The sequence below is a fragment of the Flavobacterium soli DSM 19725 genome, from assembly GCF_000422705.1.
GTDB lineage: Bacteria > Bacteroidota > Bacteroidia > Flavobacteriales > Flavobacteriaceae > Flavobacterium > Flavobacterium soli.
Map to the genome: position 1 here is coordinate 358341 of NZ_KE383907.1, position 50279 is coordinate 408619.

General features: G+C 37.8%; 50 protein-coding genes (1 of these 50 only partly in view). 24 read left to right on the forward strand and 26 right to left on the reverse strand.

The annotated features are described in order from the left end of the window. Window positions 1–162, reverse strand: partial view of a hypothetical protein gene (locus G508_RS0117170; protein ID WP_026706464.1) — the 5' portion only. Its footprint begins 150 nt before the window's first position; only the first 162 of its 312 coding nucleotides appear in the window; the start codon lies at window positions 160–162; its stop codon lies off the left edge, out of view. Window positions 163–351: 189 nt separating this feature from the next. Between G508_RS0117170 and G508_RS0117175 the strand changes: the two genes are divergently transcribed. From G508_RS0117175 to G508_RS0117230, 12 genes are read left to right on the forward strand one after another with little or no spacing between them, the layout of a single operon-like run. Continuing rightward, window positions 352–657: a DUF4134 domain-containing protein gene (locus tag G508_RS0117175; protein WP_026706465.1), complete on the forward strand. Its 306-nt coding sequence runs from the start codon at window positions 352–354 to the stop codon at window positions 655–657. 11 nt (window positions 658–668) lie between these two features. Further along, the gene (locus G508_RS0117180; protein ID WP_026706466.1) at window positions 669–1001 is read left to right on the forward strand and encodes a DUF4133 domain-containing protein; all 333 of its coding nucleotides are present in this window, start codon (window positions 669–671) and stop codon (window positions 999–1001) included. Continuing rightward, window positions 998–3502, forward strand: coding sequence for a TraG family conjugative transposon ATPase (locus tag G508_RS0117185; protein WP_026706467.1), 2505 nt, complete (start codon window positions 998–1000; stop codon window positions 3500–3502). The genes G508_RS0117180 and G508_RS0117185 overlap by 4 nt, the downstream gene beginning before the upstream one ends. A 29-nt stretch (window positions 3503–3531) precedes the next feature. Then, entirely contained in the window at window positions 3532–4164 is a 633-nt protein-coding gene (locus G508_RS0117190) for a DUF4141 domain-containing protein (RefSeq protein ID WP_026706468.1), read from the forward strand. A gap of 2 nt (window positions 4165–4166) precedes the next feature. Beyond that, a complete protein-coding gene (traJ, locus tag G508_RS0117195; protein ID WP_026706469.1) occupies window positions 4167–5162 on the forward strand; it encodes a conjugative transposon protein TraJ in 996 nt (331 codons plus the stop codon). A 19-nt stretch (window positions 5163–5181) separates the two neighbouring features. Next, on the forward strand, window positions 5182–5805 hold the full coding sequence (gene traK, locus G508_RS0117200) for a conjugative transposon protein TraK (protein ID WP_026706470.1): 624 nt from the start codon (window positions 5182–5184) through the stop codon (window positions 5803–5805). An 11-nt stretch (window positions 5806–5816) separates the two neighbouring features. Further along, window positions 5817–6245 (forward strand): hypothetical protein, encoded by a 429-nt coding sequence (locus tag G508_RS0117205; RefSeq protein ID WP_002978258.1) that lies wholly within the window; start codon window positions 5817–5819, stop codon window positions 6243–6245. Between the two features lie 23 nt (window positions 6246–6268). Further along, on the forward strand, window positions 6269–6556 hold the full coding sequence (locus tag G508_RS0117210; RefSeq protein WP_026706471.1) for a hypothetical protein: 288 nt from the start codon (window positions 6269–6271) through the stop codon (window positions 6554–6556). Continuing rightward, on the forward strand, window positions 6543–7892 hold the full coding sequence (gene traM, locus G508_RS0117215) for a conjugative transposon protein TraM (protein WP_026706472.1): 1350 nt from the start codon (window positions 6543–6545) through the stop codon (window positions 7890–7892). The genes G508_RS0117210 and traM overlap by 14 nt, the downstream gene beginning before the upstream one ends. Before the next feature lie 24 nt (window positions 7893–7916). Next, window positions 7917–8810 carry a conjugative transposon protein TraN gene (gene traN, locus G508_RS0117220; RefSeq protein WP_026706473.1) on the forward strand — a complete coding sequence of 298 codons (894 nt, stop codon included), beginning with the start codon at window positions 7917–7919 and terminating at the stop codon, window positions 8808–8810. 21 nt (window positions 8811–8831) lie between these two features. Then, window positions 8832–9392: a conjugal transfer protein TraO gene (locus tag G508_RS0117225; protein WP_026706474.1), complete on the forward strand. Its 561-nt coding sequence runs from the start codon at window positions 8832–8834 to the stop codon at window positions 9390–9392. Between the two features lie 12 nt (window positions 9393–9404). Further along, window positions 9405–9854 carry a DUF3872 domain-containing protein gene (locus G508_RS0117230; protein ID WP_026706475.1) on the forward strand — a complete coding sequence of 150 codons (450 nt, stop codon included), beginning with the start codon at window positions 9405–9407 and terminating at the stop codon, window positions 9852–9854. A gap of 481 nt (window positions 9855–10335) precedes the next feature. Here G508_RS0117230 and G508_RS0117240 read toward each other — a convergent pair whose 3' ends face one another. Then, window positions 10336–11076, reverse strand: a complete 741-nt coding sequence (locus G508_RS0117240; RefSeq protein ID WP_026706477.1) for an SDR family NAD(P)-dependent oxidoreductase — start codon at window positions 11074–11076, stop codon at window positions 10336–10338. A gap of 77 nt (window positions 11077–11153) precedes the next feature. Beyond that, window positions 11154–11720 (reverse strand): Crp/Fnr family transcriptional regulator, encoded by a 567-nt coding sequence (locus tag G508_RS0117245; protein WP_026706478.1) that lies wholly within the window; start codon window positions 11718–11720, stop codon window positions 11154–11156. Between the two features lie 205 nt (window positions 11721–11925). Between G508_RS0117245 and G508_RS0117250 the strand changes: the two genes are divergently transcribed. From G508_RS0117250 to G508_RS0117260, 3 genes are all read left to right on the forward strand, one after another. Continuing rightward, window positions 11926–12237 carry a helix-turn-helix domain-containing protein gene (locus G508_RS0117250; RefSeq protein WP_026706479.1) on the forward strand — a complete coding sequence of 104 codons (312 nt, stop codon included), beginning with the start codon at window positions 11926–11928 and terminating at the stop codon, window positions 12235–12237. A gap of 85 nt (window positions 12238–12322) precedes the next feature. Next, window positions 12323–12517: a helix-turn-helix domain-containing protein gene (locus G508_RS0117255; RefSeq protein WP_232046356.1), complete on the forward strand. Its 195-nt coding sequence runs from the start codon at window positions 12323–12325 to the stop codon at window positions 12515–12517. A 273-nt stretch (window positions 12518–12790) separates the two neighbouring features. Continuing rightward, complete coding sequence (locus tag G508_RS0117260) at window positions 12791–13174, forward strand: response regulator transcription factor (RefSeq protein WP_026706481.1); 384 nt, start codon at window positions 12791–12793, stop codon at window positions 13172–13174. A 2-nt stretch (window positions 13175–13176) separates the two neighbouring features. Here the strand turns inward: G508_RS0117260 and G508_RS0117265 are convergent, their stop codons facing one another. The 13 genes from G508_RS0117265 to G508_RS0117325 all read right to left on the reverse strand — a co-directional run bounded on the left by G508_RS0117265 (window position 13177) and on the right by G508_RS0117325 (window position 23539). Then, window positions 13177–14028: a pPIWI-associating nuclease domain-containing protein gene (locus tag G508_RS0117265; protein ID WP_026706482.1), complete on the reverse strand. Its 852-nt coding sequence runs from the start codon at window positions 14026–14028 to the stop codon at window positions 13177–13179. A 6-nt stretch (window positions 14029–14034) separates the two neighbouring features. Beyond that, complete coding sequence (locus G508_RS0117270) at window positions 14035–14991, reverse strand: hypothetical protein (RefSeq protein ID WP_026706483.1); 957 nt, start codon at window positions 14989–14991, stop codon at window positions 14035–14037. 23 nt (window positions 14992–15014) lie between these two features. Continuing rightward, window positions 15015–15596 carry a hypothetical protein gene (locus G508_RS0117275; RefSeq protein ID WP_157486089.1) on the reverse strand — a complete coding sequence of 194 codons (582 nt, stop codon included), beginning with the start codon at window positions 15594–15596 and terminating at the stop codon, window positions 15015–15017. Window positions 15597–15959: 363 nt separating this feature from the next. Then, entirely contained in the window at window positions 15960–16766 is an 807-nt protein-coding gene (locus G508_RS0117280) for a PRTRC system ThiF family protein (protein ID WP_026706485.1), read from the reverse strand. Next, window positions 16766–17479: a PRTRC system protein B gene (locus tag G508_RS0117285; RefSeq protein ID WP_026706486.1), complete on the reverse strand. Its 714-nt coding sequence runs from the start codon at window positions 17477–17479 to the stop codon at window positions 16766–16768. Before G508_RS0117285 ends, G508_RS0117280 begins: the two co-directional genes overlap by 1 nt. A 10-nt stretch (window positions 17480–17489) precedes the next feature. Continuing rightward, window positions 17490–18644 carry a hypothetical protein gene (locus tag G508_RS0117290; RefSeq protein WP_026706487.1) on the reverse strand — a complete coding sequence of 385 codons (1155 nt, stop codon included), beginning with the start codon at window positions 18642–18644 and terminating at the stop codon, window positions 17490–17492. Between the two features lie 16 nt (window positions 18645–18660). After that, window positions 18661–18879, reverse strand: coding sequence for a PRTRC system protein C (locus tag G508_RS0117295; RefSeq protein ID WP_013406998.1), 219 nt, complete (start codon window positions 18877–18879; stop codon window positions 18661–18663). A gap of 30 nt (window positions 18880–18909) precedes the next feature. Beyond that, window positions 18910–19434, reverse strand: coding sequence for a PRTRC system protein E (locus tag G508_RS0117300; protein WP_026706488.1), 525 nt, complete (start codon window positions 19432–19434; stop codon window positions 18910–18912). After that, window positions 19431–19640 carry a hypothetical protein gene (locus G508_RS0117305; protein ID WP_026706489.1) on the reverse strand — a complete coding sequence of 70 codons (210 nt, stop codon included), beginning with the start codon at window positions 19638–19640 and terminating at the stop codon, window positions 19431–19433. Before G508_RS0117305 ends, G508_RS0117300 begins: the two co-directional genes overlap by 4 nt. After that, on the reverse strand, window positions 19637–20113 hold the full coding sequence (locus G508_RS0117310; protein WP_026706490.1) for a DUF1281 family ferredoxin-like fold protein: 477 nt from the start codon (window positions 20111–20113) through the stop codon (window positions 19637–19639). The genes G508_RS0117305 and G508_RS0117310 overlap by 4 nt, the downstream gene beginning before the upstream one ends. A gap of 52 nt (window positions 20114–20165) precedes the next feature. Next, window positions 20166–21239, reverse strand: coding sequence for a DUF932 domain-containing protein (locus G508_RS0117315; protein ID WP_026706491.1), 1074 nt, complete (start codon window positions 21237–21239; stop codon window positions 20166–20168). Between the two features lie 35 nt (window positions 21240–21274). Then, entirely contained in the window at window positions 21275–21652 is a 378-nt protein-coding gene (locus G508_RS0117320) for a single-stranded DNA-binding protein (protein ID WP_026706492.1), read from the reverse strand. A gap of 636 nt (window positions 21653–22288) precedes the next feature. Then, window positions 22289–23539, reverse strand: coding sequence for a site-specific integrase (locus G508_RS0117325; protein WP_026706493.1), 1251 nt, complete (start codon window positions 23537–23539; stop codon window positions 22289–22291). Between the two features lie 516 nt (window positions 23540–24055). Here G508_RS0117325 and truA point away from each other — a divergent pair. From truA to secDF, 7 genes are all read left to right on the forward strand, one after another. Then, window positions 24056–24796 carry a tRNA pseudouridine(38-40) synthase TruA gene (gene truA / locus G508_RS0117330; RefSeq protein ID WP_026706494.1) on the forward strand — a complete coding sequence of 247 codons (741 nt, stop codon included), beginning with the start codon at window positions 24056–24058 and terminating at the stop codon, window positions 24794–24796. A gap of 38 nt (window positions 24797–24834) precedes the next feature. Then, window positions 24835–26595, forward strand: a complete 1761-nt coding sequence (locus G508_RS0117335; RefSeq protein ID WP_026706495.1) for an ABC transporter ATP-binding protein — start codon at window positions 24835–24837, stop codon at window positions 26593–26595. Window positions 26596–26888: 293 nt separating this feature from the next. Then, window positions 26889–28277 carry a dihydrolipoyl dehydrogenase gene (gene lpdA, locus G508_RS0117340; protein WP_026706496.1) on the forward strand — a complete coding sequence of 463 codons (1389 nt, stop codon included), beginning with the start codon at window positions 26889–26891 and terminating at the stop codon, window positions 28275–28277. 199 nt (window positions 28278–28476) lie between these two features. Next, window positions 28477–30417 carry a DNA topoisomerase (ATP-hydrolyzing) subunit B gene (gyrB, locus tag G508_RS0117345; protein ID WP_026706497.1) on the forward strand — a complete coding sequence of 647 codons (1941 nt, stop codon included), beginning with the start codon at window positions 28477–28479 and terminating at the stop codon, window positions 30415–30417. After that, complete coding sequence (locus G508_RS0117350; RefSeq protein ID WP_026706498.1) at window positions 30410–31420, forward strand: DUF6588 family protein; 1011 nt, start codon at window positions 30410–30412, stop codon at window positions 31418–31420. Before gyrB ends, G508_RS0117350 begins: the two co-directional genes overlap by 8 nt. A gap of 25 nt (window positions 31421–31445) precedes the next feature. Then, the gene (locus G508_RS0117355) at window positions 31446–32381 is read left to right on the forward strand and encodes a malate dehydrogenase (protein ID WP_026706499.1); all 936 of its coding nucleotides are present in this window, start codon (window positions 31446–31448) and stop codon (window positions 32379–32381) included. Window positions 32382–32604: 223 nt separating this feature from the next. Further along, window positions 32605–35589 (forward strand): protein translocase subunit SecDF, encoded by a 2985-nt coding sequence (secDF, locus tag G508_RS0117360; RefSeq protein WP_026706500.1) that lies wholly within the window; start codon window positions 32605–32607, stop codon window positions 35587–35589. A gap of 353 nt (window positions 35590–35942) precedes the next feature. On the opposite strand, the gene G508_RS0117370 is transcribed toward secDF, so the two are convergent. Both G508_RS0117370 and cphA read right to left on the reverse strand, forming a co-directional pair. Further along, the gene (locus G508_RS0117370) at window positions 35943–38075 is read right to left on the reverse strand and encodes a S9 family peptidase (protein WP_026706501.1); all 2133 of its coding nucleotides are present in this window, start codon (window positions 38073–38075) and stop codon (window positions 35943–35945) included. Window positions 38076–38179: 104 nt separating this feature from the next. Continuing rightward, complete coding sequence (gene cphA / locus G508_RS0117375) at window positions 38180–40804, reverse strand: cyanophycin synthetase (protein WP_026706502.1); 2625 nt, start codon at window positions 40802–40804, stop codon at window positions 38180–38182. Between the two features lie 625 nt (window positions 40805–41429). Here cphA and G508_RS0117380 point away from each other — a divergent pair. Further along, complete coding sequence (locus G508_RS0117380; protein WP_026706503.1) at window positions 41430–42326, forward strand: cyanophycinase; 897 nt, start codon at window positions 41430–41432, stop codon at window positions 42324–42326. Window positions 42327–42334: 8 nt separating this feature from the next. Further along, window positions 42335–43177: an isoaspartyl peptidase/L-asparaginase gene (locus tag G508_RS0117385; protein ID WP_026706504.1), complete on the forward strand. Its 843-nt coding sequence runs from the start codon at window positions 42335–42337 to the stop codon at window positions 43175–43177. A gap of 58 nt (window positions 43178–43235) precedes the next feature. Here G508_RS0117385 and G508_RS0117390 read toward each other — a convergent pair whose 3' ends face one another. The 8 genes from G508_RS0117390 to thrS form a co-directional block, all read right to left on the reverse strand. Further along, a complete protein-coding gene (locus tag G508_RS0117390) occupies window positions 43236–44078 on the reverse strand; it encodes an oxidoreductase (RefSeq protein WP_035695054.1) in 843 nt (280 codons plus the stop codon). A gap of 85 nt (window positions 44079–44163) precedes the next feature. Next, entirely contained in the window at window positions 44164–45063 is a 900-nt protein-coding gene (locus G508_RS0117395; protein WP_026706506.1) for an AraC family transcriptional regulator, read from the reverse strand. 402 nt (window positions 45064–45465) lie between these two features. After that, complete coding sequence (locus G508_RS0117405) at window positions 45466–45903, reverse strand: carboxymuconolactone decarboxylase family protein (protein ID WP_026706507.1); 438 nt, start codon at window positions 45901–45903, stop codon at window positions 45466–45468. A 77-nt stretch (window positions 45904–45980) separates the two neighbouring features. After that, a complete protein-coding gene (locus tag G508_RS0117410) occupies window positions 45981–46550 on the reverse strand; it encodes a Crp/Fnr family transcriptional regulator (protein ID WP_026706508.1) in 570 nt (189 codons plus the stop codon). 92 nt (window positions 46551–46642) lie between these two features. Further along, on the reverse strand, window positions 46643–46987 hold the full coding sequence (gene rplT, locus G508_RS0117415; RefSeq protein ID WP_026706509.1) for a 50S ribosomal protein L20: 345 nt from the start codon (window positions 46985–46987) through the stop codon (window positions 46643–46645). 169 nt (window positions 46988–47156) lie between these two features. Further along, window positions 47157–47354 carry a 50S ribosomal protein L35 gene (gene rpmI / locus G508_RS0117420; protein WP_007810722.1) on the reverse strand — a complete coding sequence of 66 codons (198 nt, stop codon included), beginning with the start codon at window positions 47352–47354 and terminating at the stop codon, window positions 47157–47159. 109 nt (window positions 47355–47463) lie between these two features. Further along, window positions 47464–48018, reverse strand: coding sequence for a translation initiation factor IF-3 (infC, locus tag G508_RS0117425; RefSeq protein WP_374725206.1), 555 nt, complete (start codon window positions 48016–48018; stop codon window positions 47464–47466). A gap of 16 nt (window positions 48019–48034) precedes the next feature. Next, complete coding sequence (gene thrS, locus G508_RS0117430) at window positions 48035–49981, reverse strand: threonine--tRNA ligase (protein ID WP_026706511.1); 1947 nt, start codon at window positions 49979–49981, stop codon at window positions 48035–48037. Window positions 49982–50279 lie beyond the last annotated feature (298 nt).

The following is a 50279-nucleotide window of genomic DNA, read 5'->3' on the forward strand; positions in this document are numbered from 1 at the left end:
GCTAAAAAATGGCGAACAACAACCCTTATTGCAATCTTGGTCTTCCTGTCCGTTTTGTCCTTGCTCGGTTGTATGCTCCTGCATACATTTATCCTCAATAAAAGTCGGTACTGCTGATAACAGCAATACATAAACGGCTAATATTAAAGATATAAATTTCATTTTGCGAAGATAGTAAATAAACATTGTCCAATAAATATATATCCTCTTTTTTTCATCTCTATAACGCCACCCACCGCCAAACAATTCCACTGACTGCCACTTTCTTATAACGCTCTAATTTCTGAAACACCTTTGTCCCGAAAGCCCGCAAGGTGCGGGATAACAATAACAAATTAATGTGTTTCAGTTATGGAAAAACAGAGAAAAAAAGTTTTGCTGGCAGCCGTGGCTATGCTGTCAGGAATTGGTGCTTTCGCACAGGGAAACGGTACAGCAGGTATCAACGAGGCTACCCAAATGGTAACGTCTTATTTCGACCCCGCAACCCAATTAATCTACGCCATAGGTGCAGTAGTCGGGTTAATCGGAGGCGTTAAGGTGTACAACAAATTCAGTTCGGGCGACCCCGATACGAGCAAAACTGCGGCAAGCTGGTTCGGTGCGTGTATCTTCTTAATCGTGGCAGCTACTATCCTGCGTTCATTCTTCCTTTAATCCTTTGCTTTATGAACAATTACAACATAAACAAAGGCATCGGAAGAACGGTGGAATTTAAAGGTTTGAAAGCGCAATACCTGTTCATCTTCGCTGGCGGATTACTCGGTACGCTCATCTTCGTGATGATACTGTATATGGCAGGCGTAAACTCTTACATCTGCCTGTTTCTCGGAGCAGGCGGTGCTTCGCTGATTGTGTGGCAGACCTTTTCACTCAACAGGAAGTACGGCGAACACGGATTAATGAAGATAGCGGCTAATAAAAGGCATCCCCGCCATATCATTTGTCGCAAGCCAGTACACCGCTATTTAAAATTCACTCCTAAATCGAATGCCCTATGAGAAACGTTGCAAAAACGACAACGCTGGAAAATAAATTTCCTTTGTTGGCAGTAGAAAACAACTGCATCCTTTCCAAAGATGCAGACATTACCGCCTGTTTTGAAGTGCGTTTGCCGGAACTGTTTACCGTAGCCTCTGCGGAATATGAAGCCATTCATTCCGCCTGGCATAAGGCTATTAAGACCTTGCCGGATTTTACGGTCATTCACAAACAGGATTGGTATATCAAAGAAAGCTATGCGCCCGATTTGGCAGAAGACAATCAAAGTTTTTTGGCAAAATCCTACCAACGTCATTTTAATGAGCGACCGTTCTTAAACCATTATTGCTACCTCTTTTTAACCAAGACAACCAAAGAGCGTATGCGTATGCAAAGTAATTTTTCATCGCTTTGTAAAGGTTCACTGATACCAAAGGAAATCAGGAACAAGGAAACGATACATCGCTTTATGGAAGCGGTGGCACAGTTTGAACGTATCGTGAACGATAGTGGTTTTATAACCCTGCAACGCCTTACCGAAGACGACATTATCGGAACGGACGAAAAGCAGGGGTTGCTGGAACAATACCTTACGCTATCGAGGGATGCGGGAACACCGATGCAGGACATCGCACTCGGAACGGAAGAAGTCCGTATCGGGAACAAAAGGTTGAGCCTGCACACACTTTCGGACACGGACGACCTGCCCGGAACGGTATCGGCAGATACCCGTTTTGAAAAGCTATCTACCGACCGTAGCGACTGCCGTCTGTCATTCGCCGCACCTGTGGGCTTGCTGTTAAGCTGTAACCATATCTACAATCAATATTTGTTTATAGACAACAGCGAAGACAACCTGCAAAAGTTTGAGAAATCCGCAAGGAATATGCACTCACTGGCTCGTTACAGCCGTTCCAACCAAATCAACAAAGAGTGGATAGAAAAGTACCTAAACGAAGCCCACAGTTTTGGGCTATCTTCTGTTCGTGCTCACTTCAACATTATGGCGTGGTCGGATGATCCGGCAGAACTGAAACAGCTAAAAAATGATTGTGGTAGTGCTTTAGCATTGATGGAATGTAAACCCAGACACAACACTACCGATGTAGCAACATTGTACTGGGCAGGAATACCGGGTAATGCAGGTGATTTTCCCGCAGAGGAAAGTTTTTACACCTTTATCGAACCTGCATTATGCTTCTTCACGGAAGAAACCAATTACCACAATTCGCCTTCGCCATTCGGTATCAAAATGGCTGACCGCCTGACCGGAAAGCCTATCCATTTGGATATATCGGATTTGCCTATGAAGCGTGGCATAATCACAAACCGGAACAAGTTTATACTCGGTCCATCGGGAAGTGGTAAATCGTTCTTCACAAACCATATGGTACGACAGTATTACGAACAAGGCGCTCACGTTTTGCTTGTTGACACTGGTAATTCTTATCAAGGATTATGCGAACTCATTAAAGGTAAAACTAAAGGCGAAGACGGTGTTTACTTCACCTATACCGAAGATAATCCGATTGCTTTTAATCCTTTCTATACCGATGATGGTGTGTTCGATATTGAGAAGCGTGAAAGTGTCAAGACTTTGATATTGACGCTTTGGAAACGTGATGATGAACCACCAACTCGCTCAGAAGAAGTAGCATTATCAAATGCTGTATCAGGCTATATCGAGCGCATCAAACAGGACGATATTTATCCATCATTCAACGGCTTCTATGAGTATGTAAAAGGCGATTACTGCAAGGTACTCGAAGAAAAACAGGTAAGGGAAAAAGACTTTGACATTGCCAATTTTCTCAACGTACTCGAACCCTACTACAAAGGTGGTGAGTATGATTATCTGTTAAACTCTGATAAGCAGTTAGACTTGTTGAGTAAGCGTTTTATCGTATTTGAAATTGATGCGATTAAAGACCACAAAATCCTCTTTCCCATTGTGACAATCATCATAATGGAAGTCTTCATCAACAAAATGCGTAGGCTGAAAGGTATCCGCAAGCTCATATTGATTGAAGAAGCGTGGAAGGCGATTGCCAAAGAAGGAATGGCAGAATACATCAAGTACCTCTTTAAAACCGTCCGCAAATTTTTCGGTGAAGCAATCGTCGTAACGCAAGAGGTCGATGATATTATCCAATCGCCTATCGTCAAAGAAAGTATCATCAATAACTCTGACTGTAAAATCCTTTTAGACCAACGAAAGTATATGAACAAGTTTGATGATATACAGGCGATGTTGGGGCTTACAGATAAGGAAAAAGGGCAGGTACTTTCTATCAATATGAACAACGATGCAAGCCGACTTTACAAAGAGGTTTGGATAGGCTTAGGTGGTACACACTCGGCAGTTTATGCCACCGAAGTTAGTTTGGAGGAATACCTTGCTTACACCACCGAAGAAACCGAAAAAATGGAAGTGATGCAGCTTGCTGCTGAACTGGACGGCAATGTAGAACTCGCCATCAAGCATATCGCAATGCAAAGGCGGGACAAAGTAAATCAATAGTCAATTAACAATTTAAAAATTCAGAAACAATGAAAAAAGTATTGTATCTGGTGTGTACGGCACTAATGCTCGCCGTAGCACCGTCAGCGAAAGCTCAATTTGTAGTAACTGACCCTGCAAATCTGGCATCAGGAATTATCAACAGTGCGAACGAAATCATACAGACTTCTTCCACCGTGAGCAATGTCGTAAAGAACTTCAACGAAGTGAAAAAAGTGTACGATCAGGGCAAGGAATATTACGACAAGCTAAAAGCTATCAACAACCTTGTGAAAGATGCCCGTAAAGTACAGCAAACCGTATTGTTGGTAGGCGATGTGTCCGAAATGTACGTTCAGAATTTTGGTAAGATGATGAACGACCCAAATTTTACCCCACAGGAATTGGTTGCAATCGGCAATGGTTATTCGGCACTGCTCAATGAAAGTACCGAACTGCTGAAAGAATTGAAGCAAATTATAACCTCTTCAAGCCTTTCGCTAAACGACAAAGAGCGTATGGATATTATTGATCGTGTGTACAAAGAGGTAAAGGATTACCACAGCCTTGTACGCTACTACACTAATAAGAACATTTCTGTAAGCTACCTAAGAGCGAAAAAGAAAAACGACGCACAGAGAGTTCTTGAACTCTACGGAACTTCTAACCAAAAATACTGGTAAAAATGGAATGGGATAATCTTCACGAACTCCTTCGTTCACTTTACGACGATATGATGCCGCTTGCAGGTGATATGGCGGCTGTGGCTAAAGGATTGGCGGGATTGGGTGCGTTGTTCTATGTAGCATTAAAGGTTTGGCAGGCTTTAAGCCGAGCCGAGCCTATCGATGTGTTTCCGTTACTGCGTCCATTCGCTTTGGGGCTTTGTATAATGTTCTTTCCAACCATCGTGTTGGGAACCATTAATGCAGTATTAAGCCCGGTAGTTACAGGAACTCACGCCATACTCGAAGACCAGGTGCTTGACCTCAACCAACTCCAGCAACAGAAAGACCAATTGGAATACGAAGCAATGGTACGAAATCCCGAAACCGCCTATATGGCATCAGACGAAGAGTTTGATAAAAAACTGGATGAATTAGGATGGTCGCCTTCCGACGTTGGTACAATGGCAGGAATGTATATGGACAGGCAAGCCTACAAGATTGAAAAAGCGATAAAGGACTGGTTTCGCAATCTATTGGAAATACTCTTTCAGGCGGCGGCTTTAGTTATTGATACCATAAGAACTTTTTTCCTGATCGTCCTTTCCATACTCGGACCAATAGCTTTTGCTATTTCCGTTTGGGACGGATTTCAGTCCACGCTCACACAGTGGATCACGAGGTATGTAAGTGTTTACCTGTGGCTTCCTGTTTCCGATTTGTTCAGTTCGATGTTGGCAAGAATACAATCCCTCATTTTAGAACGGGATATAGCTATGCTTGCCGACCCTACCTACATACCTGATACGAGCAATACTGTGTACATCATTTTTATGATAATCGGCATTATCGGATACTTCACAATACCAACAGTAACAGGTTGGGTAATCCAAGCCGGAGGTGCAGGAAACTTTACTCGTAATGTAAATCAAACAGCGATGAAGGCAGGAAACCTTGCAGGTGCTGGTGCAGGATCTACAGTAGGAAACATCGGCGGTAAACTGATGAATAAATAACAATAAATCATTAAAAAAAATGGAATTTAAAACGCTAAGAAATATCGAAAACAGCTTTAGGCAGATAAGACTATATGCCATTGTGTTTGCGGTTCTCTGCATTGGCGTGGTAGGATATGCCGTATGGCAGTCCTACCGCTTTGCAGAAGAACAACGCCAAAAAATCTATGTATTGGATAACGGCAAATCTTTGATGCTTGCCTTATCGCAGGATGCGAGCATCAACCGACCTGTGGAAGCAAGAGAACACGTTAGAAGGTTTCACGAACTGTTCTTTACACTTGCTCCCGACAAAAACGCTATAGAAAGCAATATGAGCAGGGCATTCAATCTTGCCGACAAAAGTGCCTTCGACTACTATAAAGACTTGTCGGAAAAAGGCTATTACAGTCGTATTATATCAGGAAACGTACAGCAACGCATCGAAGTAGATAGTGTGGTCAGCAATTTCGATACCCATCCTTATGCGGTACGAACGTATGCAAAACAATTCATCATTCGGTCAAGCAATGTAACCAGGCGTAACCTAATTACTTCCTGCTACCTAGTCAACTCCGTTCGCTCTGACAACAACCCACAAGGCTTCAATATCGAAAAATTTGCAGTCGTGGAAAACAGGGATATAGAAGTTATCGAACGCTAAAAAACAATCTTATGGAAACATTATCAGATTTAAACACGTTCGCAAAAATCCTTACAGAAAAAGGATATAACGGCTATTTTCATACGCAGGGTGCGTATGCCGGAAAGCTGAAAGAAAGTATCAGCGATTACCTTGAAAGCTGCCAAAAAGGTGCAGATACTTTGCCTAAACAAGACTTGTTGTTGACAGGCTACCTACAATGGTCGGGAGAAGACAAGCCAAGTGTAGAATGCAGTATGTGGGTAAATTATCTGAACGGCAAATTCTCACTCAACAGAATGGAGGTGGCAAGAAAAGACCAATTTGGGCAATTGCTAAAAAAATCGGAACTGACAAACCTCTCTTTAATAGTCGTACCCAATGCAGTTGAGGTAATTGCTTTGGTTAATGATGAACAAAAGCAAAATGTGGGTAAAATCTCCAAGCGGTTCAAGCTCTAACATCATCATAAAAAATTAAGAATATGAAAAAACTAAGAGCAAATATGGACAGGTACTTTGACCAGCTGGACGACCGTTGGCAGACGTTACCAGTACGCAAACAGCACCAATATACCCTGTGCTTTTTTGTGGGATATCTACTGCTTACCGCTGGTGTAATTTTCAAAGTCTGGTACGATACCTCAAAGTCTGGAAACGATATGATCATAGAGCATATCGAAAATCCTGTCCTCAAAAAAAATGGAAGTCCTGCAAGATTGCAGGATAGTGTATCAACAATTTTAAAAAATAAAATTTATGAAAGAAAATGAGAACAAAAAATCAGTTGTTCGGGTAACAGAAGGTAATCCGTCTGCAACTGCTGATGTGTTACAAGACGGCACACAGAATAATAAGGAGAAGCTCAAAAAGCCCTTAATTTTCGGCTTAATGGCGATTGTTTTCACGGGTTGTATGTACCTCATATTTAAACCATCCGAAGACAAAAAGACAATTGAAAATGTAGGGCTGAACGATGCGGTACCAGAGGCTACTGGAACTGGAATGCCTGCCGACAAAGGCAAGGCGTATGAACAGGAAATGCTCGAACGCAAAGAGCAGGAAAAACGCAATGCATTGGCTACACTTTCAGACTACTGGAATACAGAAGACAAAGAAGAGCCAACCGACGAACCGTTTAATGAAGAAGAGGAAAACAACAGCTTTGGCGGTAGTGGGAGAAATTCGGCAAGAAGCAGTAATCCTGCTTTGAACAGCTATCGAAATAGCCAAAGCGCATTGAGTTCCTTTTATCAAGATGATAACGCTGAAACAATGGAACTGCGTAAGCAGGTGGACGAATTGAAAGAAAAATTATCAGAAAAGGATGTGCCACCTGTGGCCACCGTTGATGACCAATTGAAGCTAATGGAGAAATCCTATGAAATGGCAGCAAAGTATCTGCCAAAAAATGCGAATACCGAAAATTCAACACCTGCTAATGGTGCTGTTCCGGATGCTGTTAGTGCTATGGCTACTAACCAAAAAGAGCATTTTGTATCGTTCACATCAGCAAGAAAAAATACAGTATCAGCCCTTTACCGTGAACCATCGGACAGTGCTTTTTTAGCGGATTGGAGCGAAACAAAGAACCGTGGGTTTTATACCGCTGGTTCTTTGGAACAAATGGCACAACCCAAAAACAGTATCAAAGCCTGTGTACACGATGCCCAAACAGTAGTTGGCGAAACAGGTGTGCGTTTACGATTATTAGAGCCTGCAAAAACACCGAGCCGTACCATTCCAAAAGGAACGATTTTAACGGCTAATGCGAAATTTCAGGGAGGGCGTTTACAACTAAAAGTTACCTCGATAGAACTGGAGGGCAATATCATCCCGGTAGATATAACCATTTACGATTTGGACGGACAGCAAGGCTTGTACGTTCCTTATTCGCCCGAAATGAATGCCCTTACTGAAATGGCAGGCAATATGAGCCAGACAGGCGGAACAAGCGTAATGCTCACGCAAAATGCTGGACAGCAGGTTGCAGCAGATCTTAGTCGTGGCGTGGTACAGGGAATTTCGGGCTACTTCGCCAAAAAGGTAAGAACCCCAAAAGTTATGCTGAAAGCAGGACATCAGGTCTTCCTTGTATCTAAACAATAATGTTGAATTCAAATAAATAAAACAATGAAAAATAATTTAAAAACCTTTTGGGCTATTGCCCTGATACTCGGCTTTGCCGTACAATCTTATGCACAGAACAGCATCAGAACACCGCTTGCATTGGGCAAGATACAACCGTATAGAATGGAAGTTACCTATGATAAGACTTCACACCTGATTTTTCCGACCGCTATCCGTTACGTGGATTTAGGCAGCGAATATCTGATTGCAGGAAAAGCAGAAGATGCAGAAAACGTGTTGCGTGTAAAAGCAACGGTAAGGGATTTTGAACCAGAAACCAATTTTTCAGTCATTACGAATGACGGTCGTTTTTACAGTTTCGATGTGTATTACAGTTCCTATCCTGAGGCATTGAGTTACGACCTACTCACAATGCAAAAAGCGGTGGATAAAGCCAACGGTAACGATGTGCTTTTTGAGGAACTGGGTAACAATTCTCCATCATTAGCAGGCTTGCTATTGGAAACCATTTACAAAAAAGACAAGCGTATTGTAAAGCATATCGGGGCTAAGAGTTTCGGCATTCAGTTTATGCTCAAAGGCATTTACATCCACAACGGCAAATACTATTTCCATACGGAATTGAGAAACCGTACCAATGTGCCGTTTCAGATTGATTTTATCAATTTCAAAGTAGTGGATAAAAAGGTTGCCAAACGCACCGTAGTCCAGGAACGCCCGATGATACCGTTACGCACTTACAAGCCTTTGGACGAGATTGGCGGTAAGACCACCGAGCAAAACGTGTTCCTGTTAGACCAGTTTACCGTTGCTGATGACAAGGTGCTGTTGATTGAGATTTTCGAGAAGAACGGTGGCAGGCATCAAACATTGCAGGTCGAAAATTCGGACTTAATCAAAGCCCGTTTGATTAACGATATGCACCTAAAATTTTAATAACCCTTTTAAAGTAACAATATGAAAAAGTATATCCATACTGTGATGCTTGTTTTAATAGGTATTACGACTGTACAGGCACAACGAATGCTGCCAAAGCAGAAAGGATTGGAAATAAGTGCGGGCGTACTATCCAATGATAAAATCGGTAATGATTATTACATCAGTGCAGCAATGACCGTAAACGGAAGGAATGGCAATTACCAGCTTTGGGCGTTGGAATACACGCACCAATACCACGACTACAAAGACCTCCACATACCGCAGGAAACCTATTTCGCAGAGGGTGGTTACAGTTTCTTCTTGTTGGGTGATGCCCGAAAAAACATCACGCTGAATTTTGCTATAACCGGCGTGGTCGGTTATGAAACCATTAACCGTGGCGAAACGATGTTATATGACGGAGCGAAGATATTGAGTGAGGATAATTTCATCTACGGAGCAGGCGGCCGCCTCACTTTTGAAACGTACCTGTCCGACCGCTTTGTGTTAGTCCTGCAAGGGCGTACAAAAATGCTTTGGGGTACGGATTTGCAACAGCTCCGACCGTCAGCAGGTGTGGGACTAAGGTTTAATTTTTAAAACGTAAAAACAATGATAGCAATATTCAATAAATTCAGAATAGGATTAAGCTCAATATATGTAATGCTGGCAATCCTCACAGCTTCGGTTACGTTAGTATCTTGTAGTAAATACGATGAACTCGAAATACAGAACGATTTTCCTTTTGAGGTAAATGTGATGCCAGTTCCCAAAGATGTAACCAACGGGCAGACAGTAGAAATACGCATTACCATACAGCGTAAAGGGAATTACAGCAACACGCAGTATTTCCTCAGATACTTTCAATTTGATGGACAAGGCACATTGCGGTACTATGATGAACCGCCGTACCTGCCCAATGACCAGTACCAATTACGAACAGAGCAGTTTCGTCTGTACTACACTTCAACGTCTTCCGTATCACAATCATTTGATGTTTGGATTTCGGATAGCTTCGGGAATGAAAAGCAAATAAGTTTTCAGTTTAATAGTAGTGATTAGTATAGTAGCAAAAAGAAGTCCTGCCGCAAAAGCAGGATTTCTTTTTTTGGAGTGATCGAAGCTAAATTTTTGTAAATTTAGAAGATGGATTTTTAAGTGATTTTGTTATGGTTGCATCATTGGTTATCGGGATAATATTTTTGGTTGCTGGCTTGGGACTTCGTTATTGGATTAACCGGCGGAAGTTTTATAGGCGTAGTCCTATGGGAGCAGAAGGCTTCTCCTCTTATGAAAGTTCGGTTTTCATTAAATTAATTGAAAAGATTGGTAAATGGCTAGCTTACGCCTTGATTATATTTGGGCTATTGTCGTTGTGGGTTTATTCTCGTGAGAAAAGAGATAGTGAAACAGAAAGAGCACAGACTGAGATACCAATATAAAAACTGACAGGTAAACGTTTCCAGAAAGCTATAATTTTTTATACCATAACAAAAAGGGTTGGCTAAAAATAACCAACCCTTTTATTAACTGAAATACTTTTTTACCAGGGAATTTCTCCTGTTGCCGGATTGGTTTCTTCACTAAAAAATTTACCGGTCGGGCCATCATTATCAATCAGGACGTATTTGATTACTCTATTGGCAGCAACACTGACTTCTCCACCATTAAAGAATGTAAAATCGGTTTTCGTAAGTCCAGGACAAACGGCATTTACTTTAAAATTTGTATCACGCAGCTCATATGCTAACTGGATGGTGTACATATTTAGAGCCGCTTTTGATATTGCGTAAACTCCGTATTTAGCATAGCTGTAGGCAGGCCATTCCGGATTACTTTGTAATGAAAGAGACCCTACGCTGGTACTCAAGTTGACTATTCTTGGTTCTGAGGATTTTTTGAGCAGATCTATAAAGGCTTGTGTAACATTCGCTGTACCTACCAAATTTGTTTTAAATGCATTCAGATATTCGTCACTTGTGGCTTCCAATACAGTGTAGGGATCACTTCCTCCGTTGATACCTGCGTTATTGATAAGTACATCCAAAACCGAAACCTTGTTACCTATTTCTTCCCGTGCCGTCCGTACCGATGCAGGGTCAGTAACATCAAGTTCTACGGCTTCTACATTTGAAAATCCTTCTGCATTAAGTTTCTGAACTGCCTGCAAACCGTTCTCGATATTACGGCTTCCAATAAATACGAAAAATCCCTTTTCTAAAAGTTGTCTGGCAGTTTCAAAACCGATGCCTTTGTTTGCTCCTGTAATTAATACTGTTTTCATATTTTGTAATTTTAAATTTTCAATACAAAATTGAGGTATTAGACAGTGGCATCATTTACCAAATGGTAAAAAGTGCATCAGCGGATGTTTTTCCGTATTCGGCTAAGAGATTGTTGTGTTACTCCTAAATAGGATGCAATGTATGATAATGGAACACGGTTGGTCAATGAAGGATAATTTTCCAAAAATTCAAGGTATCTTGTTGTAGCGTCCTGCGAAATTACCGGGCCTTTCCTTGATTTTTGGTACATGCACAGCTGCACCATTTTATTTTTAATATTGTCCCAACCAACGATAATATGGGATAGTTCTTCCCAATTTTTCTTTGAAAATACGATAAGACTACAATCTGTAACGGCTTGCAAGTACTCGGAAGATGAAGCATTTGCCTCGAAGTTGACATAATCACATACCAGGCTGTTTTCGCTGATGAAGCAACGGGTAATTTCTTCACCTTTATTATTGTAATAACAGCCACGAATAACTCCTTCTACTATAAACCCAACCTGCTTTGGAATTTTCCCCGCCTCAGAAAAATAATCCTCTTTTTTTAATTGCAGGATTTGTCCCTTGCTTATTACAAGTTCAATTTGCTGCTTGTTAAGATTTCCAAATTGCAGAATATATTCAATCAGTTCTTCCATATGTGCAAGTTAAAAATAATATCATTTGGCATATTTACCATTTGGTAAAAAATCAACTGTGATAGCTAATTATTGATTTATTAAAACCATCAAATAACTGCTCTTGTCCAGCCAAATGCTGCCTTCCAGTGCCAATGAGTACAATATAGAAAAATACGAAAAAAGACTTTATAAATTAGATTTTGAAATAAAAAACAAGTTGGATATGGAAGTCTTAGCAATACAAAAGTCCGCACTAGACGGAATGAAAAATGAGCTAAAAGCACTTTTGGAACTGACCGAAAATGCCACACAGAAATATACGCCCATTTTTAAAGAGGAACAGTGGCTTGATAACCAAGAAGTGTGCCTGATGATGAACATTACCAAACGGACTTTACAGACCTACAAAAGCAAAGGACTTTTACCGTATTCAAAACTGAACCGCAAAAATTATTATAAACGCTCGGATGTACAGACTTTGCTCGAAGCCAGACAGCCGGACAATACTACTGAAAATGGATTTATTCACGAATGATAGTGACGAAATCATTGCCCACAGGGAAATGATTACACAGCTACGCAGCCGTATTGAAAGCATATTGAAAAACTACCGTCCTGTAATGAACGGTGAAATATATCTTTCAGGCGAAGACGTGTGTAAACTGTTACACATCAGCAGACGGACTTTACAGCAATATCGTGATGACCAAATACTCCCATACATCCAGATAGGCGGCAAAATCATTTTTAAGCAAACCGACCTTTTACGGATACTTGAACAAAACTATGTCTGCAATGGACAAAAGAACAAGTAACGGATTTCAAGCAATCATATTTCTATATCGAAACGAGTTTAGTATCTTTGCTATGTAAAATATAGAAATACTTAAAGTGTTTTTGCTTTAAGTCCCACATTGAAAACTGGTAATTTTTAGACAACGGGACGATAAGGAAGAACGCTCATGCCATAGGCGTGGGCGCTCGCTTATTCGTTGTCGGGTATACCAGTACCTCAATGTGCGGTAAGTGTAGTTGCCTGCGCTTTCTTTTTGTGCAGGAACTTCATCTAACTCAAAAAAAGGTAACGTATGAAAACTGGTACTGTACAAGAAACAATCTCCCTGTCTTTTATCAATGACAAAAGCCTTGTAACTGATAACATCTGCAAAGATCTCGCTGCATCAGGAATGGAAGTCCTGTGCCGGTCAGAGAGCATTAAAAAAGGGCTCTCACAGTTGTCTTCATTGAATGAACTCCCCAAATTCTGTATTATTGACTTGGATTTTTACGACCAAAATGTGCTTAAACAGCTTCAGGAATTAAGGAAAGAGTACCCTGCAATCAAACTGGTTGCTCATAGTGATATCGATGATGAGAAAGTTGGGAAATCTCTTTTAGACATTGGGTTTTCAAGTTATCTGCTACTTGGTAGCGATGTGGATGATTTTAAGAAAGTTATCTTCAGTGCTTAAGACTATATTTCATTATCATCGTCTCCATACCAACTTGAAGTATCCACATCGTAGTCATCGACCTCAAACTTAGTGGACGGAAAATCCTCTTCAATTTGATAGCGTATCTTCGTTTCAAAAGGGAATGTTTCTGGCAAGTCTAATCCATCACCTTCACGTCTTTCTTTATTAGACCCATATTCAAGAATTACATGTAAATCTCCAAAGACGTCCACCACAATTTCATATTCATTAATTTCTGAAATATGATATTCTGACACTTCACTATATGCCAGTGAATGGTGAGGTGCAAGCCGATCAACATTCTCAAAAAAATTACTTACAACGGATGATATCATATGCTCTTCGATATGTCCATCAAGGAATTGTTTAAGATCTTCACGATAGTTCTCAATTGTTTCTACTAAACTAATAAAAGAGTTAAGTACATCTTGGCTCATACGCTCAATTTCAGAATCGCTAATATTGAACACCTCAGGATTAATATGAGTGTACTTGCTTAAAGTATTGATTGTTTCTTTTACATCCTTTATCATGTCTTTGAGTTCGTCAACCTCAAATCCCCAACGATCTAAAAAAGTGTCGTCTATTCCACCTTGGACTGCGTATTTAATTCTTTGGTTTCTTGTAGGTTTTCCGTCTGCAGTTTCGGGGCTAAACCAAACACAATTTTTCACACGTTCTTCCGGAGCAAGGTTATATAAAAAATGTCGTGACAACTCCCTTATAGAGTATGCAAAATTATTAAAGCGAAGTTTATTGGTTTTATCATTTAGACTAACCAGTGATGCCTCGAAAAGATCAAGTTCAAATTGATTGGTCAGTAGCTGCTTTATTTTTTCCTTTTTTTTCACCTTTAACTATTTAATTTCTGAAAGTGTAAATTTCAACTTATCCCAAAACTCGCTTATAAGTGCCGGCAAAATCTCATTGAGTTTAGTGTCATTATTAAAAAAACGTTTCCTATTCTTAAATGTCATTATTATTCCGTTACTAAAATCAGGGAGTAATATAAACTTTTCTATTATCTCCTTATTCTTTACATTCTGATATACCTTGGGAATATTATCAATGGAAGCATTATGAACAATTTCATTCCGTAAATACATTATCATACGAATATTATCACTCATTTCATAGATAGTGCCCTTCATTTCCTTAAATACTGTCTTCTTTGAATCACCATAGATTATATCCTTTGATTTCAGTTTTGGATAGGTAGCAAAATCAATATGAAGATTTTCTATTTCATAAATGATTTTCGTTGTAAAATCCATTTGACTGTATAAGTTGATAAATAAATGATTAACTAGCGATGTAATGTTTGTGACAATATAGCCAGAGGAATATTGTATGCCATTTTCAACAACAGTTAAATCGTTATGGATAAGAAAACTATTAGTGTTTAGGATTTTGTAGAACTCTCCGACAATATACTTCGTCTCAAGAACTGAGTTTTGCAATGTACTGATCAAATTATCTACATCAAAATAGTATAGCAGCCTAAAAAGTCTTTCCTTATCCTCAATACCAATTAAAAGCTTTTCAAAATCTTCTTTTGATAATCTTAATTCGGCATCTATACCAGCAATAGAGGCAAACGGGAATATAGGAGTACTGAAATAGCTGTGATAGGTTTTTAAATCACCGAATATCTTTTTGGCAAGATAATCCCTTAATTGTATACATATTTTTTCTATTTCGTAACTCTGATCACCAGTGCTAAAGTTTATTTCACCGTTCAGAAGTTCAGTGATATAGAAGCTATCCTGAGGTGGTTTATTTGTGGGTACTCCGTTAGTATTGTAAAATTTCATCAAAATCGTTCTCAAATACTTTATTACATATACTTTTTAATGTGGTCAAAGTAGCCCGTACTTGCAAGTGTATTCTCAATTTCTTGCCTGCTAAGTTTCCTTTCTTCTTTCGAAAGAATAAATTCTGCCAATACCGAAATAGAGTTCCATATTTCAGGAATAGAGAACGTCATCATAATGTTCGTTATATTTTCCTGAATAAAATTTGCAGGGTGATTTTTCGAAATAGAGGAAAGCAAATAATCAATATTCTGTACCCTGATTAGATCTGGTCCAGAAAGTTCAACCTCCATATCACCATCGACAATGCCGTTATTCAAATGAATACTCTCTGCAATCGACCCAGCTAAGAGAATGAGAGAAGCTTTAAAAGCTACTTCAGGTGAAGTTAACTTAATACTTGCTGGAAGTTCATTAAACATCTCAGGATATTCCTTGCAATTTGTTATAGCTGATATCAACAATAGATCATTTCCGTAATCCATTGTCGTTTTTCCATCACCAGAAGCCAATACTTCCACTTCCTGACAGGAGTATTCTGCAAAATACGTCATTGCTATATGCCCACTTTCGTGAAAAGCTGTTTTTTTATACTGTTCTAACACTTGTTACCTGTTTTAATTATCTATCAGTAAATTTAAAAAATAAAGTATAGTGAATTCAGATTATTGGATAAAGTATTGTAAATAATATCCAAACACTATATAATAGTATTAATCTAATTAAAATGAGGAGGCATTCTTTTGCTTCTTTTCTTAGGTCGCCAATGTGGTAAGAAAAGAAGTCCCCTAAAAACAACAAAAGGGATAATGAATATCCCTCAAATAATATCGCAACCTGTTTGGTAAAATGTGCCGGAATGAATGGTGGGTAGACATCCCATTTTGCCAAAGAGGTTGCTCCGATTTATGCAAAAAGACTGTCCCGACCATCGGGAGGGAGTGTCTTTTTGCCGCCCGATTTTCCAATCAGGCGACTTTTATAGGATGGGTTCGGAAATCTTTCAGGTTGTGAAAAATTCCCCTGTATGGTGTCAATCCATTACGGAACAAGCCCCATAACAGTGAACAACCCATCTGCACCAATGATGAATTGATAAACAAGTCCTGCTTTTCCAACGCTTCGGCAAGGGAACAGCTCGGTGTATCGTCTTCCAGTTCGGACTGTTTAAGCAGTTCGCCAAATTCATCCGTAACCATTGGGAGGCTCGCCACCGTTTCATATTTCTCTGAATTGGGTTGCTTTATCTCTCCGATAGTAGATAGTAAAACTTGCCCTGTATGTTGACTGTTGCCGAAGTCCAACCAATAACGTGGACGGTTGGAATAGGCTCTTCCGTTGCTCAATTCACTCAATATATCTGCAATTTCAAATCTTGCTTTTACGCTATCTACACAGGAAATATAAATACTTGCTCCTGCATTTTCTGGCAACCTCTTGTTATTGTCTTTTTCAAATTTCCTTGCTTCCGCTTTCCAGTTCGTACCTGAGAAGCGATTTATACGGTTAATGATAGCAACGGACTTGTACAAACCGACCTCACTTTCTGCAAAACGCTGTCTTCCTAAATTGGCTTGGGTAATTACATCATCATCCCAAAGACGAATAAAAAACCCTTCGTGTCCTAACTCGTTTAGGCTGTGGTTCATTTCAAGCAAGGCAGTCATTACTTTTGAGCCTGTGCCACCTGCACCGATTACGTTTACTGTTATCGGGTTGGTAGGGTTTATCAAATCGCTGTCCGTAAAATGGACTTTTAAAATTTCTTTGCTCATTACAATATCGTTTTTATGGTCTTATTTGTATTTTTCAATACATCTTTAGGAAAGGCTTTGTCTGTGTCAATAAGGTCTTTCCAAAGGCTTACACAATTCCCTTTTATGGGATTATGTTCGTTTACCAAGTGACTGAAATAGCTGTTAAAAAAGTAGCTTTCCCACGCTTGCATAAATTCTTCAACCGAAGCAGAATTTTCGATGTTGATATCTACAGTTCCCATACATACGTGTCCGTCCTCGTACACGTTGAAAAACGGTGCATGAAACAATACGGTATTCTCGGTAGGTCTGCGGTCTTTTTCGAGGGCAAAAACAATAAGGCTCTGCTTATTTGCATACCAAAGCATTGCAGGCACATCTGCCGTACCATTTGGTATTTCAAGACTTTCAGTAAAGTACATTTTGGCTTTTCGTGCCTTGGTGTACCAAAGTACCGTACCGTTTTCACTCAGATTAATGTGCAGGACGTTGGTAGGTAGAATACCATTAGATTTTAAAAATGCCTTGCTCTTTTCTTTTTTGGTATTGAGTGCTTTTGCCAATTCTTTGGCTTCTCTTTCAGTCAAAGGATGGGCGTTGATAGGATTACCGTTCTTGTCCATATCAAAATGCTCTACATAGGTGTTTTTATTATTCCCTTTGGTTTTGTAAAAAACCAAAGCCGATAAAGGGTGGTAAAGCGTTCCGAAGTCTTGTGTTATATCTTTCATGTTTGTGTATCTAAAAGTTATTCAGTATGTATATCAATTCCTCAATTAAGGCAAAAACACGGTTTTCAAATTCAAGGGTATTGGTCGTAATGTCACTACCATCAAACTGTTTTACAATGGTGGGTTCTTCCATCTGTCCGTATTCCTGCAACTCGGTGTTCACGCTGTCGAAAAGTGTTTGGAACAAAATACCTTTTGCATCGGCACAGAACGAAACGTACTTTTCCATACCTATACTATTTTCCATATCTTCTTCGCTTGCTTCTCCGTTTGGCAGGGCATTCCGGTTTATGGTGGCATTCGGGTATTGTTCATACAGGGCAAAGGCTTCACTTGCCAGTTTGTAGCAATCTTGGTCAAAGCTATCTTTGATTTTAAAGGAGTTTAAACGGACTGCAAATCGGCTCAAATTGTGCTTGTTATAAATTTTCTTTTCCATACGTTCGCCTATCTCTTCTGATTGCCTAATCTCGCTTAAATACGGTGTGGTGTCGTCATTCTCGTCATCACTTACAATCCAATCTGTTACCATTTCATAAATCCAATATAGGTAACTGTTTTCCTGCCGATAATAGGGAACATCTGCAATATGGTACAGGTAGGCACACACCGACTGCAATAACTGTACGGCTTGCTTACGGTTGGGGTTCTTGGATAGTCGGTACAATGGCACTACGGGAATGTAATACAAGGTTGCACCTGTACTGTATCGTTCTTCACTTACGAAATACATTTTTTTGCTATCCTGTATCAAACGGAGTTCTTCCCAATCACGAAACTTCTTTCTCAATTGTTCCTCTGTATCATCTAAAGCCAAAGCGATATTGTAGGGATAGCCGTATTGCCTGGACTGCATAGGTTGTATGCCGTAATGCCCTGCCAATTTAGAAAGGGACTGATAGAAATCTCTTTCCGTCTTTTCGGATTTTCCACAAGCCTGTACGGTTTGTGCTTCTTGCAGTTTAGGCAGGAATGAGCATTTTAGAAAACCATTGGTAACATCGCTATCGGTACGGATTTCGGTTTGTCTTTTCTTATTTCGTCTGCGTTTTTTGGTCTTTGCATCCAATCTGCAAACTCGCCCAACTGTTTGTGCAAAGCCTTTTGTTTGGGTTGCTGTGGGGTTTTGATGATGCCCGATATTATATTGCGTTGCATAATTCATTTTTTTGATTTTTGGTTTAACCTTTCGTTCCCATTACACTCTCAAATCGGTACTGTACTGTATCGTCACGGATAACAGGGGCAGATACTTTGGCAGTGGTCAATATCGGATAAGAATTTGCATAGAAATTCATCACAGCTTCCACACTCCATTTGGGTTCGGGGTCGGTCAGTTTAATTTGCTGTCCTTTATCGTTGAGTATAAATACCCTTTCTAATTGCGTTGCTAATAACATGATGCTCGTTTTAAGTGTTAAACAATTGGTTTACTCTGCTCCGAAAAGGCTCGGTGTTGAAAACTTCTCCGATAATTCCGTTTTGCGTTTACGGATTTCGTCCGCTTTTTCGGGGAACTCCGTTATATCGGGTACTTTCATCCACGCATCACGGAATTTGCCTTCTTTCTCCAGTTCGTCAGCCTTTGCCATACCGTCTTTATACTTCTTGTCTTTGGCTTCCTTTTCCTTTTTCTCTTTCTCTGCTTTTTCTTTCTCCATTGCCGATTGCTTTTTGGCTTCTTCCAATTGCTTCATAAATACTTCCATATCCACCATTAAGCCCGAAGCCTTTTGTATAGGTGTGGTTATCTGCTCAAAAAATCCCTCGTCAAACTCCTGTGGTGTAGCGTTAAATGTCAATGGGGGAATGAGGTTTTTGGCGTTATCTCCGCATTGCTCGTTGTTGAGTATTACTGATACAATTAGGTTGCTTTCTGCTCCTTTGGCTATGTTTAGTTGTAAAATTCCTGTAAAGTCCAACTGTGCTATCTGATTGAAAAAATTTGCGTTCATAGTTCTGAAATTTTAATTGTTGTTGTTTTTTCCTTTGCTTTTTCTAGTTTCTCGTGCATATCTGCCCAATAGGCTTTTTGCCGTTTGTCAAACTCGGAGAAACTTTTATCCTCGTGGCGATACTCTTTGTACTGCCTTGCTATTTCAATAGCTTCTCTGAGGTTCGTTACCTCAATAAGACAACCGTTCAAGTCTGTTATTTTCATAGCAATGATAGTTTTCGTTCTAAAAGTGTTTCTAGTATCTCACAATCGCTATCGAATGTTTTCCCCTCGAAATGGTACGTATCTGTTTCTTCATTGAAATTGTATTGCTCAAAATCCTCGTCCTCTAAATAAATATCTGTGAGTACCTTGTCAAAAAATGTTGCTCTGCCATATACTAGATTGCCTATTTCTTCATAATCGTGTGTAAAATTCACATCGTAATGTTCCGCTATCTTTTGAATGATTTCTATATTAGGCGACCACTTTGTTTCATACTGAAATTGTCCTTCATCGCCCTCGTTCCAATAGATATTGAAGAAATAACCGCCATTGTCTTTAGAAATAAATTCGGGTAATTGTCCTTCTTCTGTTTCTTCTTCCTCTTTCTTCATTAATTGAAAAAGTTTCTGTATTGCTGTGATTGTTTCGGGTTTCCCCTCGAATACAACTGTATTACTGCACCAATTTGCCATAATGAATATTTTTAGTGGGCTACCACCGATGAAAGCGGTAGCCTGTTGTTATTTAATTAAGATTAAAGATTTCTGCTCCGTCTAATGCAAAGCCATTACACAATTCAAATGCTTTCTGTGACTTGAGTTGAGCAGTTCCACCCAATACAATACTCTGTAACTTGGCTTCATCATCTTTGTACTTTCTTACGTTCTGATAGTAGCCAGTAACCGCATTATACGCTCCGAACAATGTACCTTTGGTAGTGTCCATTTGTTGGGTGTCGCTTATCATTGCGTATGCAAAGGCATCCTCTACGGTGTTTTTGAACACGGTGGAAATTTCATCTTCTGCACCTTTTTTGATAAGGTCAAGCGTTTCCTTATTCGGGCAAAGTGCCAATTGTATTAGCTTTTTAACTTCACGGTCTGTTACCTTTACTTTTGCCCATTCGTTAAAAATCCCCTCTAATTGGTCGCTCAATGTGTTCGCAAGTCCCATAATCTTATGAGCGTTCTCGATACGTTGTTTCGCTCCCGAAGTGTGCTTGATACGGACTACATTGGTCATACTTCGTAATGAAGCGTTTAAGGTATTTTGGCAAACAATACGGATTGGTGTAAATGCGGCTGTGATACTTCCGCTACCATCGTGCGAAGTGGTTAAGAAAATGTACTTTTCCGTAACATCATCGCCATTACCCACACGGATATAGTCGGGCAGTTTGGCTGTGATGAAAATGCGTTCTCCGTTGCCTAATGCTCCTGCGGTTTCGTACAGAATGCCCTCGTCACCGCCTACAATAGCATCAAAGAAATTAAAGGCTTCACGGTTTTGTACAATGTGGTAATCCTTGCCGACTACTCCCAATACTTTATTGTTATCGGTGCGAATGTTAGCGTAATAATTAGGCACTTCTAATTCAGTACTGCCTATCTCTGTGCCATTGGTGGTTTCGATAATGTCCGAACCTTTTGTAAACAATGGAGATTTTACGACTTCATAATCTAACCCTGCATATTTGATAGCTTCCTCGCTTGTAGGGTATTGCTCCACGATTTGCCCTAAACCGTGCCACGCTTTTTGTTGTACGCTAAAGAATGAATAACGCCCTGTTCTCTCGTTGAAATTGATATTATGTGCCATGATAAAATGATTTTAAATGTTTGAAATATTCGTTGTTAAAATGGGAGATCGTCCTCTGACTTGTTGTTGCTTGTTCCTGTGGTAGTTTGTGCGGTTTCTGATTTCTTGCCCCCTCCGTGCAGTTTGATGTTTGAGGTATGGAAATTCAATCCTGCGTGTGCTTCTCCGTCATTACCTGTCCACGCCCTAGCACTTACCCTGCCTGTCAGCTCCACCAATGTACCTTTAGTGAGTATCTTCGCTACATTTGGGCTTATCCAGTATGAGCAATCGAAATAGGTAGTTTGCTCTATGCGTTCGCCCTGTTTGTTACGGTAGCTGTCGTTGGTTGCTATCGAAAAATTTACTACTTGTTTTTCTTGTGACGTTGTGCGTACTTCCGCATCCCTTGTCAGTCTTCCTGTGATGTTCATCTTCTTTAATTTTTAGTTATTGTTTTTTAGATTTATTCGGCAATGAGAGGAGGTGCTGTTTCGTTTCATTACCATTTCCAATGTTTTTAATCTTTCTGTCTGACATTTTTTTTATTCGTTTAAAGAGCCGGAGTATGCTATGTTTCGTTTCACGAGCATAAAAGGTTCGTGTTTAGCAGCACCAAGGTTTTGGAAAAAAATACTACCCAAAGGGTGGAGATTATTTTCCAAACTTGCTTGACCTTTGTGATGCGTTAAGAACACGGAAATACCTTTGCTCTTGAAATGGGACAAAAAAGCATACGGGTCTTTGGATAAAATGAATGTGGAAGCCAAGAAGATGGCATTGAGAAATGGTTTACAGTGAATTGAAATAACACTTCCAATTCGCTGAATTTTTAAAACACTTTTTTAAAGCTGTGTGGCTATTAGAGCCACACTTACGGAGGATTAAAAAATTATTTTGTATGGGAGAAGTTGATGGCAATATTTTTTAATCTTCTGTTCCAGGAGTAGCCGAAAAGCTCTTTTACAGTAGGGGAATAGGAAAGTAAAGTAAATGTGCTTTGGCTACAAAAAGTATGGGCATAAAAAAAGCAGAACCGATAAGTTCTGCTCGTTATTGATAGAAGTTAATTATAAGACTGTTAAAAATGCGTCTTCAATCTCCTTAAATTTAGGTGCCACCAAATCCATATCCTTGCTGATTTTTTGACTTGTAATCTTGGCGTAAATCTGTGTGGTAGAAATGTTTTTATGCCCCATCATTTTGCTAAGGCTTTCAAGTGGAACACCTTCGGTCAGGAACATAGTAGCAAAGGTGTGGCGTGCAGTATGAAAGGTTACTTTCTGTTCTGTAACAATTTCTGCTTCTTCTATCATTTTCTTTACGTGGCTATTGCAGGTAGCATTGGAAGGAACAGGAAATACATAATCACTACGTGTAACTCCCCTGTATTTTTCAATTATACGCTTCGGAATTTCCAATAGGCGGACGTTTGAAGCAACATCTGATTTTTTTCTTCTGCTGATGATCCATTGGTGTCCATCAAAAAATGACTGTATATTGCTCCATTTCAGCTTTTGAATATCAATATAAGAAAGCCCTGTAAAGCAACTGAAAATGAAAATATCTTTTACAAATTCATATTTGTCCTTAGACGGTTTTAGAAGCATTAGCTTTTCTACATTCTCCTTTAAAAGATAGCTACGATCAGTTTCTTCCATACTGATTTCGTAATCTTCAAAAGGGTTTTGGCGTATAAGACCTTTTTTAATCGCAAGATCAGCCAAAGCAATAACCGGCATGGTATAAACCCAAACCGTATTATGTGTACATTCTTTATCTATTCGTAGAAAGAAATCGAACTCCCGGATAAAGTCTGAGGTAAGTTCCCGAAATGCCAAATCTTCCCTGTGATAGCGTTCCTTGATAAATTCATTAAGATGGTTGTATACAGTCTTGTATTTATTGTAAGTATTCTGAGAACGTTTTCCTTTGTTGACCATCCTTTCAAAATCCTCATTCTGGTCTTTAAATACTTTAAGGATGGCATCATCCATTACACCAACCCCTAAAAAGGACAGCTTTACTTTTTGTGCAGTTGCAAAGCCTTCATCCTTGAGCATATCATCGTAAATCTTGTTGATACGTACCCGAATATTGTCCAATTTGAGATTGGTACTCAGGGCCTGGGCACTTTTACCTAAAACTCTTCCGTGCTTTAAATCCCAATTATTGGGGTTGATGTCCAGTTTGGTACTAAAGGATTTGGGCGTTCCGTCAATAGTGATACGTCCCATAACAGGCACGTTTCCGTTCTTCTTAGGTTCATTCTTCTTCAGGTAGAAAAGCAGTTTGAACGTGGATCTTTTCTCTTGTTCCATAACTCAATTGTTTAACGTTTAAAATTAAATTTTATTGAGTTACAAGGGGATATGAAAATAAGTGCAAATGACTGAAATATAACGCATTATATCGTTATCGATTAGATTATAGTCAGTAACGATTTAGTAACCTAACCCTGTCATTTTAAGCTCAAAATCTGTCGGACACCTACTTCCAAATTTTTCCTCATGTTTTATAACCTGCTGTATATGAATGGTCTTAACCATTTTGCTTATTTTTGCTTTCTTCTAATATTTTTTTAAAAAAAAAATAAAAAGGATTTCCGTTTCTCCCGAAGCTTCGGGACAGGGCTAGGATCCGGTGGTAAAATTAAACATTTCGTTTCAAAATCAAATTAACATTTCGTTACAATTCAAAAGATAAAAATGTCTGCATTAATAAAGTATCTTTGTCGGGAAAAATCCTGAAGGCAGAGATTAGATACTAGAAGTCAGAAATTAGAAATTTTTATCAACACTTCCTAGCTACTAACTTCCAACTTCTAACTTTTAAAAATGCGTTACTTCATCAAATTTTCATACAAAGGAACAAACTATCACGGTTGGCAATATCAACCGAATGCGACTTCCGTGCAGGAAACCTTGACAAAAGCACTATCAGTTGTCTTGAATTCCGAGTTGGAAATTATGGGTGCCGGACGAACGGATACAGGAGTTCATGCCAAGGAAATGTTTGGACATTTTGATTTTCAAAAAGAAATTGAAATTCCCACATTAATCCACAAGCTCAATTCTTTTTTGTCAAAAGACATCGCTGTTCATGATATTATTCCCGTTCACGATGAAGCTCATGCTCGATTTGATGCAACAAAACGAACTTATGAATACCACATCAATACGACCAAAAATGTTTTCTTGGAAGAATTAAGCTGGTATTATCATCAGAAATTAGACGTTAATCTGATGAATGAAGCGGGGAAAATATTATTAAAGCACATGGATTTTCAATGTTTTTCAAAAGTACACACAGATGTAAATACCTTCAACTGTAAAATTACCGAAGCTTTTTGGAAACAAGAAAACGACCAACTTGTTTTTACCATTTCTGCCGACCGATTTTTACGCAATATGGTTCGAGCAATCGTAGGAACATTGGTTTATGTTGGTCTTGGCAAAATTACACTTGAAGATTTTAACGCCATTGTTGAAAGCAAGGACAGGGGCAAGGCAGGTTTTTCAGTTCCTGCACACGGATTATATTTAACTGAAATAAAATACGATTATATTAAGGAGTAAGAAGTTTTAATCTAAACTCTAAAATCTAAAGATAGTAAATGAAAGCAAAAGCATTCGATACAAAAGTATTCAAGAGGATCATGTTTTATACCAAGCCTTACAAATGGAGGTTTAACGGTGTAATCATTTGGGCAATTTCACTTTCAATTTTTGCCGCACTTCGTCCTTATTTATTGAAAGAAACCGTTGATGGATACATTCAAACCGAAGATGCAAAGGGGTTACTGTATTATATTATCCTGATGGGGATTGTACTTCTTCTGGAGGTTATTTCACAGTTTTATTTCGTGTTTTGGGCCAATTGGCTTGGTCAAGATATCGTAAAGGATATCCGGACGAAACTCTTCAAGCACATGCTGAGTTTTAGGATGAAATATTTCGACAATGTACCAGTTGGACAATTAGTTACACGTTCGGTTTCGGATATTGAAGCGATTGCCAAAATTTTCAGTCAAGGTCTTTTTATGATCATCAGTGACTTGATGAAAATGGTAGTGGTGTTGTTTTTTATGTTTTATATGAATTGGAATTTGGCTTGGATCGTAATTATTGCCATGCCAATCTTGGTCATTGCGACAAGAGTTTTCCAGAAAAAAATGCAAGTAGCTTTCGAGGAAGTTCGAACTCAGATATCCAACTTAAATACTTTTGTTCAAGAACGAGTGACAGGAATGAAAATCGTGCAACTTTTTAACCGCGAAGAAATCGAGGCTCAAAAGTTCAGTGAAATCAATGCCAAGCACAACAAGGCTTGGATCAAAACCGTTTGGTACAACTCCATCTTTTTCCCCATTGCCGATATTATTTCTTCACTGACTCTAGGTATGGTGGTTTGGTATGGCGGAATTTTGATTCTGGGAGGTCAAACCGAAACAACTTTTGGTGATTTGTTTACCTATACCATGTTTATTGGGATGTTGTATAATCCGTTACGACAAATTGCTGATAAGTTCAATGAGATGCAAATGGGGATGATTGCTGCAAATCGTGTTTTTGATATTTTGGATACTCAGGATCAAATTCAGGATAAAGGCACTCTCGAAGCACCTAATTTTAAAGGAGAAATCGTTTTTGAAGATGTACATTTCGGTTATATTGAAAAGGAAGAAGTAATCAAGGGAATTAATTTGAAAGTAAAAGAGAGCGAAACCATAGCCATTGTTGGTGCTACTGGAGCAGGAAAATCAACAATCATCAACTTGTTGAATCGTTTTTATGAAATCAACAAAGGAGCTATTTTTATTGATGGAGAGAACATCAATCATTATAGTTTGGAATCACTTCGAAAGCAAATTGCTGTGGTGTTGCAGGATGTTTTTCTTTTTGCTGATACGATTTACAACAACATCACATTGAATAATCCTGAAATTACAAGAGACCACGTTTTGGCTGCAGCCAAAAAAATAGGCGTTCACAATTTTATTATGAGTTTGCCAAATGGATATGACTATAATGTAAAGGAACGTGGGGTGATGCTATCTTCGGGACAACGACAATTGATTGCTTTTTTGAGGGCTTATGTCAGTAATCCAAGTATTTTGATTTTAGATGAGGCCACTTCGTCTATCGATACCTATTCAGAAGAATTGATTCAAAGAGCAACAGAAACCATTACCAAAGGAAGAACTTCGATTGTAATTGCACATCGATTAGCAACAATTGTCAATGCTGATAAAATCATTGTGATGGACAAAGGTTTGATTGTAGAACAGGGAAGTCATTTTGAGTTGTTGCAAAATGAGAATGGTTTTTACAAGCGTTTGTATGATTCGCAGTTTGCTGTGGAAAAGGCAGAATAGTTTTTTCGCAAAGTTAGGAATGATTCCAAAGTGAAAATGGACTCCTTAATAGCCCCGATTGGAGCAAATAGCTTTTTGTTCTGGTGTTCAGAACAAAAACTATTGTGGAAAGCGGGAATATAGTTTCACAATACAAACCAACCCCTTTGCTCTAAAAAAATAACAACTTTGAAGTTTTCTTAAAAGAGAATAAATGCTTAATTTCGCAACTGAAAAATTCATTTAGAAATTATAGTAAATGAAATGAGCTTAGGCGAATTACATTTTCACAAAATCAAATAAAATAAAAAAAAATGAAATACGATATTATTGTTTTAGGAAGTGGTCCTGGTGGTTATGTAACGGCTATTAGAGCTTCGCAATTGGGATTTAAAACGGCTATTATTGAAAAAGAAAGCCTTGGTGGAATTTGTTTGAACTGGGGTTGCATTCCAACAAAAGCCTTGTTGAAATCGGCTCAAGTTTTTGATTACCTAAAACATGCTTCTGATTATGGCTTGACTGTTTCGGAATTTGATAAAGATTTTAGTGCTGTAATCCAGCGTTCTAGAGGTGTTGCCGACGGAATGAGCAAGGGGATTCAGTTTTTGATGAAGAAAAACAAGATTGATGTTCTGGAAGGAACTGGAAAAGCAAAGCCAGGAAAGAAAATCGATGTTACGGATCAAGACGGAAAAACGACAGAATATTCAGCCGATCATATTATAATTGCTACTGGAGCTCGCTCTCGTGAGTTGCCAAACTTGCCGCAGGATGGTAAGAAGGTAATTGGTTACCGCCAAGCAATGACGTTGCCAGAACAGCCAAAATCAATGATTGTTGTGGGTTCTGGAGCTATTGGAGTTGAGTTTGCTCATTTCTATAACTCGATGGGAACCGATGTAACAATTGTGGAATTCATGCCAAATATCGTTCCGGTTGAGGATGAAGATATCTCAAAACAAATGGAGCGTTCGATGAAGAAAGCGGGTGTGAAAATCATGACCAATTCTTCTGTTGAAAAAATTGATACTTCAGGAAACGGAGTAAAAGCAACTGTAAAAACGGCAAAAGGAGAAGAAATTCTAGAAGCTGATATCTTGCTTTCGGCTGTTGGAATTAAATCAAACATTGAAAATATAGGTTTGGAAGAAGTTGGTATTGCAACAGATAGAGATAAAATCTTGGTGAATGCTTTCTATCAAACTAATGTTCCAGGGTATTATGCCATTGGAGATGTAGTTCCGGGTCCGGCTTTGGCTCACGTAGCTTCTGCGGAAGGAATTACTTGTGTGGAGAAAATAGCAGGTCTTCATGTTGATGCTATCGATTATGGAAATATACCTGGTTGTACGTATGCCACTCCGGAAATTGCTTCTGTTGGTTTGACTGAAAAAGCAGCGAAGGAAAAAGGATATGAATTGAAAATTGGAAAATTCCCATTCTCAGCTTCAGGGAAAGCAAGTGCAGCTGGAACAAAAGATGGTTTTGTAAAAGTAATCTTTGATGCCAAATACGGCGAATGGTTAGGCTGCCACATGATTGGTGCTGGAGTTACGGATATGATTGCTGAGGCAGTTGTAGCTCGTAAATTAGAAACTACAGGTCACGAAATCATCAAATCAATCCATCCACACCCAACAATGAGCGAGGCTATTATGGAAGCTGCAGCTGATGCTTATGGAGAGGTGATTCACTTGTAAGAAATTCAAGTTTTATAGATAATATTAAATCCGCTGAAAAGCGGATTTTTTTGTTTTATAAAAGGGTATAAATTACGAAGTTTTTAAGATGAAAATGTTAATAACTTACGGACTAAAACAAGCATTTTTAAGCTATTATCCCTCGCGTTTTCATATATTTGTTCGTTAAACAAAAAATCATTCAGAATAATATATAAATATGAGCGAAGAAGTTAATAAGCACAATTATTCAGCAGATAGTATTCAGGCATTAGAAGGGATGGAGCACGTTAGAATGCGTCCGTCGATGTATATTGGAGATGTTGGGGTTAGAGGTTTGCACCACTTGGTTTATGAGGTGGTAGATAACTCTATCGATGAGGCGATGGGAGGTCATTGTGATACCATCGGAGTTTGGATTAACGAAGACGGATCGATTACTGTTGAAGACAACGGTCGTGGTATTCCAGTTGATTTACATAAAAAAGAAGGTGTTTCGGCACTTGAGGTTGTAATGACCAAAATTGGAGCTGGGGGTAAGTTTGATAAAGATTCCTATAAAGTTTCTGGAGGTTTGCACGGTGTGGGTGTTTCTGTGGTAAATGCCTTGTCCAATCACATGAAATCTACGGTTTTTCGTGATGGAAAAATTTATGAGCAGGAGTATGAAAAAGGAAAAGCTTTATATCCTGTAAAGCAAGTTGGTGAAACTGAAAAAAGAGGGACACGCCAGACTTTTTATCCAGATGATACGATTTTTACGCAAACAACAGAATTTTCATACGATACATTGTCGGCTCGTATGCGTGAACTTTCGTTCTTGAATAAAGGAATCACAATTACTTTTACAGACAAGAGAGAAAAAGATAAGGACGGAAATTTCGTTTCAGAATTATTTCATTCAGATGAAGGTTTGAAAGAATATATTCGTTATTTAGATGGAAATCGTGAGCCAATTATTTCTCACGTAATTTCAATGGACCACGAAAAAGGAGAAATTCCAGTTGAGGTTGCCTTGATTTACAATACAAGCTACACGGAGAATATTTTTTCTTACGTAAATAATATCAATACGCACGAAGGTGGAACGCATTTGCAAGGTTTTAGAAGTGGTTTGACAAGAACGCTTAAAAAATATGCCGATGCTTCTGGAATGTTGGACAAATTGAAATTTGAAATTGCTGGAGATGACTTCCGTGAAGGATTAACAGCAATTATTTCGGTTAAAGTAGCCGAGCCTCAATTTGAAGGGCAAACCAAAACCAAATTAGGAAACAGAGAAGTTGTTTCGCCAGTAAGTCAGGCAGTGTCTGAAATGTTGGAAAATTATTTGGAAGAAAATCCAAACGATGCTCGAATCATTATTCAGAAAGTAATCCTTGCAGCTCAAGCACGTCATGCGGCTAAAAAAGCACGTGAAATGGTGCAACGTAAAACCGTAATGGGTGGTGGCGGATTGCCAGGAAAATTATCAGATTGTTCTGAGCAAGATCCAGCAAAATGTGAAGTATACTTAGTTGAGGGAGATTCGGCTGGTGGAACGGCAAAACAAGGCCGTGACCGAAACTTTCAAGCTATTTTGCCTTTGAGAGGTAAGATTCTGAATGTTGAAAAAGCGATGCAGCATAAGGTTTTTGAAAACGAAGAGATTCGAAATATATTCACTGCTTTAGGTGTAACAATTGGTACTGCGGAAGACAGTAAGGCTTTGAATCTTGAAAAGTTAAGATATCATAAGGTAATTATCATGTGTGATGCCGATGTCGATGGTAGTCACATTGCTACTTTGATTCTTACTTTCTTTTTCCGTTTTATGCGTGAATTGATTGAAGACGGACACGTTTATATTGCTGCACCACCTTTATATTTGGTTAAAAAAGGAAATAAAAAAGAATATGCTTGGAATGATGTTCAACGTGATCAGGCAAATGAGAGAATGGGAGGAAGTGCTGCAATCCAACGTTACAAAGGTCTTGGAGAGATGAATGCCGAACAATTGTGGGAAACTACAATGGATCCGAATTTCAGAACTTTACGTCAGGTAACTATTGACAGTCTTGCAGAAGCAGATAGAATCTTCTCTATGCTAATGGGAGATGAAGTTCCGCCAAGAAGGGAATTTATAGAAAAGAACGCTGTTTACGCTAATATCGATGCGTAAATCGGTACTAAAAGGAATCGTTGTTGTATCTGTTTTTTGCTTTGGCAAAACAAATGCTCAATCTTTGCCAGGTGACGAATTAGCCCTGTTGATAAAAGATGCGATTTTTTTTACTGATAAATATGTTACACCTGCTACAGATGCCGCCGTTTATCAAGCGGCATCCGGCTGGGTGAATACTGCTAAAAAAGCAAAACTTTGGGATTTTACTTTGGGATTGCACGGAAATGTTTTTTTTGTTCCACAATCGGATCGTCATTTCAGACTTTCGAATAGTGATCTTTCATTTTTTAGAATTAAAGAAGAAGGTGTGGAAAGTGCCTTAACGCCTTCCGCTTTAGGAAATGATCAATATGTGGAGTTGGTTGGAGAACTTGGTGATAGTCCAGTTTCGCTTAGAACACCGGAAGGAATAGATCGAGAAGTAGTGGTTTATCCCTATCTTCAAGGTTCGTTGGGACTAGGGTACGGAACAGAAGTTATTGGTAAGTTTTCTCCAAGAATTAAATTGAAAAATGTTGATTATCAGGTGTATGGTTTAGGTTTGAAGCATAATCTTAGTCAGTATTTTTCTGGTTTAGAGAAAAGAAACTTGCATCTTTCTGTTTTGGCTGCCTATTCTAAAGAAGATCTAACAGTTAATTTCTTAGATGTAGAAACTACTTATGGAAACCTTGGTTTAAATGCATTAAACAGCTTGATTGATACTTGGCAATTTCAAATTAATGCTTCAAAAGAATTTGCGAAATTTGAGATTTCTGCTGGTTTAATTATGAATACAAGTGATTTTGAGTATAAAGTTAATGGGCCGAAAGGTGAAATTGAGAAAATAACACCATTACAGGATGTTTTGAACGGTCAATTGAAATCGATTGCCCGAACTACATTCAATGGAATAGGAGAAGTTTCGGGAAGGTATCAATTTCACCATTTTTATATACAACAAACGCTTGCTTTTGGTAAATTTGTAAACTCAAATACCGCATTACAATACGAATTCTAATTATTAAATATAAAAACAACATAATATGAAAGTTACAATAGTTGGTGCTGGAAACGTTGGAGCATCGTGTGCAGATGTAATTTCTTACAGAGGAATTGCAAGTGAAGTAGTTTTATTGGATATTAAAGAAGGTTTTGCTGAAGGTAAAGCTATGGATATCATGCAATGTGCTACCAATACGGGTTTTAATACACAACTTACAGGTGTTACTAATGATTATTCAAAAACGGCTAACAGTGATGTGGTTGTAATTACTTCTGGAATTCCAAGAAAACCAGGGATGACACGAGAGGAATTGATTGGTATTAATGCTGGAATTGTAAAATCGGTTGTAGATAATGTTTTGGTTCATTCGCCAAACACTATTGTTGTTGTGGTTTCAAATCCAATGGATACTATGACTTACTTAGCATTAAAAGCTACAGGTTTACCAAAAAATAGAATCATAGGAATGGGTGGTGCATTAGATAGCTCACGCTTTAGATATTATTTGTCAAAAGCTTTAGATAAGCCTGCAAATGATGTATCTGCTATGGTAATTGGCGGGCATGGCGATACTACAATGATTCCTTTGACAAGATTGGCTTCTTATAATGGAATTCCAGTTTCGGAATTCCTGTCTCAAGAACAATTGGATAAAGTGGCTGCTGATACAATGGTTGGAGGAGCCACATTGACAGGTTTGTTGGGGACATCTGCTTGGTATGCACCTGGAGCTTCAGTGGCTTACTTGGTGAATAGTATTTTGAATAATCAAAGAAAAATGATTGCCTGTTCTGTTTTCTTGGAAGGCGAATATGGACAAAGTGATATCTGTATTGGTGTGCCTTGTATTATTGGTAAAAATGGAATCGAAGAAATTGTTGATATTGCTTTAAATGACGCTGAAAAAGCTTTGTTTGGAAAAAGTGCTGATGCAGTTCGAAACATGAATGCCGATTTGAAATCGGTTTTAGTATAAGCTTTTACATAAAATTTGAAAAAGACTGCAAACTTGCAGTCTTTTTTTTGAGATTAATCAATAAATAAATTGGTTAATCTTTTTGTAAATTATATATTTGCTCGTTTTAAAAAAAGGGAAATAGCTGAGTTTGATAGCTTTTAAATCATTAGCTTTTGAATTATTTATTTTTTAACATTAAAAACAATAAAATACAATCAAAATTAATTAATTATTAGTAATAATGCAGAATAGAGGACTCGTTAAATTTTTTGCAATTTTATTTGCATTGGTAAGTATTTACCAACTTACTTTCACATTTGTAGCAAGTAGCGTTGAAAGCAAAGCAAAAGCTTTTGCAAAAGGAAATCCAGAGCAAGAGGTAAAATACCTTGATTCAATTGGGAAAGAGAAAGTATTTTTAGATCTTTTTACATATGATGATGTAAAAGATAAAAAAATCAACAAAGGATTGGATCTTGAGGGAGGAATAAATGTTATCCTTCAAATATCTGTAAAAGATGTTTTGAAAGGTTTGGCAAATAATTCAAAAGACCCAGTTTTCAACAAAGCTTTAGATGATGCCACTAAAAATCTTCAAGGAAATCAAACTTATATTGATGCTTTTTTCATAGCATTCAACGATGCTTCGGGTGGAAAAACCAAATTAGCTTCTCCAGAGATTTTTGCTAATAAAAATTTGCAAGGTGAAGACGGTATCAACTTTAAGATGACTGATGCTGAAGCAGAAAAAGTAATTAGAAGAAAAGTTGACGAATCTGTAAATAGTGCTTTTGAAGTACTAAGAAAGCGTATCGATAAATTTGGTGTAACACAACCAAACATCCAGAAATTAGGAGAAACAGGAAGAATCTTGGTTGAACTTCCAGGTGCTAAGGATGTAGATCGTATTAGTAAATTATTGTCAAGTACTGCTCAATTAGAGTTTTGGGAGACTTACAAAATCGAAGAAATTGGTAACTTCCTTGTTGAAGCAAATAATGTTTTGAAAACAACAGAAGTTGCAGTTAAAGAAAATACTACTGTTGCTAAGGATTCATTGAGTTCTTTATTGACTGATGATTCAGCTGATTCGACAGCTACTTCAAAAGGAAATGATCCTTTGTTTAGTAAAATCATCGGACAAGGTGGTGGACCAGTTCTAGGTGTTTTTTCTATAAAAGATACAGCTACCGTTAATAAATATTTGAATAGAAGCGATATCAAATCACTTTTACAAGGGGATCAGCGTTTTGCTAAATTCGTTTGGGGTAAACCTTCAACAGTAAAGGATAATAGTGGTAAAGAAATTGAAACACTTGAGCTTTATGCTTTAAAAGGAAATAGAGATAATGTGGCTCCAATGAGTGGTGGTGTTATCACAGAAGCAAGAGATGAGTTTGACCAAATGGGAAGACCTTGCGTTTCAATGCAAATGAATGGTAATGGTGCAAAGATTTGGGAAGAACTAACTGGAAAGGCATATAGCCAACAAGGTTTTATTGCTATTGTTCTGGATGATGTAGTATATTCTGCTCCAGGGGTTACAACTGGTCCTATTGCTGGAGGAAATTCTCAAATTTCAGGAGCTTTCACAGTTGCTGAAACAAAAGATTTGGCGAATGTATTAAAAGCAGGTAAATTGCCAGCTGCAGCCGATATTATTCAAAAAGAAGTGGTTGGGCCATCTTTAGGTCAAGAAGCGATTGATGCAGGGATTAATTCTTCTTTGTTAGGATTGTTATTGGTTTCACTTTGGATGATTGTATATTATGGTAGAGCAGGTTGGTATGCAAATATTGCATTAGCAGTAAACTTACTCTTCTTGTTTGGTGTATTGGCAAGTTTTGGTTTTGTATTAACATTGCCGGGTATTGCAGGTATCGTTTTAACGATGGGTACTGCTGTAGATGCTAATATTATTATATATGAAAGAGCAAAAGAAGAACTTCGTTCAGGAAACTCTCTAGAAGATTCTATCAAAGCTTCTTATGGTTGGAAAGGTGCAATGCGATCTATTGTAGATGCAAACGTAACTCACATTTTAACAGGTATCGTTTTATATGTTTTTGGAACAGGTCCTATTAAAGGTTTTGCCTTGACATTGTTGATTGGTATTTTTACTTCTTTGTTTACAGCTATTTTTATCTCAAGAATCCTTTTAGAAAGAAGTGCTGCTAAAAACAATAAATTAACTTTTGATACCAGCTTCTCTACAAACTTCTTTAGAAACTTTAATTATAATTTCTTAGGTGCAAAAAAATATACTTACATCATTTCTTCTATAGTTGTTATTGTAAGTATCGCTTCAATTGTGATGAATGGTTTCAACCAAGGTGTTGATTTTGTTGGAGGTAGAACCTTCCAAGTTAGATTCGAGAAAACGGTTCCAACTGATGAAATTAAAGAAGAATTAAACGCTGTTTTTGGTGGTGGTGTTGAAGCAAAAGTTTTTGGTAAAGACAGCCAATTAAAAATTACAACCAAATATAAAGTTGATGTTCACGGAATTGAAGCTGATGAGGAAGTTAACAAGATGCTTTTTGATGGTTTGAAAAAACATTTCCCAGCCGATATGACGTATGATAAATTTGTAAATCCTTATGATGGAAAAGTCTTAGGTATTGTACAAGCTTCAAAAGTAGGTCCAACTGTAGCAGAAGATATTAAGACAAATTCATATTGGGCTGTACTTGGAGCAATGGCTATTGTATTCCTTTACTTGACAATCAGTTTCCGTAAATGGCAATATAGTTTGGGGGCGATTGCAGCTGTAGCTCATGACGTTATTTTTGTATTGGGAGTTTATTCTCTTCTTTGGAAATATATGCCTTTCGGTATGGAAATCGATCAGCACTTTATCGCGGCAATCCTTACAGTTATTGGATACTCAATGAACGATACCGTAATTGTATTTGACAGGGTTCGTGAATATTTAGGAGGTAAAACCAAAGGTTCTTTCAATGATATTGTGAATAAATCGATTAACTCTACAATGTCTAGAACAATCAATACATCATTAACGATGATCATCGTATTGGTTATCATGTTTATCTTAGGTGGTGAAACGATTAGAGGATTTATTTTCGCAATGTTGATTGGTATTATCGTTGGAACTTATTCTTCTCTTTTTATCGCAACACCAGTATTGTGTGATACGATTTCTGATGCTGAGCATAAAAGAATTGAAGATATGCACAACAATCCTAATAACGAGGAAATAGCTTAATCTTAAAGTTAAGTTTTTAAATATATAAAGGCTGTCTCTATTTCGAGGCAGCCTTTTTTGATTTCTAACTTTCAGATTCTAAAAACTTCAACACCAATTCTTACTATTCAATTCGTTAAAATTGTGTAATTCGTGTTGGCTGATTGTCTAGTAATTGTATGCGATAGTTTAGTTATTAGTCATTCATCAATTGTTATTGGTTTTAACCAATGAGAGACATTTAATGAAAAAAACATCAAATCAATCCCCATTTGGCTTAGCCAAATATTTAAACAAGAGTATAATTGTGGAACATAAAAAAACTCCCGATTACAAAGTAGTCGGGAGTTTCTATTTTAGAATAAAATCTTTTCTTATTTATTATTTTCTATAATATAATCCAAAACTTTTCGCATCAAATGAACTCTGTCCTTTCCCGTCACATTATGCTTGTGCATCGGATAAGGAAAGAAATCAACTTGCTTTTCGGCTTCGATGAATTTTTTTACCAAAGCAAAATTTTGTTGCATTACCACCACATCGTCACTTGTTCCGTGAATCAAAAGCAGTTTTCCTTTTAAGTTTTTTACATAATTTAAAGTACTTGCTTCATCAAATCCTTGCTGATTTTCGGCAGGAGTATCCATATAACGTTCTCCATACATCACTTCATAGAATTTCCAATCAGTAACGGGGCCACCGGCAACTCCAACTTTAAACGTATCAGGTTTTCTCAACATTAACGAAGTCGTCATAAAACCTCCATAGCTCCAACCATGAACTGCTAAACGATTTCCATCAACATAAGGAAGCGATTTTAGATATTCCACACCTTTTAGTTGGTCTTCCATTTCAGCGATTCCTAATTTTGCGTGAATTACGTTTTCGAATGCCAAACCTCTGTTTTCCGAACCACGATTGTCAACCGTAAAAACCAAATATCCCTGTTCAGCCATCCAATACATCCAAAGATTTGCTCCATCCAGATAAGAATTGGTAATCATTTGAGCGTGAGGTCCACCATAAACATACACCATTACTGGGTATTTTTTTGAAGGGTCAAAATTACTCGGCTTGATTAGTCGTGTATATAAATCCGTTGTTCCGTCACCAGCTTTGATCGTTTTGATTTCCGAAGTTCCCATTTGGTAGTCAGCATATTTGTTTTTGCTTTCTACTAAAACTTTTGCTTTTAAATTTTTATCCAAAAGCAAGGATTTTGATGGAGTAGTGTGATTTGAAAATTCATCAAAAAACCAATTACCATCATTACTAACTGAAAAATTATGAACCCCTTCTTCTTTTGTAAGCAACGTTTGTTTTCCTTTCAAATCTACTTTATAAGCTAACATATTGGTTGGGTTTGGACCAGTAGCAGAAAAGTATATTTCTGTTCCAGATGGATTTGCTCCAATAATTCCGGTTGTTACAAATTTATTCTGTGTCAATTGCTTGATTAGCTTTCCCTCGATAGAATAATAATACAAATTATTGAAGCCATATTTCTCGCTTATCCATATAAAATTGTTGGATTTTGAGTTTGGAAAAAAGGCTGGATGTTCAGGTTCTACCCATTTCGAATTCTTTTCATTCAAAAGTGTTCTGACAAAAGCTCCCGTTTTTGCATCATATAAATGTAACGACATATCATTCTGACCACGATTTACTTCGGCAATCAAAATATATTTCTCATCAGGTGTCCAAGAAAGATTTGTCAAATAATCATCAACGTTTCCTTTTGGAGTAATAAATACGGTTTTGGCTGTAGCCAAATTATAAATTCCGACTCTAGGTTTTTCACTCTCCTGACCAATCATCGGATATTTGATGTTCTGCAATTTTCCAGGCGTTTCATTGATATCAAGCAGAGGATAATCGGCAACTTTGGTTTCATCTTTTTGATAGAACGCTAAAAAGTTGGCATTTGGCGACCAAAATATTCCGTTATGAATCCCAAATTCACTTCTCGCATATGTTTGTCCCGAAACTATTCCTTCATTAGATTCATTTGTAACGGCAACTTTTTGGTTGTTTTTGTTGATGAAAAACAAATTATTCTTTTCTGTAAAAGCAATATTTTCTTTATTGTTGTCAAAAGTCTGATTTTCGGCTACTTCTGGTAGTTCGGCAATTTGCTTACCCGATTTTGTAGCTACATTATATTCGTAGAATTTTGTTCCTTCGCTTAAAATAAAAGTATTCGCATCTTTCCATTCAATTCCAAAGAATCCTCTAAAACTTGTTCCAAGTGCTTTATTCAAATCAGAAATGGAAACTAATTCGGTAGCTTTTGTATTCGAAGTAGAGGCCACCATTACTTTTTGACCAAAATTTTCAAAGAAAATATAGTTGTTGGTGTTGGGTATCCATTGAAACCCTAAAACATTGTCGGCTCTAAAAGCCCTGTATTGTTGCAAAACACCATCTTCGAGTGTAAGTTTCTTGGTTTGGCCAAAAGCGGTGAAAGCCAAAAAAAGACTGAAAACTGCAATTAATTTTTTGTTCATATTAGATATTTTTGATAGAAATCAAATGTATTAAAAAAGGACAACATCAACGGTACTTTATTATACCGTTAACATCATCCTTTATTGTTTTGTTTTAATTTTTATTAAATCATTCCTGCCTCATTTTCTTTGTCCAGATATTGCTGTACAATTTCGATGGCATTGGTCACGACATCACTCAAAGCGGTAATGTAGGTGCCTTCTTCGGCGATATTGATGGCATGCTTAATGGCTTCCACTTCTTTTGAAATGATTTCGTAGGTGACATTTCGTCCAGATTCAGAAATTCCGTCAAGAATTAAATTGTTGATTTCATCTTCTGTCCGTCCTCTCAGATGTTTTTCAGAGCGTATGATGATGTGGTCGAACATTCTTCCAGCAATTTTAGCACATTCCTTAATGTCTTCGTCCCTACGATCGCCAACTCCTGCAATGATTCCAATTTTTTTATTGGCTTCAACAGAGTTCAAATAATCTTCAACACCCAAATAGCCAGCCGGATTATGAGCGAAATCGATCAAGACCTTGAATTTTTTGAAGTCAAATATGTTCATACGTCCCGGAGTTTGAGCCACACTTGGAATAAATGTTTGAAGCGAAAGGCTAATATCCTCAGTCTTGAATCCCCATAAATAACTTGCCAATGTAGCAGCCAAAGCATTTGCAATCATAAATTTGGCCTTTCCACCTAAAGTTAAAGGAACATGAGTCGCTCTTTCCACACGGATTTTCCACTCTCCTTTTTTAACGGTTATAAATCCATTTTCATAAACCGCTACTATTTTTCCTTCTTTGGATTGTTTTTTGATGAACGGACTGTCCTCATCCATACTGAAATACGCCACATTGCAACTTAGTTCTTCTCCAATTTTAATACATTGGTCATCGTCGCCATTCAAAATTGCCCAACCGTCTTTCTTGATACTTTTAACGACTGTGCTTTTCACTCTCGCCAAATCATCGAGAGTATGAATGTCACTCAATCCCAAATGATCTTCCTGAATATTGGTAATCACACCAATATCGCATCGGCTAAAGCCTAAACCAGAACGAAGGATTCCGCCTCGGGCTGTTTCCAAAACGGCAAATTCTACCGTTGGATCTTTCAAGATATATTCAGCCGAAATTGGTCCGGTTGTGTCGCCTTTTTCCATCATGTGGTTCTGGATATAAATTCCATCGGATGTGGTAAAGCCCACTTTGTAGCCATTATTTTTTACAATGTGTGCCAAAAGTCGGGTAGTGGTAGTTTTTCCGTTGGTTCCTGTAACGGCAATAATCGGAATTCGACTTGGTTTCCCTGGCGGATAAAGCATATCGATTACTGGCGAAGCCACGTTTCTTGGCAATCCTTCGGATGGAGCAAGGTGCATTCTAAATCCTGGTGCGGCATTGACTTCTAATATGCAACCGCCATTTTCTTTTAATGGTTGTGTCAAATTTTCGGCCATGATATCAACTCCGCAAACATCCAAGCCAATCACTCTTGAGATTCTTTCGGCTAGAAAAATATTTTCCGGATGCATCATATCGGTAACATCTACTGAAGTTCCGCCTGTACTTAAATTGGCGGTTGATTTCAAATAGACAATCTCTCCATTTTTAGGAATACTATCAACGGTGTAATCTAATTTTTCTAGTAAATCTAATGTATCACGATCCACATCAATCTGTGTCAATACATTTTCATGACCATATCCTCTCCGTGGATCCTTGTTGGTTTCATCAATCAGGTATTGGATGGTGTTTTTTCCATCACCAATCACGTGGGCTGGAACTCGCTTTGCAGCTGCTACCAATTTATTATCAATTACCAAAACTCTAAAGTCAAATCCTGTGATGAACTTCTCTACAATTACTCTTCTGCTATATTTTTGAGCATAAACGAGTCCTGCTTTGGCATCTTCCCAATTAGTAACATTGATGGAAGCTCCTTTTCCATGGTTTCCGTCCAATGGTTTTAATACGATTGGGTAGCCAATTTTTTTGATGGTTGCTTCCAAATCTTCTTCGTCAACACAGATACTTCCACTAGCTACAGGTATTGAAGCCAAGTCGAGCATCCGTTTTGTTTCTTCTTTATTACAAGCAATATCAACAGCTATGTTGCTGGTTTTGCAAGTTATGGTTGCCTGAAAACGCATTTGATGAACTCCATATCCTAGTTGAACCAACGAATTTGTTCCCAAACGAATCCAAGGAATATCTCTGGCAACAGCCTCTTCGACTATACTTCCCGTACTTGGTCCAAGTCGAACGCGTTCGCGAATTTCACGCATTTTTTGAATATCAGCCTCTAAGTCATATTCGGTTCCAGCAATGAGGGCTTCGGCAATTGCAACTGCTGATTCTGCAGCAAATAATCCGACATTTTCTTCGGTATAACTGAAAACAACATTATAGGTTCCGGGTGTTTTGGTTTCCCTAGTTCGTCCGAAACCGGTTTCCATCCCGGCAAGAGTTTGAATTTCGAGTGCAATATGCTCGATTACATGGCCCATCCAAGTGCCTCTTTCTACTCTTGAGAAAAATCCTCCTGGAACGCCTTCTGAGCATCTGTGTTCGAACATGGTAGGAAACATGGCTTCTATACGTTCCTTGAAACCCTCGATTTTGTTGGTAGGAAATTGTTCCATCTCCTCTAAATCCAATCGCATTTGGATTAATTTTTTTCTTTGAACGCTCCAGATGTTGGGGCCTCGAAGGGCTTGTATTTTTAATATTTTCATTCGGTTGAAGTTATTGTTTATGTTTTGTTTTAGGTAAATGACTGAATTTTAGGTTGTTCTTTTTTTTAATTTCTTCTATTTTATGGATTTGAAAAAAATATTTAGAAAATTAGTTAAAAAAAATAGAATATCATTCAACTAAAATATTTTTTTTAGTGTTGATATTAAAAATTAATATTTAGGATAAATAAATGATGATGGGTATTGGCGCTTATTGAATGGTGCTAAAATGAAAAAAAGCAAGTGCAAAAGGAATTAATGAAGTGGGATGAAAAATCAATGGAGGAATGTGAAAGATCAAGAGGAGAAGGTGAAAGATCAGTAGAATTTTAAGATAGTTTAAACAGGGCAGGGGAATGTCGAAAAATTGGTTTGGTTTATTGGTATTGCTGGGTGATAGCCCGGATTGTAGCGAAAAGCCTCGAACGCTTAAAGGCTATTTTTTCTTGACAGAACAGAGCGACCAACGGAAGCTCCTGTTGTGGCATTAGAAAAAAAGCTTTTAAGGGGAGAGCTTGTAGCGGAAAGCCGGATTAGCTCCTGAAAATATTATTAAAAATAAGGGCTTGAAGATTGCTCATTTTAAGTTTTTGGTTATTTTTACAAAAATAACATACCAATTAAAATGACTATACAAGGCAAATTAATGATTATAGGTGGTGCTGTAGATAAAGGAAGTTTTACAGAAACTGATTTAGACAAAAATGTTGCAAATAATTTGAACTTTTTTGAAACTGGAATTTTGAAGAGACTCTTGCTTGAGTCGAAACATAAGGAGAAATCCAGGATAGAAGTTGTGACTACGGCTTCGAAAATACCAAGAGAAATAGGTCCGGAATATGTTAAGGCACTTGAATATTTGGGTGCTAAAAATGTGAACGTATTACATATTGAAAAACGTGAACAGGCAAGTAGTGAAGAGGTTTTAGAAAAATTGAAAGCGGCTGATGTGGTTATTTTTACAGGTGGCGACCAATTAAGACTGACTTCCATTCTTGGCGGCACTCCTTTTCATGATATCATTTTAGATAAATACCATAATGAAGATTTTATTTATGCAGGTACGTCGGCTGGTGCTGCTGCTGCCTCAAGTAATATGATTTACCAAGGAAGTAGTTCGGAGGCTTTGTTGAAAGGCGAAGTGAAAATCACGAGCGGTTTGGGATTGATTGACGGTGTTATCATTGATACGCATTTTGTGCAAAGAGGTAGGATTGGCAGGCTTTTTCAGGCGGTTGTTGGCAATCCAAAAGTTTTAGGAATAGGTCTTGGTGAAGATACTGGGTTGTTGATAAAGGATAATAAGCACATGGAAGCTATTGGTTCCGGGCTTGTGATTCTGGTTGATGGTCGTGAAATAAAAGATACTAATTTGACGCAGGTTGAATTGGGACAACCGATTTCGATATCGCATTTGGTGACACATGTGATGAGTATGTATGATACTTTTGACTTGAGTACTCACAAGATGCACATAAAATCATCTCAATATGCAGATGAATTAGGGCTTCCAACTGATTAATACGACTTATGAAAATAATTATACACGGCGGTTTTTTCTCTGAATCTTCTACCAATCACGAGACAAAAGTAGCGAAGCAAGAAGCATTATTGCGAATTGCGAAAGATTCTTACGCGTTTTTGAAATCACATTCGGCTTTAGAAACCGTAGTTTATGCGGTTTCACAATTGGAAGATGATGAATTATTCAATGCGGGAATTGGTTCGCAGATTCAAAGTGATGGAAAAATCAGGATGAGTGCTTCGTTGATGGACGGCTTTTCGCATAAGATGAGCGGCGTCATTAATATTGAGGAAGTTAAAAATCCGGTTCAGGTTGCCCAAGTTTTATTGGATTATGATGATAAGGTTTTGGGTGGAAGTGGAGCGACCAACTTTGCGAGAAAGCACGGTTTTGAGGTTTTTTCTACAGAAATTCCTCAAAGGCGTTCAGAATATGAAGCGAAATTGGCTTCTGCCGGAACGGGAACTGTAGGCTGTGTGGCTTTGGATAAGGACGGAAAGATTGCGGTAGCCACTTCTACAGGAGGAAAAGGTTTTGAAATTCCGGGTAGGATATCTGATTCTGCTACGGTTGCAGGAAATTATGCCAACGAATTTTGTGGAGTGAGTTTAACAGGAGTTGGAGAAGATATAGTGAGTGGAGCGGTTGCGGCAAAGATTGTAACTCGTGTAACGGATGGTTTTTCACTGAAGGAAGCTTTTGAGAAAACGTTCAATGAATTAAAACCTTTTGATGGTTTTGCTGGTGCAATTGCAATTGATAAGGATGGAACTATATTTCATCAAGACTCTCATCCGAGTATGGTTTTTGCAAGTTTTGATGGAGAAAACGAAGAAGTTTTTAAGTAGAAAATATTATTTTATAGAAGAACACCCGATAAGCCAAAGCCTATCGGGTGTTTTTTTATTAGAATCCTGTAGAAACAGTTACAGATTTCCATTCATCTAGCTCAGTTTCCATGGATGAAATCTTGCTTTTGGCCATTTCATACGCATCGTTTCCTAGGAATAAATGCAATGGTGGGTTTTCCTGTTCGGCGATTTTTATAATTTCTGCCACTCCTTTTTCAGGATCGCCAGGTTGATTTTGATTGATTTCATCCTGATGCATTGTTTGTGAGGCTCTGACTTCGTTGTAATCTTCAATATGATTTTTAGGAGTTGATAAAGAATCTGGATTTAAGAAATTGGTTCTGAAATAACCTGGAAGTACAGCGGTTACTTTTATTCCGAAAGGTTTTGTTTCGATAGCCAAGCCTTCTGTAAAACCTATTACGGCAAATTTTGTGGAGCAATAAATTCCGAATCCAGGGAAGTCACCTACATAACCGCCTATTGACGAGAAGTTGAAAATATGTCCTGATTTCTGCTCACGCAAATAAGGTAGTGCTTGTCGGATTACGTTTAAAGAGCCAAAAACATTGACATCAAAGTTCTGTCTTGCTTCTGCATCTGAAAGTTCTTCGAGTGCACCAAGCAATCCGTAACCGGCATTATTGACAATAGTATCAATTCGTCCGAATGTTTTTACTGTTTCTGAAATAGCATTCTGAACGCTTTTTTCGTTAACCAAATCCATTTCAAGTGCTAAAAATCGTGAATTAGCTGGAATCTCTTTTAGTAAATCCGATTTATTTCTTGTTGTTGCAGCTACTGAATGACCCTTTTCTAATAATTGTTTTACAAGGATAAGACCGAAACCTTTTGATGCTCCTGTAATAAACCAAACTTTTTTGTTTTCACTTTTCATAATTACTTGTTTTTAAATTATGAAGCAAAATTATGGCAGGAATGGATTTGGTTTCTTGCTTCAATCAAACGAATGATTGCAAAATTCAAACATTTCTGTAAAAGCTTGGTGTCAGGTTGGTTTTTTTCTTGAAAAAGTTATTGAAATGTGCTGCTTCTTCAAAACCTAAGGCATAACTTATTTCTGAAATATTCCAGTCTGTATATTTTAATAATGCTTTGGCTTCGGTAGTTATTCGTTCTGTGATGTAATGTGTAGTGGTTTTGCCGGTGGTTTCTTTGATGGCTCTGTTCAGATGGTTGACGTGAATTGATAGCTGGCCTGCAAAGTCTTTTGCAGAGCGAAGTGTGAATCTTTGAGAAGGTGTTTCTATTGGGAATTGACGCTCTAGTAATTCTGTGAAAACGGCCGTTATTCTTGAATTTGCGTCAGGATGCTGGTATATTGTTTCTGTTGGTTGTCTTTTCAAAGCGTAGTGGGTAAGCTCGGTAGTATAGTTTCTGAGTAAGTCGTATTTATAAGCATAATCAGAACTTATTTCGTTGAACATCTTTTCGAAAATGGCTGTAACTTCAGTGTCTTCTTTGGCATTTAAAATGTATGATGGTTTTCCGCCTTGGGCAAACATTGGTAGGTCGTTCAGGTTTCCTTTTATTTTTTCTGTAAAAAAGGACTCTGTGAAAATACAGAAATAGCCAGTTGTTTCTCCTGAGAGATGTTCCCAAGTATACGGAACTTGTGGATTGAAAAATATCAAGGTCGGACCCGAAACTTCAATACTTTTGTCTGCATAATGGTAGAGATTTGTTCCCCGAATGAGGCATATTTTATAAAAATCCCGACGACTGTAGCTGATGTTTGGGCTTTCATTTGGAAGGCAGTCTTCCAATTTAAAAACATTAAAATGACCAATCCCGTCTTTCAAATCAACGGTAATATGTTCCATTTTGTTTTGATAAAACTCTTTTAGTGATTGTGTTTTCATTTTACAAAATTACAAAATTCAAACATACAAATAGCATATAAGTAAAAAAGCCATCCGATAAGGGATGGCTTTTGTATGTTTTCAAATATTAAAAAGAAGAACCTATATGCTCGAGCAATTCAAACTTATGAGAATTATAGAGACCGCTTTGATCTCGCTCTTTTTGGAAGTTTTTAAAGGAAGGCACATTCAGAATTTGTTTCTGTATTGCTTCATTTTTATAAGAAGATAGATGTATAAAGGTAATTCCATCTTCACATAAAAACACGTCGTACTTAAAATCTGAAGGATTTAAATTTTTTAAAGTCTTCCAAAAATGTCTTAATGTTAGCTTTGTTTTGAGCTACAAACTCTGGCTTTACGGTATAGGTTACTTCTACTGAAATCATATTTTCAAATTATTTAGTTAACTGCTAGTTCTGTTGCAATTGCAATTCTGTTCCAAGCATTGATGATGGTAATCATCATAATTATGTTTCCGATATAGTCTTCTGTGAATAGACTTTTAGCCTTTGCATAAGTAGCATCTGATAAATGATTTTTTTGAATCAAGGTAATCTCTTCTGTCATTTCAAGGATCACTCGTTCTTCTTCTGTGAAAAGCGTTGTTTCTTTCCATGCATTTAAAAGATAGATTCTCTGTTCGGTTTCGCCTTGTTTTCTTGCATCTGCAGTGTGCATATTGATACAAAATGCACATCCATTAATTTGTGAAGCCCTGATTTTGATCAGCTCTTTGTGGGTTGAAGTTAAAGAAGTTGAAGCGATGTATTTCTCTAATCCGAACATTGCTTTGTAGGCTTCTGGTTGTGTCTGAAAAATGTTTACTCTTGTGTCCATTTTGATATGTTTTTAAATTCATTACAAAGTTCCGCAAGAGGTGGCTTAAAAAACTTGAAGTACTTCAAGAAATGAAATCAGACTTTTCCAGCTCTGATTTTACTCATAAACTCTGGCGAAAAATCCAAGTAGGAGGCAATCATATACTGGGGAACCCGTTGAATAAATTCAGGAAACATATTGTTCATGTGATGAAAACGCTCTTCGGCCGACATTGTAAAAAGATACCTGATTCGTACTTGAGAAGCTCCAAAGGATTTTTGGATGACTAATCTAAAGTATCTTTCAAGCTTTGGGACTTGATCTAATAGCTCATCAAATGATTTCCTGTCGATAGAAAGCACCTCTATATTTTCGATTGCTTGGATATTAAAGTGAGAAGCTGTTTGATATTGAAAGCTTAAATAATCGGTAATCCACCAATTTTCAATTCCAAATTGCATCGTTTGTTCTACACCTTTTGAGTTGTTGATGTAAAACCGAATACATCCTTTTAAGATGAAATATTGCTTATTACTGATTTGTCCTTCTTCCAATAGCAATTGTTTTTTCTTGAAATTTTCCTGTTCAAAATAGGAAAGAACGATTTTTGCTTCGCTTTCGCTTAAACTGATGAACTTTTGAATATGTTGGATAAGAGGATTCATAAGGCAAATATAAATGATGTAAAATAAAAAACCCACTCTTTCGAATGGGTTTGATATAAGTAAGTAGATAAATTATTGTTTGACAAACGTTCTTATTTTACTTTTTTGATAACAGCTTTGAAAGCTTCTGGGTGGTTCATCGCTAAATCTGCAAGAACTTTTCTGTTCAATTCGATTCCATTAGCTTTTACTTTCCCCATAAACTGAGAATAACTCATTCCTTCCAATCTGGCTCCAGCGTTAATACGTTGAATCCACAATGCACGGAAGTTTCTCTTGTTTTGTTTTCTATCGCGGTAAGCATAAACCATAGCTTTCTCCACCGCGTTTTTAGCAACTGTCCAAACGTTTTTACGTCTACCAAAGAAACCTTTGGCTTGCTTCATTATTTTTTTTCTTCTTGCTCTTTTAGCAACTGAATTTACCGATCTTGGCATAATTTTAATGTTTTTTTGTAGCAGGCGTCCTGAATTGAATCAAAGGAACTTGTGGCCATACTCCAAGGTTATTGAATAATTTTTAACCTAAAGAATTTTTGGGTTTAGAGTAGTGGGTTTATGGTTTAGGGATTTCCCTGTGCCTTCAAGCCTTTACCTTGAGCCTTTATTAGATAATTCTTAATTGTTGTTTGATGCTTTTCATATCTGTACTATGAACAAGTGCAGAGTGAGTCAAAGCTAATTTACGCTTTTTAGATTTTTTAGTCAAGATGTGACTTTTAAAAGCGTGTTTTCTTTTAATCTTTCCAGAACCAGTAACTTTAAAACGTTTCTTGGCGCTAGATTTGGTTTTCATTTTAGGCATTTTTCCTAGATGTATTTAATTTATTCTTACTTACTTATTTTTAAGTGAAAAGCCAAAAGTAAATAGCCATTAGTTCTTCACTATTGCCTATTACCTTCTGCCTATTCAACTATTTTTTCTTTTTCGGAGCAATGAACATGATCATTCTCTTTCCTTCAAGAACAGGCATTGCTTCAACCTTTCCATATTCTTCAAGATCGGTAGCAAGTCTTAATAAAAGAATTTGTCCTTGATCTTTATAAATAATAGAACGTCCTTTAAAGAATACAAATGCTTTCAGTTTAGAACCTTCTTTAAGGAACTTCTCTGCATTTTTTCTTTTAAATTCGTAATCGTGCTCATCGGTTTGAGGGCCAAAACGAATTTCTTTTACGGTAATCTGAGTAGATTTTGCTTTAAGCTCCTTTTCTCTTTTCTTCTGCATGTAAAGGAACTTTTTATAGTCCATTATTTTACATACAGGCGGTTCAGCATTTGGAGAAATTTCAACTAGGTCGAATTCCTGCTCATCTGCCATACGTAAAGCTTCTGAGATTTTATAAACTCCTGGCTCAACGTTATCACCTACAAGACGTACTTCTGGAACACGAATAAGATTATTTATTCTGTGTGCATCTTTTTTTTCTACTCGAGGCTGGTAACCTCTGTTGCTTCTTATTGCTATGGCTTTATTATTTAAGTTAAACTGTAAATGTTTTTAATGTCTTTTTTATTTCTTCGTTCACTATTGAAGCAAATTCTTCTATAGTAACGCTAATATTTCCTTTTCCTTCCTGTCCGTGACGACGTACAGAAATAGTACCATTTTTCTCTTCTTCTTCACCTACAATCAGCATGAATGGGTACTTTTGAACTTCTGCCTCACGGATTTTTCTTCCAATCGTCTCGTTTCGGTTGTCAATTAGGGCGCGAATTTCGTGATTTTCTAGCAAATCTAAAACTTTTTTAGCATATTTTTCATATTTCTCACTCAAAGACAATATAATAGCTTGCTCAGGCATCAACCAAATTGGGAAATTTCCTGCTGTATGTTCTAGTAAAATTGCTATAAAACGTTCCATCGATCCAAAAGGTGCTCTGTGAATCATCACCGGACGGTGCAATTCATTATCCGAACCTTTATAAGTCAAGTCAAAACGTTCTGGTAAATTATAATCAACTTGGATAGTTCCCAATTGCCATTGTCTTCCCAAGGCATCCTTTACCATGAAGTCTAATTTAGGACCATAGAAGGCTGCTTCGCCGTATTCAACAACAGTATTCAAGCCTTTGTCTCTTGCGGCATTGATAATTGCATTTTCAGCTTTTTCCCAGTTTTCGTCGGTACCTATATATTTAGCTCTATTTTCCTGATCTCTTAAAGAAATTTGAGCGGTAAAATTTTCAAAACCTAAAGATCCGAATACATATAATACAAGATCGATTACTTTTTTGAATTCCTCATCCAATTGCTCAGGTGTACAGAAGATATGGGCATCGTCTTGAGTAAATCCTCTAACACGAGTCAAACCGTGCAATTCTCCTGATTGTTCATACCTATATACGGTACCAAATTCGGCATAACGCTTTGGTAAATCTTTATAGGACCATGGTCTTACATTAAAGATTTCACAGTGGTGAGGACAGTTCATTGGTTTTAATAGAAATTCCTCTCCTTCAGCAGGTGTGCTGATAGGTTGGAAACTGTCTGCTCCATATTTTTCGTAGTGTCCAGAAGTAACATAAAGCTCTTTCTGCCCGATATGTGGTGTAACTACTTGTTCGTAACCAGCTTTCTTTTGAGCTTTTTTCAAGAACTGCTCAAGGCGATCTCTTAAAGCCGCACCTTTTGGCAACCATAGAGGTAAACCTTGACCTACTTTTTGAGAGAAAGCAAACAATTCTAATTCCTTTCCAAGTTTTCTATGGTCACGACGTTTTGCTTCTTCAAGCAATTCAAGGTAATCTGTCAAATCTTTTTGCTTAGGGAAAGAAATTCCATAAACACGAGTCAACTGCTTGTTCTTTTCGTCACCTCTCCAATAGGCTCCGGCAACGCTCATAATTTTAAAAGCCTTGATGATTCCTGTATTCGGAATATGTCCTCCACGGCACAAGTCAAAAAAGTCAGCATGATCACAAAAAGTAATCGTCCCGTCTTCAAGATTCGAAATCAATTCGGTCTTGTATTCATTATTCTTATAAACCTCCAAAGCTTCAGCCTTTGAAACCGAACGCATCTTGAATTCATATTTGCCTCTTGAAATCTCTAAAACACGATCTTCTACTTTTTTGAAATCGGCATCCGTAATTTTTTGGTCGCCAAAATCAACATCATAATAGAAGCCGTTTTCAATTGCAGGCCCTAATGTTAGTTTAATTCCAGGGAACAATTCCTCCAATGCCTGTGCCATAACGTGTGAAGTTGAATGCCAAAAGGCTTTCTTTCCGTCCTTGTCGTTCCAAGTATATAATATGAGTGACCCATCCGTCGTCAGTTCCGTCGCGGTTTCAACAGTAGTGCCGTTAAAAGAAGCAGAAATAACATTTCTTGCCAATCCTTCACTAATGCTTTTTGCAACATCCATCGGAGTTGTTCCTTGAGCAAACTCCTTAATTGACCCATCGGGTAACGTAATCTTTATCATCGTATAAAATTTATGACCGCAAATATAGAAGATTCTCAAAACACATACAATATATATAGGTACTATAATTTCATACCTATTATATAATGTATAGTTTCATTGGTAGCGAATCTTCAGTGACAAAATAAAACCATATTCCCGCTGGTGCCACTTGCTTTGCAACAGCTCTGACGGCAGTTGCAAGAGCTCAAACAGTGTCACCATCGGGGCTATTTAGCAAACAGGGGGCATTTTTGGAAGCTTTCACGGTATGCAGGCCTGCTAAATTTTGCTTCTGGCTTCGGGTTTTATTTCATTC

Excerpts from the sequence above, each read along its gene's own strand:
- G508_RS0117175 (WP_026706465.1), top strand. The coding sequence starts at position 352 with ATGGAAAAACAGAGAAAAAAAGTTTTGCTGGCAGCCGTGGCTATGCTG.
- G508_RS0117180 (WP_026706466.1), top strand. The coding sequence starts at position 669 with ATGAACAATTACAACATAAACAAAGGCATCGGAAGAACGGTGGAATTT.
- G508_RS0117185 (WP_026706467.1), top strand. The coding sequence starts at position 998 with ATGAGAAACGTTGCAAAAACGACAACGCTGGAAAATAAATTTCCTTTG.
- G508_RS0117190 (WP_026706468.1), top strand. The coding sequence starts at position 3,532 with ATGAAAAAAGTATTGTATCTGGTGTGTACGGCACTAATGCTCGCCGTA.
- traJ (WP_026706469.1), top strand. The coding sequence starts at position 4,167 with ATGGAATGGGATAATCTTCACGAACTCCTTCGTTCACTTTACGACGAT.
- traK (WP_026706470.1), top strand. The coding sequence starts at position 5,182 with ATGGAATTTAAAACGCTAAGAAATATCGAAAACAGCTTTAGGCAGATA.
- G508_RS0117205 (WP_002978258.1), top strand. The coding sequence starts at position 5,817 with ATGGAAACATTATCAGATTTAAACACGTTCGCAAAAATCCTTACAGAA.
- G508_RS0117210 (WP_026706471.1), top strand. The coding sequence starts at position 6,269 with ATGAAAAAACTAAGAGCAAATATGGACAGGTACTTTGACCAGCTGGAC.
- traM (WP_026706472.1), top strand. The coding sequence starts at position 6,543 with ATGAAAGAAAATGAGAACAAAAAATCAGTTGTTCGGGTAACAGAAGGT.
- traN (WP_026706473.1), top strand. The coding sequence starts at position 7,917 with ATGAAAAATAATTTAAAAACCTTTTGGGCTATTGCCCTGATACTCGGC.
- G508_RS0117225 (WP_026706474.1), top strand. The coding sequence starts at position 8,832 with ATGAAAAAGTATATCCATACTGTGATGCTTGTTTTAATAGGTATTACG.
- G508_RS0117230 (WP_026706475.1), top strand. The coding sequence starts at position 9,405 with ATGATAGCAATATTCAATAAATTCAGAATAGGATTAAGCTCAATATAT.
- G508_RS0117240 (WP_026706477.1), bottom strand. The coding sequence starts at position 11,076 with ATGAAAACAGTATTAATTACAGGAGCAAACAAAGGCATCGGTTTTGAA.
- G508_RS0117245 (WP_026706478.1), bottom strand. The coding sequence starts at position 11,720 with ATGGAAGAACTGATTGAATATATTCTGCAATTTGGAAATCTTAACAAG.
- G508_RS0117250 (WP_026706479.1), top strand. The coding sequence starts at position 11,926 with ATGGAAGTCTTAGCAATACAAAAGTCCGCACTAGACGGAATGAAAAAT.
- G508_RS0117255 (WP_232046356.1), top strand. The coding sequence starts at position 12,323 with ATGAACGGTGAAATATATCTTTCAGGCGAAGACGTGTGTAAACTGTTA.
- G508_RS0117260 (WP_026706481.1), top strand. The coding sequence starts at position 12,791 with ATGAAAACTGGTACTGTACAAGAAACAATCTCCCTGTCTTTTATCAAT.
- G508_RS0117270 (WP_026706483.1), bottom strand. The coding sequence starts at position 14,991 with ATGAAATTTTACAATACTAACGGAGTACCCACAAATAAACCACCTCAG.
- G508_RS0117280 (WP_026706485.1), bottom strand. The coding sequence starts at position 16,766 with ATGAGCAAAGAAATTTTAAAAGTCCATTTTACGGACAGCGATTTGATA.
- G508_RS0117285 (WP_026706486.1), bottom strand. The coding sequence starts at position 17,479 with ATGAAAGATATAACACAAGACTTCGGAACGCTTTACCACCCTTTATCG.
- G508_RS0117290 (WP_026706487.1), bottom strand. The coding sequence starts at position 18,644 with ATGAATTATGCAACGCAATATAATATCGGGCATCATCAAAACCCCACA.
- G508_RS0117295 (WP_013406998.1), bottom strand. The coding sequence starts at position 18,879 with ATGTTATTAGCAACGCAATTAGAAAGGGTATTTATACTCAACGATAAA.
- G508_RS0117300 (WP_026706488.1), bottom strand. The coding sequence starts at position 19,434 with ATGAACGCAAATTTTTTCAATCAGATAGCACAGTTGGACTTTACAGGA.
- G508_RS0117305 (WP_026706489.1), bottom strand. The coding sequence starts at position 19,640 with ATGAAAATAACAGACTTGAACGGTTGTCTTATTGAGGTAACGAACCTC.
- G508_RS0117310 (WP_026706490.1), bottom strand. The coding sequence starts at position 20,113 with ATGGCAAATTGGTGCAGTAATACAGTTGTATTCGAGGGGAAACCCGAA.
- G508_RS0117315 (WP_026706491.1), bottom strand. The coding sequence starts at position 21,239 with ATGGCACATAATATCAATTTCAACGAGAGAACAGGGCGTTATTCATTC.
- G508_RS0117320 (WP_026706492.1), bottom strand. The coding sequence starts at position 21,652 with ATGAACATCACAGGAAGACTGACAAGGGATGCGGAAGTACGCACAACG.
- G508_RS0117325 (WP_026706493.1), bottom strand. The coding sequence starts at position 23,539 with ATGGAACAAGAGAAAAGATCCACGTTCAAACTGCTTTTCTACCTGAAG.
- truA (WP_026706494.1), top strand. The coding sequence starts at position 24,056 with ATGCGTTACTTCATCAAATTTTCATACAAAGGAACAAACTATCACGGT.
- G508_RS0117335 (WP_026706495.1), top strand. The coding sequence starts at position 24,835 with ATGAAAGCAAAAGCATTCGATACAAAAGTATTCAAGAGGATCATGTTT.
- lpdA (WP_026706496.1), top strand. The coding sequence starts at position 26,889 with ATGAAATACGATATTATTGTTTTAGGAAGTGGTCCTGGTGGTTATGTA.
- gyrB (WP_026706497.1), top strand. The coding sequence starts at position 28,477 with ATGAGCGAAGAAGTTAATAAGCACAATTATTCAGCAGATAGTATTCAG.
- G508_RS0117350 (WP_026706498.1), top strand. The coding sequence starts at position 30,410 with ATGCGTAAATCGGTACTAAAAGGAATCGTTGTTGTATCTGTTTTTTGC.
- G508_RS0117355 (WP_026706499.1), top strand. The coding sequence starts at position 31,446 with ATGAAAGTTACAATAGTTGGTGCTGGAAACGTTGGAGCATCGTGTGCA.
- secDF (WP_026706500.1), top strand. The coding sequence starts at position 32,605 with ATGCAGAATAGAGGACTCGTTAAATTTTTTGCAATTTTATTTGCATTG.
- G508_RS0117370 (WP_026706501.1), bottom strand. The coding sequence starts at position 38,075 with ATGAACAAAAAATTAATTGCAGTTTTCAGTCTTTTTTTGGCTTTCACC.
- cphA (WP_026706502.1), bottom strand. The coding sequence starts at position 40,804 with ATGAAAATATTAAAAATACAAGCCCTTCGAGGCCCCAACATCTGGAGC.
- G508_RS0117380 (WP_026706503.1), top strand. The coding sequence starts at position 41,430 with ATGACTATACAAGGCAAATTAATGATTATAGGTGGTGCTGTAGATAAA.
- G508_RS0117385 (WP_026706504.1), top strand. The coding sequence starts at position 42,335 with ATGAAAATAATTATACACGGCGGTTTTTTCTCTGAATCTTCTACCAAT.
- G508_RS0117390 (WP_035695054.1), bottom strand. The coding sequence starts at position 44,078 with ATGAAAAGTGAAAACAAAAAAGTTTGGTTTATTACAGGAGCATCAAAA.
- G508_RS0117395 (WP_026706506.1), bottom strand. The coding sequence starts at position 45,063 with ATGAAAACACAATCACTAAAAGAGTTTTATCAAAACAAAATGGAACAT.
- G508_RS0117405 (WP_026706507.1), bottom strand. The coding sequence starts at position 45,903 with ATGGACACAAGAGTAAACATTTTTCAGACACAACCAGAAGCCTACAAA.
- G508_RS0117410 (WP_026706508.1), bottom strand. The coding sequence starts at position 46,550 with ATGAATCCTCTTATCCAACATATTCAAAAGTTCATCAGTTTAAGCGAA.
- rplT (WP_026706509.1), bottom strand. The coding sequence starts at position 46,987 with ATGCCAAGATCGGTAAATTCAGTTGCTAAAAGAGCAAGAAGAAAAAAA.
- rpmI (WP_007810722.1), bottom strand. The coding sequence starts at position 47,354 with ATGCCTAAAATGAAAACCAAATCTAGCGCCAAGAAACGTTTTAAAGTT.
- thrS (WP_026706511.1), bottom strand. The coding sequence starts at position 49,981 with ATGATAAAGATTACGTTACCCGATGGGTCAATTAAGGAGTTTGCTCAA.